Origin of the sequence: Salinadaptatus halalkaliphilus (assembly GCF_006543045.1) — an archaeon.
GTDB lineage: Archaea > Halobacteriota > Halobacteria > Halobacteriales > Natrialbaceae > Salinadaptatus > Salinadaptatus halalkaliphilus.
The window spans coordinates 1-56,502 of the sequence record NZ_RBZW01000027.1; the positions used below are offsets into that span (position 1 = coordinate 1).

General features: G+C 60.3%; 57 protein-coding genes and 2 pseudogenes (1 of these 59 only partly in view). 33 read left to right on the forward strand and 26 right to left on the reverse strand.

Annotated elements, in window-relative coordinates; genetic code table 11:
- Nucleotides 1-80 precede the first annotated feature (80 nt).
- On the reverse strand, nt 81-950 hold the full coding sequence (surE, locus tag D8Y22_RS11190; protein ID WP_141464796.1) for a 5'/3'-nucleotidase SurE: 870 nt from the start codon (nt 948-950) through the stop codon (nt 81-83).
- A gap of 232 nt (nt 951-1,182) precedes the next feature.
- Here surE and D8Y22_RS22850 point away from each other — a divergent pair, with 232 nt between their 5' ends.
- Entirely contained in the window at nt 1,183-2,088 is a 906-nt protein-coding gene (locus tag D8Y22_RS22850; RefSeq protein WP_141464797.1) for an MBL fold metallo-hydrolase, read from the forward strand.
- A gap of 168 nt (nt 2,089-2,256) precedes the next feature.
- On the opposite strand, the pseudogene D8Y22_RS23145 reads toward D8Y22_RS22850, so the two are convergent.
- The 3 genes and pseudogenes from D8Y22_RS23145 to D8Y22_RS11215 form a co-directional block, all read right to left on the reverse strand.
- Nucleotides 2,257-2,355, reverse strand: a pseudogene (locus D8Y22_RS23145) (universal stress protein); the annotation flags it as partial.
- 548 nt (nt 2,356-2,903) lie between these two features.
- The gene (locus D8Y22_RS11210; RefSeq protein ID WP_174811830.1) at nt 2,904-4,520 is read right to left on the reverse strand and encodes a class I adenylate-forming enzyme family protein; all 1,617 of its coding nucleotides are present in this window, start codon (nt 4,518-4,520) and stop codon (nt 2,904-2,906) included.
- Between the two features lie 298 nt (nt 4,521-4,818).
- Nucleotides 4,819-5,367 (reverse strand): hypothetical protein, encoded by a 549-nt coding sequence (locus D8Y22_RS11215; RefSeq protein WP_141464799.1) that lies wholly within the window; start codon nt 5,365-5,367, stop codon nt 4,819-4,821.
- A 183-nt stretch (nt 5,368-5,550) separates the two neighbouring features.
- Here D8Y22_RS11215 and D8Y22_RS11220 point away from each other — a divergent pair, with 183 nt between their 5' ends.
- The 3 genes from D8Y22_RS11220 (at nt 5,551) to D8Y22_RS22380 (ending at nt 7,232) form a co-directional block, all read left to right on the forward strand.
- Nucleotides 5,551-6,672 (forward strand): NAD(P)/FAD-dependent oxidoreductase, encoded by a 1,122-nt coding sequence (locus tag D8Y22_RS11220; protein WP_141464800.1) that lies wholly within the window; start codon nt 5,551-5,553, stop codon nt 6,670-6,672.
- Between the two features lie 98 nt (nt 6,673-6,770).
- Complete coding sequence (locus tag D8Y22_RS11225; protein WP_141464801.1) at nt 6,771-7,022, forward strand: DUF7542 family protein; 252 nt, start codon at nt 6,771-6,773, stop codon at nt 7,020-7,022.
- Between the two features lie 66 nt (nt 7,023-7,088).
- Nucleotides 7,089-7,232 carry a Rieske (2Fe-2S) protein gene (locus D8Y22_RS22380; RefSeq protein ID WP_174811831.1) on the forward strand — a complete coding sequence of 48 codons (144 nt, stop codon included), beginning with the start codon at nt 7,089-7,091 and terminating at the stop codon, nt 7,230-7,232.
- Nucleotides 7,233-7,295: 63 nt separating this feature from the next.
- On the opposite strand, the gene D8Y22_RS11230 is transcribed toward D8Y22_RS22380, so the two are convergent.
- Entirely contained in the window at nt 7,296-8,348 is a 1,053-nt protein-coding gene (locus D8Y22_RS11230) for a glycoside hydrolase family 88/105 protein (protein ID WP_141464802.1), read from the reverse strand.
- 156 nt (nt 8,349-8,504) lie between these two features.
- On the reverse strand, nt 8,505-8,711 hold the full coding sequence (locus D8Y22_RS11235) for a RidA family protein (protein WP_141464803.1): 207 nt from the start codon (nt 8,709-8,711) through the stop codon (nt 8,505-8,507).
- On the opposite strand from D8Y22_RS11235, the gene D8Y22_RS11240 reads away from it, so the two are divergent.
- The 8 genes from D8Y22_RS11240 (at nt 8,704) to D8Y22_RS11280 (ending at nt 18,360) form a co-directional block, all read left to right on the forward strand.
- Nucleotides 8,704-9,501 carry a (Fe-S)-binding protein gene (locus D8Y22_RS11240; RefSeq protein WP_141464804.1) on the forward strand — a complete coding sequence of 266 codons (798 nt, stop codon included), beginning with the start codon at nt 8,704-8,706 and terminating at the stop codon, nt 9,499-9,501. The genes D8Y22_RS11235 and D8Y22_RS11240 overlap by 8 nt on opposite strands.
- An 822-nt stretch (nt 9,502-10,323) precedes the next feature.
- Nucleotides 10,324-10,593: a HalOD1 output domain-containing protein gene (locus tag D8Y22_RS11250; protein ID WP_141464806.1), complete on the forward strand. Its 270-nt coding sequence runs from the start codon at nt 10,324-10,326 to the stop codon at nt 10,591-10,593.
- A gap of 475 nt (nt 10,594-11,068) precedes the next feature.
- Nucleotides 11,069-12,190, forward strand: coding sequence for a BMP family lipoprotein (locus D8Y22_RS11255; RefSeq protein WP_141464807.1), 1,122 nt, complete (start codon nt 11,069-11,071; stop codon nt 12,188-12,190).
- A 52-nt stretch (nt 12,191-12,242) separates the two neighbouring features.
- Complete coding sequence (locus D8Y22_RS11260) at nt 12,243-13,829, forward strand: ABC transporter ATP-binding protein (RefSeq protein WP_141464808.1); 1,587 nt, start codon at nt 12,243-12,245, stop codon at nt 13,827-13,829.
- A gap of 49 nt (nt 13,830-13,878) precedes the next feature.
- On the forward strand, nt 13,879-14,955 hold the full coding sequence (locus D8Y22_RS11265; protein ID WP_141464854.1) for an ABC transporter permease: 1,077 nt from the start codon (nt 13,879-13,881) through the stop codon (nt 14,953-14,955).
- Nucleotides 14,952-15,965, forward strand: a complete 1,014-nt coding sequence (locus D8Y22_RS11270) for an ABC transporter permease (protein ID WP_141464809.1) — start codon at nt 14,952-14,954, stop codon at nt 15,963-15,965. Before D8Y22_RS11265 ends, D8Y22_RS11270 begins: the two co-directional genes overlap by 4 nt.
- Before the next feature lie 230 nt (nt 15,966-16,195).
- Complete coding sequence (locus tag D8Y22_RS11275; protein WP_141464810.1) at nt 16,196-17,164, forward strand: sugar phosphate isomerase/epimerase family protein; 969 nt, start codon at nt 16,196-16,198, stop codon at nt 17,162-17,164.
- Between the two features lie 77 nt (nt 17,165-17,241).
- Nucleotides 17,242-18,360 (forward strand): Gfo/Idh/MocA family protein, encoded by a 1,119-nt coding sequence (locus tag D8Y22_RS11280; RefSeq protein ID WP_141464811.1) that lies wholly within the window; start codon nt 17,242-17,244, stop codon nt 18,358-18,360.
- A 75-nt stretch (nt 18,361-18,435) separates the two neighbouring features.
- On the opposite strand, the gene D8Y22_RS11285 is transcribed toward D8Y22_RS11280, so the two are convergent.
- The gene (locus D8Y22_RS11285; RefSeq protein WP_141464812.1) at nt 18,436-18,879 is read right to left on the reverse strand and encodes a universal stress protein; all 444 of its coding nucleotides are present in this window, start codon (nt 18,877-18,879) and stop codon (nt 18,436-18,438) included.
- 93 nt (nt 18,880-18,972) lie between these two features.
- Between D8Y22_RS11285 and D8Y22_RS11290 the strand changes: the two genes are divergently transcribed.
- Genes D8Y22_RS11290 through D8Y22_RS11305 form a run of 4 tightly spaced genes read left to right on the forward strand, consistent with a single transcriptional unit; the run spans nt 18,973 to nt 23,265 of the window.
- Nucleotides 18,973-20,913, forward strand: a complete 1,941-nt coding sequence (locus D8Y22_RS11290; RefSeq protein ID WP_141464813.1) for a NosD domain-containing protein — start codon at nt 18,973-18,975, stop codon at nt 20,911-20,913.
- Nucleotides 20,910-21,665, forward strand: coding sequence for an ABC transporter ATP-binding protein (locus tag D8Y22_RS11295; protein ID WP_141464814.1), 756 nt, complete (start codon nt 20,910-20,912; stop codon nt 21,663-21,665). Before D8Y22_RS11290 ends, D8Y22_RS11295 begins: the two co-directional genes overlap by 4 nt.
- A 2-nt stretch (nt 21,666-21,667) precedes the next feature.
- Nucleotides 21,668-22,534, forward strand: coding sequence for an ABC transporter permease (locus tag D8Y22_RS11300; RefSeq protein WP_141464815.1), 867 nt, complete (start codon nt 21,668-21,670; stop codon nt 22,532-22,534).
- A gap of 35 nt (nt 22,535-22,569) precedes the next feature.
- Nucleotides 22,570-23,265 carry a phosphatase PAP2 family protein gene (locus tag D8Y22_RS11305; protein WP_141464816.1) on the forward strand — a complete coding sequence of 232 codons (696 nt, stop codon included), beginning with the start codon at nt 22,570-22,572 and terminating at the stop codon, nt 23,263-23,265.
- A 36-nt stretch (nt 23,266-23,301) separates the two neighbouring features.
- Here D8Y22_RS11305 and D8Y22_RS11310 read toward each other — a convergent pair whose 3' ends face one another.
- Nucleotides 23,302-23,886, reverse strand: coding sequence for a nitrous oxide reductase accessory protein NosL (locus D8Y22_RS11310; protein ID WP_141464817.1), 585 nt, complete (start codon nt 23,884-23,886; stop codon nt 23,302-23,304).
- A 148-nt stretch (nt 23,887-24,034) separates the two neighbouring features.
- On the opposite strand from D8Y22_RS11310, the gene D8Y22_RS11315 reads away from it, so the two are divergent.
- From D8Y22_RS11315 to D8Y22_RS11365, 11 genes are all read left to right on the forward strand, one after another.
- Nucleotides 24,035-24,709, forward strand: coding sequence for an SCO family protein (locus tag D8Y22_RS11315; protein WP_141464818.1), 675 nt, complete (start codon nt 24,035-24,037; stop codon nt 24,707-24,709).
- Nucleotides 24,706-25,557, forward strand: a complete 852-nt coding sequence (locus D8Y22_RS11320; RefSeq protein WP_141464819.1) for a sulfite exporter TauE/SafE family protein — start codon at nt 24,706-24,708, stop codon at nt 25,555-25,557. Before D8Y22_RS11315 ends, D8Y22_RS11320 begins: the two co-directional genes overlap by 4 nt.
- 112 nt (nt 25,558-25,669) lie before the next feature.
- On the forward strand, nt 25,670-27,580 hold the full coding sequence (locus D8Y22_RS11325) for a NosD domain-containing protein (RefSeq protein ID WP_141464820.1): 1,911 nt from the start codon (nt 25,670-25,672) through the stop codon (nt 27,578-27,580).
- A 290-nt stretch (nt 27,581-27,870) separates the two neighbouring features.
- Nucleotides 27,871-28,926 carry an extracellular solute-binding protein gene (locus tag D8Y22_RS11330; protein ID WP_141464821.1) on the forward strand — a complete coding sequence of 352 codons (1,056 nt, stop codon included), beginning with the start codon at nt 27,871-27,873 and terminating at the stop codon, nt 28,924-28,926.
- Between the two features lie 234 nt (nt 28,927-29,160).
- On the forward strand, nt 29,161-29,811 hold the full coding sequence (locus D8Y22_RS11335; protein WP_174811832.1) for an ABC transporter permease: 651 nt from the start codon (nt 29,161-29,163) through the stop codon (nt 29,809-29,811).
- A complete protein-coding gene (locus D8Y22_RS11340; protein ID WP_141464823.1) occupies nt 29,804-30,631 on the forward strand; it encodes an ABC transporter permease in 828 nt (275 codons plus the stop codon). Before D8Y22_RS11335 ends, D8Y22_RS11340 begins: the two co-directional genes overlap by 8 nt.
- Nucleotides 30,631-31,653: an ABC transporter ATP-binding protein gene (locus tag D8Y22_RS11345; protein WP_141464824.1), complete on the forward strand. Its 1,023-nt coding sequence runs from the start codon at nt 30,631-30,633 to the stop codon at nt 31,651-31,653. The genes D8Y22_RS11340 and D8Y22_RS11345 overlap by 1 nt, the downstream gene beginning before the upstream one ends.
- Before the next feature lie 482 nt (nt 31,654-32,135).
- Nucleotides 32,136-33,338 carry an extracellular solute-binding protein gene (locus D8Y22_RS11350; protein ID WP_141464825.1) on the forward strand — a complete coding sequence of 401 codons (1,203 nt, stop codon included), beginning with the start codon at nt 32,136-32,138 and terminating at the stop codon, nt 33,336-33,338.
- Between the two features lie 3 nt (nt 33,339-33,341).
- Entirely contained in the window at nt 33,342-34,262 is a 921-nt protein-coding gene (locus D8Y22_RS11355) for an ABC transporter permease (protein WP_217350880.1), read from the forward strand.
- A 6-nt stretch (nt 34,263-34,268) separates the two neighbouring features.
- Nucleotides 34,269-35,183, forward strand: coding sequence for an ABC transporter permease (locus tag D8Y22_RS11360; protein ID WP_141464827.1), 915 nt, complete (start codon nt 34,269-34,271; stop codon nt 35,181-35,183).
- Between the two features lie 85 nt (nt 35,184-35,268).
- Nucleotides 35,269-36,312, forward strand: coding sequence for an ABC transporter ATP-binding protein (locus tag D8Y22_RS11365; protein WP_141464828.1), 1,044 nt, complete (start codon nt 35,269-35,271; stop codon nt 36,310-36,312).
- 308 nt (nt 36,313-36,620) lie between these two features.
- Here D8Y22_RS11365 and D8Y22_RS11370 read toward each other — a convergent pair whose 3' ends face one another.
- The 11 genes and pseudogenes from D8Y22_RS11370 to D8Y22_RS11420 form a co-directional block, all read right to left on the reverse strand.
- Nucleotides 36,621-37,100, reverse strand: a complete 480-nt coding sequence (locus D8Y22_RS11370) for a type II toxin-antitoxin system VapC family toxin (RefSeq protein WP_141464829.1) — start codon at nt 37,098-37,100, stop codon at nt 36,621-36,623.
- 11 nt (nt 37,101-37,111) lie between these two features.
- The gene (locus D8Y22_RS11375; RefSeq protein ID WP_141464830.1) at nt 37,112-37,381 is read right to left on the reverse strand and encodes an AbrB/MazE/SpoVT family DNA-binding domain-containing protein; all 270 of its coding nucleotides are present in this window, start codon (nt 37,379-37,381) and stop codon (nt 37,112-37,114) included.
- 428 nt (nt 37,382-37,809) lie between these two features.
- Entirely contained in the window at nt 37,810-38,502 is a 693-nt protein-coding gene (locus D8Y22_RS11380) for a cytochrome c biogenesis protein CcdA (protein ID WP_141464831.1), read from the reverse strand.
- 30 nt (nt 38,503-38,532) lie between these two features.
- Entirely contained in the window at nt 38,533-39,111 is a 579-nt protein-coding gene (locus tag D8Y22_RS11385) for a TlpA family protein disulfide reductase (RefSeq protein ID WP_141464832.1), read from the reverse strand.
- Between the two features lie 118 nt (nt 39,112-39,229).
- Complete coding sequence (locus D8Y22_RS11390; protein WP_141464833.1) at nt 39,230-40,135, reverse strand: universal stress protein; 906 nt, start codon at nt 40,133-40,135, stop codon at nt 39,230-39,232.
- Nucleotides 40,136-40,141: 6 nt separating this feature from the next.
- On the reverse strand, nt 40,142-41,323 hold the full coding sequence (arsB, locus tag D8Y22_RS11395; RefSeq protein WP_141464834.1) for an ACR3 family arsenite efflux transporter: 1,182 nt from the start codon (nt 41,321-41,323) through the stop codon (nt 40,142-40,144).
- Nucleotides 41,324-41,407: 84 nt separating this feature from the next.
- On the reverse strand, nt 41,408-41,827 hold the full coding sequence (locus tag D8Y22_RS11400; RefSeq protein ID WP_141464835.1) for a RidA family protein: 420 nt from the start codon (nt 41,825-41,827) through the stop codon (nt 41,408-41,410).
- Between the two features lie 194 nt (nt 41,828-42,021).
- Nucleotides 42,022-42,411 (reverse strand): ArsR/SmtB family transcription factor, encoded by a 390-nt coding sequence (locus tag D8Y22_RS11405; RefSeq protein ID WP_141464836.1) that lies wholly within the window; start codon nt 42,409-42,411, stop codon nt 42,022-42,024.
- A gap of 35 nt (nt 42,412-42,446) precedes the next feature.
- Nucleotides 42,447-42,599: pseudogene (locus D8Y22_RS11410) on the reverse strand (P-loop NTPase); the annotation flags it as partial.
- A gap of 111 nt (nt 42,600-42,710) precedes the next feature.
- Nucleotides 42,711-42,995: a hypothetical protein gene (locus D8Y22_RS11415; protein WP_246084414.1), complete on the reverse strand. Its 285-nt coding sequence runs from the start codon at nt 42,993-42,995 to the stop codon at nt 42,711-42,713.
- A gap of 777 nt (nt 42,996-43,772) precedes the next feature.
- Entirely contained in the window at nt 43,773-44,228 is a 456-nt protein-coding gene (locus D8Y22_RS11420) for a CBS domain-containing protein (RefSeq protein WP_246084415.1), read from the reverse strand.
- Between the two features lie 766 nt (nt 44,229-44,994).
- On the opposite strand from D8Y22_RS11420, the gene D8Y22_RS11425 reads away from it, so the two are divergent.
- Nucleotides 44,995-45,741: a cytochrome c biogenesis protein gene (locus D8Y22_RS11425; protein WP_141464837.1), complete on the forward strand. Its 747-nt coding sequence runs from the start codon at nt 44,995-44,997 to the stop codon at nt 45,739-45,741.
- Between the two features lie 6 nt (nt 45,742-45,747).
- Nucleotides 45,748-45,891 (forward strand): CcmD family protein, encoded by a 144-nt coding sequence (locus tag D8Y22_RS11430; protein WP_141464838.1) that lies wholly within the window; start codon nt 45,748-45,750, stop codon nt 45,889-45,891.
- Between the two features lie 190 nt (nt 45,892-46,081).
- Here D8Y22_RS11430 and D8Y22_RS11435 read toward each other — a convergent pair whose 3' ends face one another.
- The 3 genes from D8Y22_RS11435 to D8Y22_RS11445 all read right to left on the reverse strand — a co-directional run bounded on the left by D8Y22_RS11435 (nt 46,082) and on the right by D8Y22_RS11445 (nt 49,083).
- Nucleotides 46,082-47,575: a molybdopterin-dependent oxidoreductase gene (locus D8Y22_RS11435; RefSeq protein ID WP_141464839.1), complete on the reverse strand. Its 1,494-nt coding sequence runs from the start codon at nt 47,573-47,575 to the stop codon at nt 46,082-46,084.
- A gap of 223 nt (nt 47,576-47,798) precedes the next feature.
- A complete protein-coding gene (locus D8Y22_RS11440; protein ID WP_141464840.1) occupies nt 47,799-48,503 on the reverse strand; it encodes a hypothetical protein in 705 nt (234 codons plus the stop codon).
- 109 nt (nt 48,504-48,612) lie between these two features.
- A complete protein-coding gene (locus D8Y22_RS11445) occupies nt 48,613-49,083 on the reverse strand; it encodes a cytochrome c maturation protein CcmE domain-containing protein (protein ID WP_141464841.1) in 471 nt (156 codons plus the stop codon).
- Nucleotides 49,084-49,207: 124 nt separating this feature from the next.
- On the opposite strand from D8Y22_RS11445, the gene D8Y22_RS11450 reads away from it, so the two are divergent.
- The gene (locus D8Y22_RS11450; RefSeq protein ID WP_141464842.1) at nt 49,208-49,735 is read left to right on the forward strand and encodes a DUF411 domain-containing protein; all 528 of its coding nucleotides are present in this window, start codon (nt 49,208-49,210) and stop codon (nt 49,733-49,735) included.
- Here D8Y22_RS11450 and D8Y22_RS11455 read toward each other — a convergent pair.
- Nucleotides 49,732-50,412, reverse strand: coding sequence for a cytochrome c biogenesis CcdA family protein (locus D8Y22_RS11455; protein WP_141464843.1), 681 nt, complete (start codon nt 50,410-50,412; stop codon nt 49,732-49,734). The genes D8Y22_RS11450 and D8Y22_RS11455 overlap by 4 nt on opposite strands.
- A gap of 56 nt (nt 50,413-50,468) precedes the next feature.
- Here D8Y22_RS11455 and D8Y22_RS11460 point away from each other — a divergent pair, with 56 nt between their 5' ends.
- Nucleotides 50,469-51,209 carry an ABC transporter ATP-binding protein gene (locus tag D8Y22_RS11460; RefSeq protein ID WP_141464844.1) on the forward strand — a complete coding sequence of 247 codons (741 nt, stop codon included), beginning with the start codon at nt 50,469-50,471 and terminating at the stop codon, nt 51,207-51,209.
- Nucleotides 51,206-51,883: a heme exporter protein CcmB gene (locus tag D8Y22_RS11465; protein ID WP_141464845.1), complete on the forward strand. Its 678-nt coding sequence runs from the start codon at nt 51,206-51,208 to the stop codon at nt 51,881-51,883. The genes D8Y22_RS11460 and D8Y22_RS11465 overlap by 4 nt, the downstream gene beginning before the upstream one ends.
- A 36-nt stretch (nt 51,884-51,919) precedes the next feature.
- Here D8Y22_RS11465 and ccsA read toward each other — a convergent pair whose 3' ends face one another.
- The 3 genes from ccsA to D8Y22_RS11480 form a co-directional block, all read right to left on the reverse strand.
- Nucleotides 51,920-54,262: a cytochrome c biogenesis protein CcsA gene (gene ccsA, locus D8Y22_RS11470; RefSeq protein ID WP_141464846.1), complete on the reverse strand. Its 2,343-nt coding sequence runs from the start codon at nt 54,260-54,262 to the stop codon at nt 51,920-51,922.
- A complete protein-coding gene (locus D8Y22_RS11475) occupies nt 54,259-54,729 on the reverse strand; it encodes a thioredoxin family protein (RefSeq protein WP_141464847.1) in 471 nt (156 codons plus the stop codon). The genes ccsA and D8Y22_RS11475 overlap by 4 nt, the downstream gene beginning before the upstream one ends.
- A gap of 76 nt (nt 54,730-54,805) precedes the next feature.
- Nucleotides 54,806-56,191, reverse strand: a complete 1,386-nt coding sequence (locus tag D8Y22_RS11480; RefSeq protein ID WP_141464848.1) for a cytochrome-c peroxidase — start codon at nt 56,189-56,191, stop codon at nt 54,806-54,808.
- Nucleotides 56,192-56,377: 186 nt separating this feature from the next.
- On the opposite strand from D8Y22_RS11480, the gene D8Y22_RS11485 reads away from it, so the two are divergent.
- Nucleotides 56,378-56,502, forward strand: partial view of a hypothetical protein gene (locus D8Y22_RS11485; protein ID WP_246084416.1) — the beginning only. The gene runs 616 nt beyond the window's last position; only the first 125 of its 741 coding nucleotides appear in the window; its start codon is at nt 56,378-56,380; its stop codon lies off the right edge, out of view.

Here is a 56,502-nt window from a genome sequence, read left to right on the forward strand (position 1 = left end):
AGGTCGTAGAGTTCCTCAAGCGTTACCTCGTCGAGCCGACCCATTACCAACCCAACTACGCCTAACAGTAAATAACTTCCTTAATCACTATCAGTCGACGACTGTGGATCGGCGAACCGGTCAGAGAGGGCCGATGCAACGGATTCGACCGCCGCTGTTCGTGTTGGCCGAACCGGGACACGAAGCGGTGAGATGATAGCCTTTCCCTGATCCACGGCATTTCGGTCGATGACTTCGGTTCCGTCGTTGGTGTCGTCCGTGGGGGTTTGGCTCATTGAACGGATCCGAAACGTATCGTCCTCTCGGATTGCGTCCATCCGGTAGTCCGGAGATGGACGCGTTACTTCGACACCTCGAATCGGTTCGTCCGGAGCGGGAAGTGTTACCGTGAGGTAATCGATGTCGTCGAAGACGTTTTCGTCGGTCGATACCCGAATTAACGCTTCAACAAACCGACCAGCACGTTGGTAATCGGCGACCTCGAGATTACGCCTCCCCATGGTATCCATGGAGATAGCAATACCCGGTGTTCCAAGGATAGCCGCCTCCATGACGGCGCTCACTGTGCCGGATCGGGAGGCCGTGTGCTGGCCGGTGTTTGGTCCCGGATTGCAGCCGCTGACCACGATATCCGGTGCTGTTTCGAGCGCGTACAGCCCACAGATTACGCACTCACAAGGCGTTCCGTCAATTACGAATCCGTGTTCGTGGTCCGTATAGGGAACTTGAAAGGAGTAACTGTCCCCCGCTTCGGATACGTCGGCGTCAGCCTCGCCTATCGGATCCATCGTTCGACCGAGTGAAATAGATCGGCCTGCGCCACTCATATCCGTTTGTGGGGCAACGACGCGTACCGTGCCACATTCGGTGAGCGATGTTCGAAGTGCTTCTAATCCAGGGGCATCGATTCCATCGTCATTCGTTAACAGAATCGTCGGTGTCTGCGACATAGTCCACCACAGAGTAATTAGCGTAATAGTAATACCGGGTACCAGAAACGACCGATAGAAAAATATAGTGAGAAATGGAGCTCAATTGTGAATGATTCCATCGTTGAACTATCGATGTATTAGTGGTTTCTGTACCGAGGATCTCGAGATCGGTATCTGGACGAGGATAGTGACCGACTGTAACAACTTGTTTGACATAACTCTTCTTACGAGGGGGCCTCGAGAGTAGAGCATGGATTACGAGCGTGTGAAACTAGTACAACCTCACTACGGCGCAGTGAACGTCTACCGAATCGGGGCGACACTAGTGGACACTGGCCACGTCGCCGTCGAATCACGGAACCGTCTTCGAGACGCACTCGAGGGGCAACTCAGCGGTATCGAGAATGTCGTACTGACCCATCCCCACATTGATCATATCGGTGGCACGCTCACGGTCGACGATGTTACCCGGCTCCCACACACCGTCTACGAGGGTGCCGATAACCTCCTGCGAGAGTATCCGGACTACATCGAAACGGCCAGAGAGGAGATGGCTGCTCTCTCCGCAGGCCTCACAGGTGGCGAGTACGAACCCGACACCGAATACTTCCCGCTCGATATCGAGTACGCGACGGAACGGGTCGCTATCGATCGTGTCGTCGGTGATGGCGACACGGTTCAGATCGGACCGTACGACTGTGAGGTCGTCCACACGCCTGGTCACTCACAACAACACATGTCGTTGTACCACGCTCCGTCGGGCGTGATGCTCTCCGGAGACATCGTTTCGACGAACGGCCATTTCATGTACGGTCCGCTACACTGGGATATCGGGGCGTACAAGACTGGGCTAGAACGGATCCGGGAACGCGATCCCGATCTCCTACTGCCCGGTCACGGGGAACCGATGGACGATCCAGCCGCCCGGGTCACAGACGCCCTGGAAAAGGCACGACGGACCGAACGAGCCATCCAGGCTGCCGTCGAAGACCAAGGACCGATCGCGGCCCACGAACTCGCCGTCGAAGCACTCAGCGCAACCGACGAGACCGTTCGGTTTCTGTCGAACGTCGCTTCTGCCTACGCCGTCCACCTGGCCGAAATCGGAACGATCGACATCGACCGACGGCCCTACGTGGTCGCGATGCCGGCCTGATACGCTCGGTTGGTACTCGTTGCCGGTGCAACCGATAGACGGTCGCGGGCGCATCTGTACAGCTACCCGTATGAGTCGGGATGATATACACCTCGAGACCGCTTCGGCCCGGTCCAATCGCTCCTCGGAGCGTCCGCCGCAGTGACCGTCGACAGCGACTGTGACGACGGGTACCGGGGATGTTCGAACGAGGCGTTCGCTGCCGCTGCCGAGCAACGTTCGAGGCTGAGCCGTTTGCCCGGTCGTCGCCACGACGACGATGTCGATATCGCCTTCAGCCGTTGCTCACCCGGCCACGTCCGCTACGGCCCGCTCGCCGACGTCGAACAGTTGCTCTCGACGTTCTCGTCCAGGTTCGTCGAAGGCCGGCGACGATTCAGGACGCACTCGAGGCCGCTCCCGAGATACGACCGTTCTCGTGCCAGCAGAGACGGACGACAAGACGCTCGAGATCGATCAGTTCGTTACCCGCAGGCGGTCAAAGAAACGGCAGTATCAGAACGTCGTTTTCACGGAGATAGCCGAGCAATACGAACAAGTGCAGGCGGTTTTGGACGAAAGCGAGCGGCGGGTACGCCTCTGGATAGGGGGATCTGTCATAGTACTATTGAAAGTAGGCAGCAGTTTGTTATTTTAGTTGACAGTCGTCGCTGCTACTGTTGGCCGACAACAGAGCGGGAACGAAACTGTGCAGTGTGGACGAGCCGTAGCGCGTCTCGCCATATAGCAGTTACTCATACGGACCGTTGTAGTTCTTTACGGTGATCACCGACCCTGTCCGGGTGATCACCGGTAAAACGCTACAACAATCCGTATCAGGGGTCCCGAACGCGCCTGTCGTCGTCGGTAGGCCACGATTCCACCGCCGGTCGGACGATTTTCCCGGTGGTACTCCGTGGAAAATCGGCTTTCTGGACGAACTCGACGTAGTGGGGGTGTTTGTAGCGGGCGATACGACCGTCGAGGTGGTCGAGGAGGTCGGGTCCAGAACAGGTGGCACCATCGTAGGTAGCAACGTAAGCCTTCGGAACTTCGCCCCACCTGTCGTCCGGAACACGAACGACGATCGTCTCCGATACTGCGGGGTGGCTCATCAATGCCTGCTCGACCTCCGCTGGATAGACGTTCTCCCCGCCGGTTTTGATCAGGTACGTACGCCGGTCGACGAAATCGAGCGTGCCGTCTTCGTTGCGGACGAACATGTCACCCATTCTGAACCACCCGTCGTCGAAGTCCCCGGCATTGGCTTCGGCGCTGTCGAGATATCCCGAAAAGAGGGTTGGTCCGCGCACGGCCATCTCGCCAACCTCACCTTGGTCGACCTCGTTCCACGCCTCGTCGACGAGCTTGACATCGCACATTGGAGACTCGACTTTCGAGAGGTTCTCGTCGTCGACCTCTACGCCCGCCGGGATCGCGTTCCCCGTGACGGGCGGCGATCCCGTCTCCGTCGAGCCGAAAGAGTTGATGAACTTTGCGCTGAACAGTTCAGTGACGCGAGCAATCTTGTCGGGTGCAACGAGATCCGGCATCGCCCCGACGTACCTCACCGACTCGTAGTCGTCAACGTTCCACTCGTGGTCCTCAGCGTATTCGATGACCGGCTCGATAGTGGAAGGGAGCAACTGCATCCGCGGTGCCTCGGCCGCTCGATGACGCGCGAGGATCTCCTCGAGTCGGAACCCGTCGATGACGTGGTACGTGCCACCGTCGATGGCAGTGCCAAAGAGTGGTTCGACGCTGATCATATGGAACAGCGGACACCACGCCACGTAGTCCGGTCCGTTGTGCGGAAACGGCGATACCTGTCCACGAGCGAGGAACGCACGGTGGCTGATGACCGCGCCCTTGGGGAGCCCGGTGGTTCCCGATGTATAGAGCACTGCGAGCCCATCTTCGGGCGTGACCGACGTCTCAGGGACCGGTTCATCCGTCGTCCCCTCGGTCAGCAGTTTCTCGTACGTGAGGGCTGCACCGCCGTCACCGAACGAAACGACCAGTGGATCGATGTCGGCGTTGGCTATCCACTCGCGTTTCTCGTCGTGCTCGCTGGAAATGAAGACGACATCTGGATCGGCAACTCCGAGACAGTGGCGTAACTCCGCCTCCTCGAGGCGCCAGTTCTGCGTCGCGACCAGCGTTCCGGTCTTGGCACCCGCATAGAGGATCTCTGCGTACTCGGTTCGATTCTCCGAAACAATCGCGAGTCGATCCCCGTAGTCGATGCCTCGAGACTGGAGTGCCGTTGCCAATCGATTCACCCGTCGATTCAATTCACTGTAGGTGTAGGCATCCTCGCCAACGAGCGCCGTCTCGCCACCGTGTGCACGCGCCGCCTTCCGCAACACATTGCCCACCGTCAGCCGCCGACTCGAGGACAGATGTCCGTGGAGGTCTTCGACGGGTATCTCGACGTTGAGGGTTGTGGTCATGTTTTCCGGAAGTGCACCGTGTAGCATCTAATATGTTTGGCAAAGCCTGGCATACTGCAGTATCTGGTTCGGCCGGAGAGACAAGCAGATCCGAGAGCCAGTTCGGATACGGTGTCCGCAGACGGAATTTGGTGACGTAATCGATGACAATTCCGTCTCGATCATCTGGCCACGCCCATCATCGAAGTGGCGAAACGGCGGCGGAGAAACAACCGTCCAACGATGACTACTGTGCAGGTCGCGAAGGATATCACTGAAAAGAATCGTCGAAGCGAGAACTCGTCGCGGAGCGACGCTGTCAGTGTTCGGAGATCCGTGGCGGTTCGACGGTAGCCAACCACTCGAGAAGTGCGTCGATGATACGAATGCGTAGGTCGTACAGTTCACGTCGGTACCCGGATGCGTCTCGGTCGTCTATTTCCGTAGCGTGCAGATCTTGGAGCGAGCGTACGTTCTCTCGCTCAGACCGTAATTGATCTTTTAATTGCTGGATTTCTTCTCGTTGTGCTGAGACGGATAGGTGATGGAGATAGCCCAATTTTATCATCAAGACCGGACGAGATGATGGGTCAGAAACATCCTCAATAGTGGCGGTGAGCAGCGACTGTAAGTGGTCCCGGCCCGGGTCGGTCATTCGATAGGCAACATCAGAACCGTCGACGGAAACCTGTTCGACGTAGCCGTCCGTTTTGAGCTGGTTCATCGTCGGAACGAGAATGCCGGTACTCGCGCCCCAGTAACGGCCGAAGTTGTGCGTGAGCAGTTTGTGAACCGATTCGATCGTTGCCGACTCGGTCTCTGCGAGGACACCGAGGATTCCGAGTTTTGCGAGTTCTCGTTGTTCCATGCTGAGAGCGTCTTCAACTTCATGTGGTAAAATGACACGCCCAAACGAAACCCCAGATTGATCGCTATTCGCGACTTTGATACCGAATTCATCTACGGTATCGTGGCAGTAACCCAGTCCGCAGTATGCGAGAGTAGTGAGTGATGAGTACCACTTTAGGCTGTCGTCGCGTTAACAACCATCATGGAAGATACGTTCGATACGATAGTAATTGGGGGCGGTATCGTGGGTGCGTCCACCGCGTATCATCTCGCCAGCACGGGCGTCGATACGGTGCTCATCGACCGGAACGACGATGGACGGGCCACCAGTGCGGGTGCAGGAATCCTCTCGCCGGCCACGAGCAGCCGGACAGCGGACGACGACTGGTTCGCGTTCGCAACGGACGCCGTCGCGTACTATCCGACGTTACAGGAACGACTCGAGCGAGACGGAGCCAGCGAGACGAGTTACAGACGACAGGGCGCTATCGCGGTCGCAATCGACGACGACGAACTCGAGCCATACGCCGACGCGAGGGCGCGAATACGGGATCGTGACCTCGACTATATCGAGGAGATCGATCCGGCGGACGCCGTCAACCGGTTTCCCGCACTCGAGGAGCCGAGACGAGCCTTCTACAATCCAACGGCCGGGCGGGTCGACGGTCGCGCCTTTGCCGAGTCGCTACTCGAGGCCGGACGAACGCACGGGTTGACGACGATCGACGGCGAAGTCGAGAATCTGCAGATGTCGTCGGACGGTGTTTCGGGCGTCGAAACTGCCGGTGGCACCCATATCGACGCCGGAAACATCGTGATTGCGGGCGGCGCTTGGTCCCCAGCCTTTGGTGCACAACTCGATGTCGAGATTCCGGTCGAACCCCAGCGCGGCCAGGTCGCTCATCTCACGCTCCCGGAGACGGATACGAGCGCGTGGCCGATCGTCGGTGGCTTCCGTCATCACTATATCGTTCCCTGGCCCGACGGACGGATCGTCCTCGGAGCGACCCGGGAATCCGAGGTCGGGTTCGATCCAACGCTGACCGCACAGGGCGTCAACGAGGTGCTTACCGAAGGGCTCCGCGTTGCACCGGGGTTAACTGACGCGACGCTGGAAGAGCTTCGCGTCGGACTGCGACCCGTTTCCGCCGACGGGTTACCGATTCTCGGTGCCGTACCGAACGTCGACGGTGCGTACGTCGCAACGGGCCACGGTGCGACCGGACTGATGCTCGGGCCCTACAGCGGAAAAATTATCAGCGACGCGATCACGGGAACGTCCGCTGCCATCCCGCCGTCGCTGTCTGTCACTCGGCTCGAGTGATTGGCCGGGAAGACGGATTCCAACGGTGAAATCCGCTCGACCGGCGGTGAGAAGACGACAGCAAAGCGTTTTCGTCACTACCCAGTAAACGGGCACATATGGACGAGGCAAACGTCGTGATCGAGTGTCGCGACTGCGAGTTTCGATCGTCGTTCCCACACGTGGGGAGTGCACGCGTCGCGCTCGAGGATCACGAGTCGGCGCTTGGCCACGACGTCGACTGGCAGATCAATCGCGTCGATGCCGGCGTCGAACGGGCGGGAGCAGACGCCGGAATCTGCGGCGGTTCCGGCCGTGTGAATGCGGATTCGCCGCTTCTCGAGTGGAGAGAGGCTGACGACGAGTCGTGACGCGGATGCTCCCCAGACCGTTCGGACGAACTCGATCCCGAGTCGCGATCGTACGACCTCGGGTGGATGGAGGAGGATCGCGTGCTGCGGTGTCCCTGCTACACCTGGGAGTTCGACGCGCTCACGGGGGACTGCCTCCACACCGACCGCCACCGGCTGATCGAACACGAGGCGCGGGTCGAAGACGGCGAGATCGTCGTCGTGTTGTAGGTGGCTCGAGGGAGCAGTCGCCTCGTTGCTGTCCGCCGACCGCAGTAACGGTCTCGGCCACGTTTATTTTTGCTTGCCGAGGGGGTCAGCGGCTAGAAGGAACCAGCCTTGTCCGAACGATGCCGTCCCGAGACCGACGCCGGGACCGCCGGGTGGCATCGCGATCCGTTGTACGTTCCCTTCCGAGTCAACGATTCCCTTACAGACATCTAACCCGCGTTGTGCGGCGTCCAAATACGGATCTTCATCAAGCAGTCCCATCTCGACTGCCGTCCCGAACGCATATGAAAACATGAGTGTTCCAGACGTTTCCAACGGAGACTGTCGATCATCGAGCACGTTATGCCAGTATCCGCTAGCATCCTGTTTCGTTACCACGCCACTGCAGAGGTCTCGGAACACGTCTACCAACTGCTCCCTGTCGGGATGATCGTCGGGGAGAATCGATATCGTATCGATGATTCCCGCCGCGGCCCAGCCGTTGCCGCGTGACCAGAACGTGCTTTCAGGGAACGAATTGGGCTGCTCCCGCCAGATGTGTCGAAACAGCCCTGTATGTGGGTCTTGGAGGTGATTAGCCTGCACCGTAATATGCGTGATCGCCTCGTCGATTGCGTCGGCGTCGTCTGTGATCGTCCCATACTGGGCGACGAACGGGGGAACCATGTACAGTGAGTCGACCCAGAGTTCCGTCACGTGACTGTTGTAGGAGATTCCGCCATCAGCCGTCCGGTCTGCGTCTAGAAGTGCCTCATATTGCCGTTCGGCAGCGGCAAGATACCGTTGCGTTCCGGTTCGATCATAGAACTCGAGCACGCTCTGGCCGATCGTCGCGCCATTACACTGCCACTGACCGGAATCGTAGTCCGGCCACTCGGCGGGATCCAACACGCTCGCCGGAACAGGATCGGTGGATCCGTACGAGAGATATCCGGAACTGGTCTGCGTTTCGATCGACCGGTCAACGAGTCGTTGAGCGGCATCGATACAATTTTTCTGCCCGGTCACAAGGAGTCCATTGATCGCGACCGCCTTCCGCCAGTCTTCGCTCTCCATGTTACGGTCCAGTGTGCGCTCGGCAACACGGTCCACGAGCTCCGGGAGTGAGTCCGTCATAATACAATAATAAGACTAGTCATCGATAAAAGTATACACCGGAGAGAACGTTGACATCGTGTTCGAGCACGTTTCTGTGGCCCCATTATATCAATCTGATACAGTGTGGTAAAATCATGCTTAGAAGGTTAGAAGGTATACAACCATCCAGGTGCGTTACCGCTGCGTCTCCGCATCCCAACCGTCGTCGGGGATGATCGCCTCGGCGTCGACCTCGACCATCGCGCCCGCCAGGACCAGGCTGTCGACTTCGACGAGCGTACTCGCTGGGTAGTGTTCCGGATCGTCGTAGAAGTCTTCCCGGCCTGCGCGATAGCTGTCCAGGGCGCCGTCTTCCATCATCATCGACTCCCTTATGGACATCCTCGAGAAGCTCGAGTTCGAGGCGGTCGCTCTGGGCGGCTACAACAACTGCTGTGGCATCGAGGACATGAAGCGTGGCAACATCGAAACCGCCGAAACGCTCGATGACAACCGCTTCGAGAATATCAGTGCGCTGGATCCCGACTACGCGGTCGCGGAGTGTTCGTCCTGCCATTCGATCACCGAAACCGCCTCACTGGGCTACCGGTCGCCGGACTTCGAGTTCCCGTTCATGCCGGAATTTCTCCTTGCACACCGCGAACGGTTCCGAGACGCCATCGAGGTGACAAACCCCGTCACCGTCACGTTCCACGACCACTTCGACTACCGAGGCTGGATGTCCGACGAACAGATGGACATCATTCGCGACCTCTTCGCCACGCTGCCGGGCGTCGAGATCGTCGAGATGGAACACACCAAGTCCGACCGCCTGCCGTGTGCCCTGTCTGCTTCACCGGACGAACACCCCTACGACGACATCAACCGCCAGATCTACCGCGAAGCTGAAGCGGCCGGCGCGGACGTACTTGTAAACATCTGGCACGGCTGTCACCGGTGCCTACTGCCCCAGGAACACGAATTTCCTGTCACAACCAAAAACTACTCGACGTTCCTGGCCGAGCGGCTGGGGTTCGAGTACTCCGACACGAACTGTGAGTACCTGCGACTGGCCCGCGAGGAAGATCTAGATGCGGTCGTCGAGGCCGCACGATCTATTTTCGAGGCAAATAATCTCTCCGAAGAGAGAGCCCACCAAGTCGTCGAGGCGCATTACTGGTCTTCAGCGTAGGGTCCATTCCTGTTTTCAGCAGCGTTCAGCACTGTAGTTCTGCTATCGCTTTCGGTGGAGTAGAGTAGCCACTGCAAGTCGATGCACACCTGATCGCACGACAGCTGTGCGATCAGCGTGTAACTAGTTGCAGTTGGTCCTATAGCGGAAGTAACCGAACCCAGGAGTGCATCTCGCCGAAGAAGAGCCGCGTATATTTCGAGAGCAACCCGCTTTGCCAAGGTACGTCGAGACCGTGGTGAATTAGGTGCCACAGAGTACCGATATCAAGCGTTCCACCTTGATCAGACTTATTCTAGAAGTTACATCAAGACAAAATCAAAGAACGACCTGACGGCCTCCCAGGCGACAACTCGGCGAAGGCGCATCACGATCAAGAAAATCAACGATAATCGTACTACTGGCAGTGAAGAGGGAGACGAGGCCACGGCTAACTGCACTCGGAAAAGCTACGTCCAGAGCAGTTTCGATACGTTTTCATAAACATCACAAACAAATCATGTTGGAACGTTCGTTTTTACGGGATAAGCGGAATCTCCGTACTGACGGCTGCCAATCGCCTGTGTGGCGTCATACTCGGTAGTGAAGGCTATCGGTGTCTACCGCGAACCAATCATCCGGTTTACTGTCCGTCAGTTCCGGCGCATCCGCGACCCGTGCGGCGATTACGCCGGTAGATCGGTACAGCAATCCGTCTCAGTTACCCCCGGTCTGAATACAGGCGTACCATTTCGGGGAGCAGAGAATTGTTCACCCCGTTTTCACGCACTGAGAACCGAATCGTCCGTTTATGTAGTCGTCGTTCGTGAGTGACTGATAGTGATGGGGAAACGACCTAGTGACGCCGTTGTCGAAACTCTCGCGGCTGCGAACGACACCGACCCAGTCGACCTCGAGCCGCCGCTTTACGAATCGATCGATCTCGAGGCTCTCGACGCACTCGTCGAGTCGACGAGCCAGTCGTTGACACTCGAATTTACCCACGCTGGCCACACCGTTCGGGTCGACGAATCGGGAGCCGTAACCCTTGTGTCGGCTGATTATGCGCCCGAAGACGGTGACGAGCCGCCGACCCGAATTTCGACCAGGTAGTGTACCGTCGTTTGCAGACGACCCCCTATGTCGATTTTCCGACACGATACGGGACCGCTCGCGAACCCTGATGCGGATTGCCGTACCGATCTACCGGCGTAACCGCCGCACAGAGCGTGATTGGGCCGGAGATGACGGACAGTAAACCGTATGACGACGAACGGGAGTCCGTGGAGGAGGTGGCGAATCGGCTTTCTCGTCCGGTCCCACAAAATCACCTGGCCAGACCGACATCTACAGAGAGACACCGAGAGTGCCTCGGGGCTTGACCCCGAGGTGTGTTACCGTGTACTGCGTCGGATTCCTATGATAAAGCATATATTCGATAGTGGATGCGAATCCTGAATCAGTACGTGTGTTCGAACAACACCCGTTGTATTCTTCTCGAGCACGTATCGTGTGGTAGAAGAGACAATGCATAGAAGGAAACACAGAAATGAGTAAATATATAATGCATCAATAACATGCGTAGATTATGCCAGCAGACAGCACGGGGCCATGTGTGGACGAGGGGGAAGTGACTGTGAACCGACGAACCGTTCTCGCGAGTGGTAGTGCTGCCGTTTCCGCTATCGCCGTCGCCGGCTGCCTCGGTGACGAGGACGAGGGCAACGGGAACGGTAGCGACGACGCCGCCACGGAGGTTGCGATCATCTCGAGTCCGGCCGGGTTCGACGACAACGCGTTCAACGACAACGCCGTCGAGGGGCTCGAGGCGGCGTCGAACGATTTCGACCTGTCGTACACGACGATCGAAGAGACCGAAGAGGCGCAGTACGAATCGATCCAGGCCGACGCTGCCGAGAGCGGATACGATCTCATCGTCACCGTCGGTGACAACCACACCGATCCGATGGCGACGAATGCCGAGCAGTATCCGGATCAGAACTGGATGCTTATCAACAATATGATCGACGGCGCCGACAACGTCTCGGGCTGGATCGAAATGAACAACGAGATGTCGTTCCTTGCAGGCGTCGTCGCCGGCGCGATGACCACGGAGGACTTCGAGCACGCGGATAGCAGTACCGATCCTGGCGAGTCGACCGTGGGGTTCGTCGGCGGTGAGGATATTCCGCTGATCAACGCGTTCGAGGAGTCCTACATCGAGGGCGTCGAGTGGGTAAACGACGACGTGGAGGTCCTGACGGGCTATGGAGGGAGCTTCTCCGATACGCAGGCGGCAAACGACGTCGCCGAATCCCAGATCGACGACGGTGCGGATATCGTCTGGCACGCAGCCTCGGCGGCGGGTGCCGGCGTCTTCTCGGCAGCACAGGACAACGACCGGTTCGCGATCGGTGTCGACGTCGACCAATCCGTCACGGAAGAACAGTATCAGGACGTCATTCTCGGCTCTGCGGTCAAGGCACTCGACGAAGCGACGTATCAAGTGGCTGAAGCCGTCGTCGATGACGACTTCGAGAGCGTCGTTGGCGAGCAGAACCTGAGCGTCGACGAAGGCGCGATCGACTTCGTGGTCGGGCAGGCCGTCGAAGGAGACCTTCCAGACACCGTCATGGACAGCCTCGACGAGGCCATCACGAGCTTCGAGAACGACGAGATCGAGCTGACGTGCGGTCCAACTAGCTGTTAACCACACATCTCATTCAGTCTTTTATGAACACGCACGGATCCGATCAGGGACGATGACAGCAAGCCAGACGACGCCCGCAGTTCGGCTCGAGGGGATTACGAAACGGTTTGGCGACGTCGTCGCGAACGATAGTGTCGACTTTACGCTCGAGCAGGGTTCGATTCACGCCCTGCTTGGCGAAAACGGGTCCGGGAAGACGACCCTGATGAGTATCCTCTATGGGCTCTACGACCAGAACGAGGGATCGATATCCGTCGACGGCCACGAGCAGACGTTCGACTCCCCTCGAGACGCGATGGAGGCGGGAGTCGGGATGATCCACCAGCACTTTCAGCTCGTCCCCTCGATGACGGTCTTACAGAACGTCATTCTCGGCCACGAGCCGGTCGACAACGGATTGATAAACGACGGCGCTGCCCGGGGTCGAATCGAGGACATCTGTTCGCGCTACGAGTTCGACGTGGACCAGTATCTGGACACACGCGTCGAAGAACTCGATCTCGGCGCCCAACAGCGCGTCGAGATCGTCAAGAGTCTCTATCGCGGCGCCGACGTTCTCATTCTCGACGAGCCGACCGCGGTGTTGACGCCACAGGAAGTCGAGCGTCTCATGGACGTCATGGCCGACCTTCGCGAGGACGGCCAGTCGCTGATTTTCATCTCGCACAAGCTCGACGAAGCACTCGAGATCGCCGACCAGATCACGGTGTTGCGCGATGGGGAAGCCATCGGCACCGTCGACACCGCGGAGACGACGGAACAGGACCTGGCTCAGATGATGGTCGGGCGGGAGGTGCTGTTCGATCGCTTAGAACGCGAATCCAGCACCGGCGACCCCGTCCTCGAGGTCGACGGGCTGTGTATGCGTGGCGACCGCGACCGGCGACAGGTCGACGATATCGACCTGACACTGCGATCGGGCGAAATCCTCGGTATCGCTGGCGTTCAGGGCAACGGACAAAGCGAACTCGTCGAGGGTATCACCGGCCTCCGGTCGGTCGAGGAGGGAACGATTCGACTGGCCGGAGACGACATCACCGGGATGAACCGGCGTCGACGAATCGAGAACGGCATCGCGTACATTCCGGAAGATCGCCAGTCCGAGGGACTCGTTCAGGACTACTCCCTCGTACGCAACGCGTTGCTTGGCAACCAAACGATCGCCCCGTACGCGAACGGCCAGATCCTCGATTGGGACGAAGTCTCGGATCACGCCGCGGAGATCGTCGAGGAGTACGATGTCCAACCACCAAATCCGGATGCGACCGCCGGATCGCTCTCCGGTGGGAATCAACAAAAGTTCATCGTTGGCCGAGAGATCGGCCACGATCCCGACGTGCTGGTCGCCTCACACCCCACCCGGGGAGTCGATATCGGCTCGGTCGAGTTCATCCACAACCGACTGATCGAACTCCGCGAGGAGGGACTCGGGATTCTGGTCGTCTCGTCGAAACTCGAGGAGATCCGGAAACTGTCCGACCGCATCGCGGTCATGTACGAAGGCGAGTTTATCGACGTCGTCGATCCCGACGCCGTCACCGAGGAGGATCTCGGACTGCTGATGGCTGGGCATGAACCCACAAACGAACCACCACAGCAGTCAGATCCCCAGCCTGACGGAGGTGGGTCTCGTGACTGAATCGGACGCTGGTGGCGCTCGAAGGGCCCTCGATGCGGCCGCCGACCGGATGCTTTCGGCGACGGTGCTCGAGCGGATCGCGATCGCAATCGCGTCGACGCTGTCGGCGATCCTGATCGGGTTGGTCATCGTCGCCGTGGCGGGATACAATCCGGTTCAGTTCGTGAATCAACTCGTCGTTGGCTCGTTCGGTAGCGAGCGTGCGATCGTCCGGACGCTCCGGTACTCGACGTTGTTCATTTTGACTGGCGTCGCCGTCGCCGTCGCGTTCCGTGCTGGCGTGTTCAACATCGGCGTCCAGGGACAGTTCATCATGGGCGGGTTCGCCACGGTAGTGTCGATCGTGGGGATTGCGCCCCTCCTCCCGGAGAACGCCGTGGGTGGGACAATTCTCATCGCCATCGGCACGCTCGCCGCGATCGTTGCGGGTGGACTGTATGCTGCCCTTCCCGGGGTATTGAAGGCTTACGGTGGCGCTAACGAGATCATCACGACGATCATGTTGAACTTCATCGCGATCGGGTTCGTCGGCTGGCTCGTTGCCGGCCGGTTCAACGATCCCGAGGCGACCGCAACGCGGACCAGACAGTTGCCGGAGTACGTCGAGTTGCCGTCGCCGATCGTTTCCGACCCGAACTTTTCGCTAGTCGGGCTACTGGTGATGCTCGCGACGGTCGCAGCCGTCGCCGTCATCATGGCGCGGACCAGTTTCGGATACGACATGGTGACCAGCGGATATCAGCAGTCGGCAGCGGGCTACGCCGGTGTCGATCCCAAACGGATGATCGTCTCGACGATGACGTTTTCTGGCGTCGTCGCGGGACTTGCCGGAGCCGTCTTCGTCATTATGATTCAGGGCTACTACACCGATCCATCGGGCGTCGGCAACTACGGCTTCGACGCCATCGCGGTCAGCCTGCTCGCGGCCAACAACCCGGTCGGCGTCGTGCCGGCTGGACTGCTGTTTGGCGGCCTCGAGTCGGCCGGCTCGCACATCCAGATCAACAGCGACGTGCCGGTGCAGTTGATCGACGGTATCGTCGGGCTAGTCGTGTTGTTCGTCGCCGTGCCGGAACTGTTCAGGATGATCGCAAAACGGACCGGACTCGGGGGTGAAAACCGATGAGCGTCGCCGACTACACCGCCCGGACGAGCGTTCGGCTGGGTGGGCTCGTGCTGTTCGTCCTGATCGCGTTCGGCGTTGCACTCACGTTCACCGACGAGATCGCACTCGAGCGCCTCGTTACGTTCGGCTTTCTCTCGCGGTCGTTAGAGATGGCGACGCCGATCGCTCTCGCGGCGGTCGGTGGGCTCTACGCCGAAAAAAGCGGCGTGTTCAATATCGGCCTGGAAGGGTTCATGATCTTCGGCGCGTTCTCGGCAGCTGCGACGATGTACGCGCTCGGGGGAACATCACCGACGCAAGGTCACGTCTGGGCCGCACTCGTCGCGGCGGTGCTGGTCTCGGTCGCGCTGACGGTACTCTTTGCCGTGTTGTTGATCCATTTCAAGGCGGATCAGATCGTCGCCGGATTGGCCGTCTGGTTCGTCGGTCTCGGATTCGCACCGTTTACGGCGGCGGTCATCTGGGGCAGTCGCTCCAGCCCCGGGCTCACGAGCATCGATCCGATCGCGTTCGGCCAATCGCCGTTGATCTTGCTCACGATCGGTATCGTCGTCGCGTCGTGGGTGGTCCTCTACCGGACCCGATACGGCAACTGGATCCAGGCCGCCGGCGAAAATCCAGAAGCGCTCGACACCGCTGGTATCGATGTCAACCGCGTCCGGTACGCGACGGTGATCTTTTCGGGCGCGATGGCCGGGCTAGGTGGTGCCGTACTGCTCGCACACGCGGGTAACTTCGGCGGCACGGGCGAAACGATGGTCGACGGTCGTGGCTGGATCGGGATCGTCGCCTACCTCTTTGGCAACTACAATCCGATCGGCGCTGCCGCCGCAGCGCTGTTGTTCGGCGCCCTGGACATGCTGAACGTCCAGTTCCAGACGGTCGGCATCGACTTGCCGTCCCGGCTCGTCAACCTCTTGCCCTACGTCGCGGTGATCGTCGTGCTCACCGCGTGGGGCAAGACCCGCATGCCCGATGCCGTCGGCGAGCCCTACGAGAGCGAAGAGTAAGCCGCCGGTCGTATTCTGCAGTTCGCTCGTTGAAACGGGCGAAGAACGCAGTAGTATCGATGAACAACGGCGCTGGCGTCGTTGACATCCAGACCACGTAGCTGGAGAGAACGTCGTTGGTATCCGTCGCACTCATCTCTTCACCCCCCGATACCGCCGACACGTGATTTCGGGACAAACTCATTCGGAATGTAGTAATTCATTTATCGGTCGCTATCCTACGAGCCCGTATGCACGTTGGAGTTCACACGCCACCGTTAGCCGACAAATCGCTCGAGGGGGCGCTCGAATATCTCGCCGACCGTGACGTCGACGCCATCGAGCCTGGCGTCGGCGGCTATCCCGGCGACGATCACCTCTCTCGCGACGCGTACCTCGACGACGAGGACGCACAAGCCGAGCTCGTGGCTCTGCTCGAGGAGTACGAGGTGGGAATCAGTGCGCTGGCGACGCACAACAATCCGCTTCATCCCGACGAGGAGCGCGCCGAGCGGGCCGATACCGAGTTGCGCGAGGCGATTCGGCTGGCCGACCAACTCGAGGTCGACACGGTGACGTGTTTTTCCGGACTGCCGGCGGGCGCGCCGGGCGACGAGGTGCCAAATTGGATTACGGCGCCGTGGCCGTCCGAACACGCCGAGGCCCACGACTACCAGTGGACGGTTGCCACCGACTACTGGTCGGATCTCGCGCAGTTTGCAGACGAACACGGGGTCGACATCGCGATCGAGATGCACCCCAATATGCTCGTCTACGAACCACACGGGATGGCACAGTTACGCGAGGCGATCAACGAACGCATCGGCGCGAATTTCGACCCGTCCCATCTCTACTGGCAGGGTGTTTCGATCACCGACGCGATCCGCTATCTCGGCGAGCGAGATGCGATCCACCACGTCCACGCCAAGGACACTCGAGTCTACGAGGAACAGGCCCGCGAAAAGGGCGTCCTCGATACGACCGCCTACGACGACGAGCCCAACCGCTCGTGGCTGTTTCGCTCCGTCGGCTACGGCCACGACGAGGCCCACTGGAAAGACGTCGTCTCGACACTGCGGATGGTCGGCTACGACGGCGCCTTGAGCATCGAGCACGAGGACTCGCTGACCAGCGGCCGGGAGGGTCTCGAGAAGGCGATCGAACTCCTCCACCGAGCGGTCTTCACGACCGAACCCGGCGACGCTTACTGGGCCGAGTAAGCGGGTGCCACCGCTGTGAACGCCCATCAGAGTTCGAAGTGGAAAATACTAACTACGGCTATTGTAAATTGAGGTATATGACGCTCGAGGTTGGTATTCTCGGTTATCGGTTCATGGGAAAGGCTCACGCGAACGCACTGGCGCGGCTACCGATGTTTTTCCCGGAGGCGCCCGACGTCGAACGGTCGGTGTTGATCGGCCGCGACGAGTCGGCGCTTGCGGACGCGGCGGATCGACTCGGATTCGACTCGACTGCGACCGACTGGGAAGCGGTCGTCGACGATGTCGACGTCTTCTACAATCTCGGACCGAACCATCTCCACGCCGAACCCGCGATTGCGGCTCTGGAAGCCGGAACGCCGGTCTTCTGTGAGAAGCCCCTCGCGCCGACGCTCGAAGATGCCACGCGAATGGCCGACGCTGCAGCCGACGCCGACGTGCCGGCAGGGTGTGCGTTCAATTATCGGTTCGTGCCGGCGATTCGGTACGCAAAGCGGTTGCTCGAGGCTGGCGAACTGGGCGAGATTCGCCAGGTTCGGGGCCGGTATCTCCAGGATTGGCTCGTCGACCCCGACGCGCCGTGGTCCTGGCGCAACGATGCGGAGCTGGCGGGCTCAGGCGCGTTAGGCGATCTCGGCTCCCATACCGTCGATCTGCTCCGGTTCCTGGTCGGCTCGGACGAGCTTGCGGGCGAAATCGAACGGGTAAGCGGCCACCTGCAGACGTTCGTCGACGAACGACCACTCGAGAACAGTGACGAAACGCGTGCAGTCACCGTCGACGACGCCTACTCCGCGCAACTGGCCTTCGAAAACGGGGCGATGGGCACCCTCGAGGGCACCAGGTTCGCAACCGGCCACAAGAACGACCACAGTATCGAGATTCACGGGTCGAAGGGGAGTCTCCGATTCTCCCTCGAACGACTCAACGAACTCGAGGTCCTCCGGGCGGACGACCGGGGCTACCAGACGATTCTCGTTACCGACGAGGACGATCCCTACGTCGACCACTGGTGGCCGCCAGGACACGTTCTCGGGTGGGAACACACGTTCGTCCACGAAAACTACGAGTTCCTTTCCGCGGTCGCTGACGGCGATTCGTTCGAGCCGAGTTTCGCGGACGGACTGGCCGCCCAGCGCGTCCTGTCGGCCGTCGAGGAAAGCGACGACCGTGGCGAGTGGATCACGCTCGAGTGAACACGTGGGGCCGTCGCCACGACCGCAGCCGGTGGGATGGTCACACTGTCGAATCGCAACGCCGGTGTGTCTCTGTCAGCGACGGTCCTCGGCGACGGTAACGACGGGCACCGGCGACATCCGAATGACGCGTTCGGTGACGCTGCCGAGTAACTCTCGAGAGGGGCCCGTGCGGCCGGCAGTCGCCATGACGACGATGTCGATGTCGTTTCGCTCGACGTACTCGAGGATCTCCTCGTGTGGTTGCCCGCGGTCGACGGCGGTTTCGACATCGGTAAGTCCCGCCGCTGTGGCACGGTCGGCGACGGCGTCGACGGCCCGCTCGCCGGCGTCGAACAGCGAACCGTAGACGTCGGCCTCGACGTCGTCGTCCAGATCCGACTCGAACGCCGGCGACGACTGGACGACGTACTGCGTGTGCAACGTCGCATCGTAGGTCTCGGCGAGGTCGATCGCGTGTTCGAGCGCGATATCCGATCGATCGGAGCCGTCTGTCGGTGCGAAGACGGAATCGTACATACACGAGAATGCCAGCCGGCGTAGGAAATCCTTGTGGCCCGCTTTCGACGGACGGACCAGACGGTATAGATAGCTCCCGTCCAACAGTCACGTGTGCTCGAGCGTCAGTGGGGTCGCATCGTGATCGCGGCAGTCGGTCTCGTGGTCGTCGCCGCGTCCGTCGGCGTGTTCGTCGTCGATGCCGAAACAGCCGAGCCGGAGCCGGTCGTCTTCGAGGAGACGGTCTCGACCGGTCTCGCACTCGAGGACGAACTCGCACTCGGTGCAGACGTCCAGTTGCCCAGGGCCCAGGTGTTTTACTCACAGTACGACTACGTCGTCGGCTACCACGGAATAGAAACGTTCGTCGAGTCGTTCCAGGACGACGGTCATACCGCCCGGTTCGGACATCCACAGGCGGTCTACGTCACCGATTACGCGACGGTCGATCCACAGCTTGCGTCCGATGGACACCCGACGGCCGACCGATCGCCCGAGTGGACCGACGCCGAGGATGCCTGGTTCGTCGTCGAGAGCGACGCCCGAACGCCACGCGGTGAAACGGTACTGCCGTTTTCGGATCGCGACGCTGCAGCGTCGTTCGCCAACCGACGCGGCGGCACGATCCTCGACTGGCCGACACTCCTCGAGCGTGCGTTCGACCGCGACGATGCGACCGCCGTCGCCGACCAGCTCGACGATCGCCACGCGGACGCCGACGCACGCGTCGAGTCGATCGGAGCGTTGCGCGACCGGCCGGTCTCGACCGTCGTCGGCGAGGACGCGGCGACGATTCAGGACGCACTCGAGGCCGCACCCGAGAACACGACCGTTCTCGTGCCGGCGGGGACGTACAACGAGACGCTCGAGATCGATCGGTCACTTACCCTCCGTGGGGAGGGTGACGTGACGATTCAGGGCGATGGCGACGGCTCGGTCGTCACGTCGACGGCGGATCGGTCGGCCGTGATCGGCGTCACCGTCGCTGGCTCGGGGACGGAACAACCGGCGTCGGGTGACCTCCCGGGCGACGACGAGGAAGCCGGCGACTGGGACGAGGTTTTCGAGCGGAACCACGCCCACAGCGACGCCGGTATCGCGTTGCATACGGCTGCTGACTCGCTGGTCGAGGATGTCACGGTCGATTCGGACGTTACCGGAATCCTCCTTCGCCGAAGCGAGGGATCCGTCGTCCGAGACGCGACTGTCGACAGTCCACGCGATCGGACGGACGGCCACGCCGGCATCCTCGCGTTTCGCTCACCGATCGTCATCGAGAATGCGACGGTGACCGACGGCCAAGACGCGATCTACGCCCACCGATCGCCGGAACTGGTCGTCCGCGATAGCGATCTCGAGGGGAGTCATCTCGGGATCCACCTGATGCACACGTCCGATGCAATACTGGCGAACAACCGACTCCGAAATCAGTCCCATACCGGGATCTACGTCATGACCGGTCCGGAGCGAATCGCGATCGTCGACAACGACGTACGCGGCGCTGCATACGGTATCGAGGCCGCCGGCAGCGACGCCTACGTCGCGGACAATCGGCTCACGGAGAGTCAGATCGGACTGCGCATCGGATCGACCGATTCCCGTCTCGAGGGCAACGTCCTCGCGGGGAACGAGGTCGGTGCCGAAGTTCGGACGGTCGTCCCGACGAACCAGGTGCTGGCCAACGACTTCATCGAGAACGCCGTCCACGCAACTGCAGGTTCGGGCCCACTTCGCATCTGGTCCCAGAACGGCCAGGGTAACTACTGGCAGGGCGCGACTAGCCTCTCGGGCGACGCCACCGTCGATCGATCCTACTCACCGACGGCACCGGTCGATCAGCGCCTCCACCGAACCGACGGCACGGTGACGCTCTCCCGCGGACCTGCTCTCGACGCGATCGCTGGCCTCGAGGGGTCCGTTCCGGGGATGCGATCCGGCAGCATCGTCGATCTCGCGCCGACCTGCGAACCGAACAACCAGGACGCCCTCGAAGGGACGCCGTGGGACGATCGAGCCTGGTCCTGCGAGTATCCCCTCCAGACAGTAGATCCATGAGCGAACACCGCCACCATTCCTCGTCAGAACCGATTCTCCACGCACAGGCACTCGAGCACGACTACGGTTCGATCTCGGTCCTCGAGAACGTGACGCTCCCCATCTCTCGCGGGGCGGTGACCGGCCTCATCGGCCCGAACGGCTCGGGGAAGACGACGCTCCTTCGGGTGCTCGCCGGCTTACTCGAGCCGACGGCCGGAACGGTCACCTACAACGGCGAGGAAACGGCGCGTCGGATCGGCTACCTGCCCCAGCAGCCGGCCTTTCGACCCGGATTTACGGTCGCCGAGACGCTGTCGTTTTACGCCGCGCTGGTCGGCGAGGACAAATCGACCGCGATGGACCGACTCGAGCAAGTGGGATTGAGCGACGCCAGGAGGCGGCCGGTGGAGGCACTCTCCGGAGGGATGACGCGGCTCGTCGGAATCGCCCAGGCGACGATCGGTGATCCGCCGGTGATCGTCCTCGACGAACCCGCGAGCGGACTCGATCCCGGGATGAGCAGCCACGTCTTCGACGTTGCGACAGAACTCGCTGGCGCCGGCACCGCCGTGATCCTCAGCTCCCACGATCTCGAACTCGTCGACCAACACGCCGACGAGGTCGTCGTCCTCGACGACGGGTCGATCGCCACTCGCGGCCGGCCAGCGGCCATTCGCCAGTCCCTCGGGGTCGATACCGTACGTGGCGTCTACGAGGCGTCGATCAGCGGCGAGACGACGACCGTCCGCGTCCAAGGGGTGAGTTCCTAACGATGGCAGCCGACGAATCAGCCGCTGTCGACGCCGGCGAGCAGACAACCGCGTCCACGGCGCGACGGCGACGCCTCGAGACGATTTTCCGCCGGGAGCTCCGAACCGTCGCTCGGACGCGAACGTTTCTGTTGCTTGCGGCGGCACTCGCGGCCGTCACACTCGGTGTCACCTGGGTCGGTGGCGGATTCACTGCCGGCTACCTCCCCGCCGTGGTCGACCTTCTCACGCCGATGGAGTTGCTCGTCCCGATCGTCGCCATCGCCTTCGGCTACCGGGCAATCCTGGGCGACGAACAGCGGGGCGAACTCGACGTGCTCGAGACGTACCCGGTCTCGGCCCGCGAACTCGTCGTCGGCGTCTACGCCGGGCGGGCAGTTGGGTTGGCCGCAACCGTCGTCGTTGCACTGGGTCTCGTCGGGATCGCAATTGCCGTCACCGGTGACGATACCCTCAGGATGTACGCGAGTCACTCGGGGGCGGATTCGCCGATCCTGTTCGCACGGTTTCTCGTGTTGACGGTGGTTTTCGCACTCGTCGTGCTCGCGGTCGCCATCGCTCTCTCCGCGCTGGTCAGTGAGACCAAAAGCGCACTTGCGGTGGCCGTCGTCGCGCTCGTCGTGTTGCTGATCGGACTCGACCTGGCGCTCGTCTACGGACTGGCAGCCGGCCTCATCGGTGACGGTGAACTGATCCACTCGCTTGCGGTGAGTCCACTGAGTGCGTATCGGGGACTGGTCCTCGAGACGACGGTCGGCGTCGCGTCGGGGACCGGCCCGCGGATAGCCTCGCCGCTTGCGAGCCTGCTCGGGTTCGCCGTCTGGACCGGGGGATCGCTGGCCGTCGCAGTCTGGGGCGTCTCGCGCTGATGGGGTTTTACGTGTGAGCGTTCGTTGTCCGAATGATGTCGCGTGGAATCGGCGAATTTGACGGTATTCAGGGCGCGATCCCCGACTGGCTGGCTATCGGTATTGCCCTGCTCACACAGCTTGGTGATATCTGGTTCATCGCACTCCTTCTCGGTGGGTTGTACTGGTGGCAAGTAGCCCCTCGAGCGGACATCGCGACCGTCGCTGGTGTGTGGCTCGCCGGGATCGGCCTGTACAGGGGACTCAAAGAGGTGTTTGCCTTTCCGAGACCGAACGAGCTACTGCTGGATCCAGCGGAACTACCGATCGTCGTCCAGCAGGTGTACGAATCGACTGCGTTCGCGACTGGATACGGGTTCCCCAGCGGCCATGCAGTCGGTACGACTATCGTGTATTTCGGGCTTGCACACGTCCTTCCAATACGTACGCGACGACGGCGGTTTGTTATCGCGGGGGGATTGGTAGCGGCCGTCTCCGTCTCTCGTGTCGCACTCGGGTTGCATTACGTGGTCGATGTCGTCGCCGGCGTTGGAGTTGGACTCGTCTTGCTTGTGACGGTCCAAGCGCTCATATCACGGTCACAGCTAGATCAAGTCATCGTCGCGGGTCTCGTGGCGATCGGGTTCGGTGTCTTCTACGTCGTTACGAGTGCCGGAGCCCCAGCCGCAATACTCACGCTCACGATAACAGTCGCTGCGGTTGCTGGCTGGCGTTGGCTCGACAGCGGCTGATACTGGTTTCGATCCGGCGACGACCTCAAGCCTGTCCTACATCAGCGACATGACCAGCTCCGGGGTGACGTCCTCGTGGTCGTAGCGGTCGCCGCCGTACTCGGCCTGGAAGTCGTCGGCGTCGTCGGCGTCCCGGAACCCGATCATCGACCCCCCCATCGATCCCAGCACCTCACTGTCGACGACGAGCGCGAGCTCACCCGCCTGCGCGAACGCGTCGCGTTCGAGGTGGTTGCTGATCTCGAGTTCGCCGTCGTCGGTGCTGACCGACCAGTCGACGCTCGAGTAGTCCGTGAGATAGATCCCCTGTGGCTCCGCGTCCTGCTCGAAGGTGTGGGTGTACGTACACAGCGAGCTACAGAACTGTGCCGGCCGGTCCTCGCCGACGACATCGGCTGCTTGTTCGTAGTGGGTTTGGCCGACCGGTCCGGGGTGCTGGCCGATCGCCATCGTACAGTTATCACACGCTTGATCGTCGGCGATCGCAATCGGTTCTGGCACGTCACCATCGTCACCGAGGCAGCCGGCAATCGTGGCGAGGCCCGCCATCGCCGTTCCACCGAGTACCGTTCGGCGCGTCAGAGCGGTCGTCCGAGCGGCGCTTGCGTTCTCGTAATCCATACGAACTACTCCGAACTGGGCTAGTAAATCAGATCTGGTACGATCGCCGAAACGGCCCTGGATCGCTTCGAGCACGTACCGATCTCGCCGCCCGTTTTCGACGTTTCGACCAGATGGTACTTGGACACCGTCGCCTCACTTTGACGTGATGAACAGACGCCGCGTACTCGGTGTCGGCGCAACGGCTGGACTGGCGACCGTGGCGGGCTGTCTCACGGGGGCACTCGAGGACGATACCGCCGCCAGTGTCGTCCTCGAGTCGCCGGGTGACGACATGCGGGGCGATCCGTCCTATCCGACTTACGGCGAGGCGTTTCCGTCGTTCGAACTCGAGGATCCACTCGCCGAGACAAACGTCGACGTCGGCGCACTCGACGACTGTATCGTCTGTACGATGTTCTTTGCGAGCTGTCCCGCGGAGTGTGTCCCCCTGTTGAACGCGATCACCACAGTACAGACCAACACGCTCGAGCGTGGCATCGACGACGGGACGCGGTTTCTCGCGATCACGTTCGATCCGGAACGAGATACGGCCGACTCACTCAGAGACCACGCCGATCTGATGGGCGTCGATCTCGAGGCGGGAAACTGGCACTATCTCCGACCGGCGGATGCAGACGAAGCGACCGTGGTCGTCGACGAACAACTCGGCGTCCCCTTCGAACGGGAAGAACTCGGCGGCGATGACTACGATTTCCTCCACATTACCGTCACGTTTCTGGTCAACCCCGACGGCTACGTCGAGCGAACGTATCGTGGTGACGATCCCGACACCGCACGGATCACGTCCGACCTCGAGACGGTCCTCGAGCGCTGGGAATGACCGGGTGGCCAGCCCGTGGACTCCCCGCGCCCGTCCTCGCACAGCAGTGTTACGATCCGGGACTCGATCCGACCGCGTTCGAACCCGTAAGCCTCGTCGTCTTCGCTCTGATCGGATTGCTTGGCGGGGCCCACTGTCTCGGAATGTGTGGCCCGCTCGTGTCGACGTACTCGGATCGGCTGCGGGCAACCCGGAACGGCCCCGCCCGACGAGCGGAACTGACCCTTGGGATGGTCCGCCAGCACGCGCTGTTCAACCTCGGACGGGCAGGCAGTTACGCGGTTCTGGGAGGTCTCTTCGGACTCGCGGGCTCGCTGGTGTTCGTCACGCCCCAGGCGGTCACGGCCGTCGCGACCGACGTCCACGCGATTGCGGGCGTGCTCGTCGGGACGGTCATTATCGCGATGGGCGTCCACTACCTCGTCGGCCGCGGACTGCTCGGTGGCTCGCTCTCCCTCCCGGTTGTCGCCTCGCTGGGCGGTCGCCTCCACCGGTGGCTACTCGGTAACGTCGACGACTGGGTCGGTACCTACCGAATCGTGGGGCTGGGTGCCGTCCACGGCTTCCTCCCGTGTCCGCTGTTGTACCCTGCGTTTCTCTATGCGTTCGTCCGCGGCTCGCCACTCGAGGGGGTTCTCGCACTCGCACTCCTCGGCGTCGGGACGATCCCCTCGCTGTTCGTCTACGGGACGCTCTTTCAGTCGCTCAGCCTCGAGACCCGCCGCAGGATCCACCGGCTGCTGGGGGTCGCGTTCGTCGTGCTCGGTTACGTGCCCTTGCAACACGGACTCGCGACGTTCGGTGTCGTGTTACCATCGGTCCCACTGCCACACTACCAACCGCTATGAGGACGGCCGTGACTCTCCGCCGTGCCGTCGAGACGGAGATTCTCGAAACCCAGCGACCGCCTTCGACAACCGCACCAGAGTGGCTATTGAGTGGGGTTCCAGTATAAGACGTATGCTCCCAGGCTCGAGGGGTTCGTTGCTCGTCATCGTCCTCGTCGTTGGCGCCGGCTGTACGCTCGGCCTGTTCGTGATCGACACGGCGGCGAGCGACCCAGCGCCGGTGCCATTCGGCGATACCGTCACGATGGGCGTCTCACTCGAGAGCGACCCGGACCTCGGCGAGGACATCACGATTCCGAAGGCACAGGTGTACTACACGCAGTACGAGTACGTCGTCGGCTACCGCGGCGTCGAACGGTTCGTCGACGCCAGCCAACAGCCGAGCCACGAGGATCGCTTTGGCACCCCGATGGCGGTGTCGGTGACGGATTTTAGCGAGACGGACCTCGAACTCTCGGCGGCGGGGTATCCGACGACCGACGACGCACCCGATTGGACGAGCGCCGAAGACGCGTTGTACGTCGTCGGGAGTGCGGCCCAAACACCAGCCGGAGCGACCGTCGTGCCGTTCTCTGAACGCGACGACGCCGACGCGTTTGCCGCCGCCCACGGCGGCACCGTCCGCACCTGGAACGGGTTGCTCGAGGCCGAGTTCGACATCGACGACGCCGAGATGGTACGTGAGCAGGTCGACCGACGCCACCACGAGGTCGACGCGCGGGTGACGGACGCCCAGCAACGACGAGACCGCCCCGTCGAGGTCGTCGTCGGCGACGACACAGCGACCGTTCAGGCGGCCATCGAGACGGCACCGCCGGAATCGACCGTCCTCGTGCCAAATGGAACATACGACGAACACGTCGAGATCGATCGGCCGATCACGCTCGCCGGGGCCGGCGACGCGACGATTCGTGGCAACGGAACCGAGACGGTGGTGACCGTGACCGCCGATCGAGCGGCGGTCGCCGATCTGCAAATCGATGGCGTCGGCAACACGACTCAGCCCGAGCCCGAGGACGATCCGGCCGATGCCGAGGACGTTCTCGAGATGGCGTACGGCCACGGCGACGCTGGAATCGAAGTCGACGACGCGAATCGGCCGCTCGTCGAGAACGTTTCGATCAGAACCCCGGCAACCGGGATCTTGCTTCGAGAGAGCCCGAACGCGACCATCCGCACCGCCACCGTCGTCAGTACCGCAGACGACACCGACGGTTCCATGGGTGTCTTGACGATGCGCTCGCCCGATACTGTCGTCGCCGACGCCACGCTTGCCAACGGGCGGGATGGCGTCTACGCCCACCGATCCGACGGACTCGTCGTCCGACACAGTTCCCTCGAGAACCATCGAATCGGCGTCCATCTCATGTACACGTCCGAGGTCATCCTCGCGGACAACGAGATTACGACCGTCCGCTCGAGCGCCATCGACGTGATGACGGCGCCGGAACACAACGCGATCGTGGGCAACCGCATTCGGGACGCGACTCAAGGTGTGGTGATGGCCGGCAGCCACTCCTACGTCGCCGAGAACGTCATTACCGACACCGACGTCGGGATAACGACCGGTGCCGGCAACTCGATCTACGAACGCAACGTCGTCGCCGGAAACGCCGACGGAGTGCAGGCTAGCCAGCTGTTGCCGACCAACGAGGTCGTCGACAACGATTTCGTCGCGAACCACCGCCACGCGACCGCACAGTTGGGCAGCCGTCGACACTGGACCGCCGCGGGCAGTGGCAACTACTGGCACGGTGCCGTCGGGGCGAGCGACGGGAGGACGCTCGAGCGATCATACGCACCGACCGACCCGGTCGACGAGCGACTGCACCGTGTCGACGGCGCAGCGACGCTGACGCGAGCACCCGCGCTCGACGCGCAGGCGAGCGTCGAGGGCGCCGTCGCCGGACTGCGCGGTAGCCAGGTCGTCGATACGGCACCGCGCTGTGAACCGGCGAACCCCGACCTGCTCGAGGAGGCCGGGTGGGCGTCGGTCGCGAACGGCTGTGGGGACGTTCGGTGAGCAACGTCGACGGTATGGATGTCCCTGATTGGTGTGGCTGGATAGCCGTTCTCGATACCTCGAGTTGGAAAACGACTCGAGATTACTGCGGAAGTGCAAGCGAATGCAAACGACAGGAATAGTGCTTCGATATCCGTCTCTATTTTGTAATTCCTGTCTTGGAACCACCGTGTAGTGTACTGCAACAAGCCATAGATCAATGTATTTCTTTATACCTGACATATATCCACTCCAGACCAACATACCAGTATTATATAAGTTAAATACCGGCGCTTGGCTCGCATCGACCGATGTTACAAAATGCACTGACCCGGAGAAACGTGATTCAAAGCGGTGGGGCAATCGGCGCAGTAGGTCTCGCTGGCTGTTTCGGGATCGGTAGTAGCAATGACGAGGATGTCGTCATCCAGTACAACGCCGTCGACGGCTGGGCTAACTATGAAACCGTTCGAGAGGAATTCACCGATGAGACAGGGATCGACTTCCCAGAAGATACGAAAAACAGCGGACAGACGCTCAACGCATTGACGAACGAGGCAGAAAACCCCCAGGCTGATGTCGCGTATATGGGAATCTCCGACGCGATTGTCGCTGAGCAGAACGGTCTGACCGAGTCTTACGAACCAGAGGGCTGGGACAACATTCCCGACGATCTCAAACACCCGGACGGAGAGTGGGTCTGTAACCACTACGGCACAGTCGGGTGGGCAGTGAACACGAACGAGGTCGAAGAGGTGCCCCAGTCCTGGGAGGACCTCCTCGACGAACAGTTCGAAGATACGATCGCTCTGTACAACCCGGAATCGGCGTACAACGGGTTCATCAATTTCCTCACCGCGAACTTCGCAATGGGGGGTGACCTGACCGACGTCGATCCAGGGATCGATTTCTTCAATGAACTACAAGAGCGAGGGAACATCGCAGCGATGCCGGACCAGGGTGTCACGACGAGTTTCTTCCAAGGAGAGGTGCCGATGCTCATGGCGTACGATTTCAACGCCTACGAGGCGAAATATCTGAGCGATCTTCCCGAAGAGGATGTCGAGGTCGTTGTCCCCGATGACGGCTCGATCATCGTCCCATATATCCTCAACGTCGTTAACGACTGTCCGCGCCGGGAGAACGCAGAGGTGTGCATCGACTTCCAACTCAGTGAACAGGGACAACAACTGGTGGCAGAAGCGTTCGTAACTCCCTCACGCGAGGACATCAGTATGCCCGACGACGTTACGGAACTGATGTTGTCCGACGACGAGTACGAAAGTTCGTTCTCGATAGACTACGAGGAGTTGGTCGAACAGCAAGATGCGATCAGAGAGCAGTTCTCGCGGGAAGTCGCGTCGTAACGCCGCATGATCGACATGTATCGGTACCTCGCTAAAATACGGCTTCCGACGGTTCGTGGCCGTAGCATCGACGGATATCTTCCATGGCTGCTGAGCCTGCCGTTTGTCGCGCTCTTTCTTCTGTTTTTGGGAGTTCCGGTCTACCGACTGGTCGAGTTGAGTGTACAGTCGTCGACGGTGTTCGGGAATTACGTGACGGTCTTCGCTGTCGGACGATACCGAAACGCGCTATTGATGAGTTTCGGTATTGCGTTTCTGGTGACGGGGATCTCCATCATTCTGGGACTGTTTATGGCGTACTTTCTCGCCCGACGCGAGTTCGCCGGTAAGCGAGTTGTGATCGCCATCATTTCGTTTCCGATCAGTTTTCCTGGAATTCTCATCGCGTGGGCGATGATCGTGCTGCTCGGACGCAGTGGCGTTCTGTCGCAACTGCTGGCGTTCCTGTCTGGCGAGAGCGCATCGACGTTCGCCATCGCATTCAGTTTCTGGGGACTCGTGGCGGGATACACGTACTTTACCCTCCCACGAGTGACGATGGCGATGGTCTCCTCGATCGAAAAGGTAAACCCGAGCATCGAGGAAGCCGCCCAGAGTCTCGGTGCATCTCGGCTGCAAACGTTCCGGCACGTCACGCTACCGGTTATAGCTCCAGCAATTGCCTCGGCAGTAACGCTCGCCTTCAGCGTCTGTATGGCCGCGTTCGGGACGGCATTGCTGCTCGCCAGCGGCGTCATCGACATCCTCCCGCTGATGATCTTCAACGTCGTCATGGGCCAGCAAAACTACGAGCTAGGCGCGGCGATGGGGATCGTTCTGACGATCATCACCGTCGGCGTCATCTACGGATACCGCAGGAAGTTCGGAGGGAGTGTCTATGAGTGATCTCACTCATCGAGTTCGCTCGTTCGACATCGGTTTGCTTACGTTCTACGTCGTCTGCTCATTCGTGCTGGCGTTTATTTTACTTCCCGTACTCGTCATTTTCTTTTACTCGTTTACTGGGTCCCCGGTCGGAGGGTTCAATTCACCGACACTGACTTACTACGAAGGGGCGCTCTCGTCGAACTTGGACGCAATCACTCTGAGCATCCAAATCGCTGTCGTAACCGTCGCGATCAACGTCCTGACCGGGGTTCCGGTGGCGTACACGCTCGTCAGATACGACTTTCCGTTAAAGGGACTACTGACAGAGGTAACAATTCTCCCCATGGCGATTCCCGGAATCGTCATCGGTGTCGCACTCGTTCGCAGCTGGGGCGCGCCACGGTTCGGACTCAACCTGGGCGGGACGGTGGAAATCCTGGTGATCGGTCACGTGCTGTTTACGATCCCGTTTATGATCCAAGTGACGATGGCGACGCTCGAATCGATCGATTATCAAAAGCTCGAAGAGAGCGCCCGAAGCCTCGGAGCGGGATGGCCACAGACGTTCTTGTTGGTGATTGTACCGAACATCTACAACGGTATCGTCGCTGGGTCGATCATGACGTTCGCCCTCTCGCTCGGGGAGTTCAACATCAGTTTCTTTCTCCAGACACCGCTTACTACCACGCTGCCGGTTGCACTGTTCGGTAGCTTTCGAACGGTCGACGCCGGCGAAGCGAGCGCTCTCGCGTCGGTGTTTATTCTGTTGATTGTAGGGCTTCTGGTACTGGTCCAGTTCATCAGCGACGAAGGTGTCAAACTCGGTGGAAATGTCTAATGACGCAAGTGAAATTGCAGAACGTAACCAAGGAGTATGGATCGGAAACAGCGATCGAAGACGTCTCGTTGACGGTCGAATCGGGCGAAACGCTCGCCGTCGTCGGCCCGTCCGGTTGTGGAAAGAGTACGACGCTCCGTACTGTGGCTGGATTCGAATCGCCCACCGGGGGCAGGGTACTGTTCGACGGTGAGGACGTAACCGATGAGCGACCGGAGGAACGGAACGTCGGCATCGTCTTTCAGGACTATGCACTCTTCGAGAACATGTCTGTGATGGAAAACGTAACGTTTGGGCCAAGAATGAACGGCGTTCAGAAAAACGAACGCGTCAACCGTGCTGAGGAGTTGCTCGAACTACTGGACATCGGCGAATTGCGTGACAGATCCCCGTCGACGCTCTCGGGCGGACAGCAACAGCGTGTCGGGTTTGCTCGTGCACTCGCAATCGAACCGGAGGTGCTACTGCTCGACGAGCCGATGACGGGCCTTGACGCGAAACTCAAGCGCCAACTTCGAAGCGAGATCGGCAGCTTGCTGAACGAGATCGGCGTCACGACCGTGTACGTTACCCACGACCAGCAGGAGGCAATGGCAATGGGAAACCGTCTCGCCGTATTGAACGACGGTTGGGTCGAACAGATCGGGACGCCGGAAGAAATCTACGAACGACCCGTGAATCGTTTTGTAGCCGACTTCGTCGGCGTGTCTAACATGCTTCCTGCGACAGTAACCGACGATGTCATCGATGTCGGCGTCGCCAAATTAAAGCGCAACGGCCACCCGGCTAACTCGGACGGCACGCTTGTCGTGCGACCAGAAGATTTTACCGTCGGCTCCGGAGCTATCGAAGCAACTGCCGTCGACCTGTTTTACCTCGGCGATCAGACCCAACTCGAGGCAGAACTCAACAACGGCGAAAGCGTCTCAGTCCGACTCGACCGCACTACAGACGCCATCAAGCCGGGGGATTCGATCTCACTCGATATCGATTCCCAAGCAGTGCATCTCATCGATCAGTAATATCGAGGGGTGAGCTACAGATGTCAACCGTCCGCCGTTGATTCTCGAGAAGATAGGTTTGTTCATTCTCCGATACATATATCGGGACAGATAAGGTGTAGGTTGTGCGCTCTATCAAGTGACGAGTTGAGACCGTTACTGATAGGGATTATCGTAACCAACCGCTAATGCCGAGGCCCAGTCCTCGGCGTAGTATCTCGGTTCGCCGGAAGAAAACTATGAACGTCTACGATAATCCCTATAAACGTTCATTCCTTTGGGTCAGCAATCATACGGTTTACTGTAAGCCATTTCCGGCGCACCCGCGACCCGGGCGGCGGGTGCGCCGGTAAATCGTTACAGTAATCCGTATCAGTCACGTGCTGGTACTCGACTGCGCATTATGAACCAAACATAGTCTACGATAACGGCCCGTATGCCACCCCCCAAATATGTACTACAATTATAATTTTATTTATAACTACTCTCGATCAACTCTTTCGATGGCAAAGTTCACACGGACAGTATCCAGACGAGGGGTTTTGGCAAGCAGTGCAACTGTGGTTGGGATGGCGGTTGCTGGTTGTATGAGTGATGACGAAAACGGATCCAGCCAGAACAGCGAGTCCGAGAGCGGATCGGGCAATGGATCCGGTGGTGGATCCACCGAGGAAACGTACGAGGTCGGATACGGCAACCATCAAACGACAGTAAGCGCGTCGGCGTTTCCGGACGAACTACGAATTTACGCGGTCCAAACTGGCTGGTCGAACTGGGACGCCGTAATGGAGAACTTCGAAAACGAATACGGGGTTCCTCTTTACGACGCACAGGGGTCGTCAGGCGAGGCTCTCACTGACGCACGGTCAAACGCCGGTAATCCGACACACTCCGCGTTCAACGGCGGGTATTCTTTCGCCCTCGAGGCGATGAACGACGGCCTGACGACGGACTACAAGCCCGCCAATTGGGATGTCGTCCCTGACGAACTCAAGACCGACAATGGTCACGTGGTCTCGACACGACAGATGACGACGGCGGTCGCCTACCGTTCCGACGTCTACGAAGAGCGCGGCCTCGATGCACCCGAGACCTGGGAAGACCTCAAACACCCTGACATCGCCCAAGATCTGGCCTTCACGCCACCCCACACAGCAAATGGACTTGCGTCCGCGCTGTCAGTGAATAGAGCCTACGGCGGTTCGATGACAAATCTCGATCCGGTCATCGAGTATCACGAGGAAATCGCCGACCACGGCGCAGACATTCGTCGAAACATCGAGGGGGACGTTACCAGCGGGGAGATATCGACCGTCGTCGAGTACGATTATTCGGGGTTGAACATGAAGTACAACATGGACGAGATCGACGAGGAGCAACTCGAGGTCGCGATACTGACTGGCCCGAACGGAGAGGAGGGTGCGATGAACGTTCCGTACGGATTCGGATTGCTCGAGGGTGCACCAAATCCCGAGGCAGCGAAACTGTTCATGGACTACGTGCTTTCCCTGGAGGGCCAGGAACTGTTTTTCGACGCGTTTGTCCGACCGATTCGGGCCGACGAACTCGAGCAACCCGAGGAATTCCCCGATCAGTCCGACTACGACGCTGCCGAGTTCGCCCTCGATCAGGAGGAACTGGTCGCAAACCAGGAGTCGATCCAGCAAGAACTCACCGACCGAACCCCGCTTCCGGGCGCTCAGTAGGCGATGTCGATACGATTTCCGAGTCGTGACCAACTTTGCCAATCGATCGTGTCCGCTCGATCGATGGCGTTCCCGACGACAGAGCGTGAGCGCGAGCGTCGACGGATAGTTATCATGTGTCTCCCATTTTTTGTGCTCGCGACGTTCGCCGGGTTCGTGCCACTGATCGTGATGGCTCGAATGAGCCTCTCGGCGGAGAACCTGGAGAACGCCGGCTGGAGTTTCGCGGCGTGGGAGGCCCTCGTCACGGAGCCGGTGTACCGTGAAATTGCCTGGAACACCCTCTGGTTCGCGACCGCTGCCACTGTCGTAAGCGTTGCGCTCGGGGTGGTGATTTCACACGTACTCGAAAAGTACTCGCTACCGTTCGAGAACGTCCTCGTCGCAGTAGTCTCGTTCCCCATCGCACTCCCGGGAATCGTCGTCGCGTTTATGGCCATCGTGTTGTTGGGTCGGCAGGGACTCGTGACCAATGCGGTCGCCGTGTTCACCGGCTCGAGCGCGATCGATCTCGCGTCGGCGACCTCCGTCTTTGGGCTCTTTCTTGGGTACGTGTACTCGCTGGTACCTCGGGCGACAATGGTGTTACGAGGAACGTACGCCGAAGTCGATACGCGCGCGGAAGAAGCCGCCCGATCGTTGGGTGCGACGCCGTTCGAGACGTTCTATCATGTTACCCTCCCCGAGATCCGTCCCGGAATCGTCGCGGCGTTCATCCTCACGTTTCGGTCCGCCCTCGCGATCTTCGGCACCGTGTTGATACTGCAGGCACTTGCCGTCGTTACGCTCCGGATCGATTACGAGATCGGAGTCGGATTCAACACCCAGATAGCCGGGGCAATCGGGCTGGTGTATGCACTGTTCCTGATCGCGTTCACGTTTGTCGGACTGCGGTTTGTATCGAACAAAACAGTGGAGATCTGATAACGGATGACTGACTACTATACTGACTCGAAAGCGGAGGCGGAGACGGGATCGAAGGAATTGCGATCGGGGACCGAATCCAAGTGGACGTCGGCTCGGCGTTCGGCGTCGGAACGGATCGGACGACCCACGCTCGTCTGGATCGTCTACCTGGTTGTGGCGATTCTCGTGGTTCCGATCCTGATGACCTTCATCTCTTCGTTCGCGAGTACGGCGACGGGAGTTCTCCCACGCGGATTCGTCACGTTCGAACACTGGCGACACGTCCTCGGGTTCGGCGATTACGGCGTCCGCGCGAACGCCATCCCGGGACTGACGTTCAGCGTGCTGGTCGCGACGGGTGGAATGATCTTGAATGTAATCATCGGCATTCCGATCGCGTACGCGCTCTCTCGGTACGACTTCGCCGCTCATAATTGGGTGAACACCCTCGCAATCCTCCCGATCGTCCCGGGCGTCATCCTCGGGATCGCGTTCCTGCGTACCTATCCCGATTACCGGGGCTCGGCGCTCGTCTTGATCGTCGGTTATTGTTTGCTCAAGTCGCCGTACATGGTCCTTACGGTCCAGAGCTCGTTTCAATCGATAGACATCGTGAAACTCGAGGAGAGTGCCAGATCACTCGGCGCATCCTGGCCCCGGGCCTTTCTGACGATCATCGTTCCGCACGCGAAACGTGGGATTCTCGCGGGCTGTATCATTACTTGGACCTTGGCCGCTGCGGAGTTCAACTTCACCTACATGGTTCATACTGGCGACCCGGAACCGTTCTCGATGTTCCTGTTCAGAAATATCTCGAACGCCCCGTATCTTCAGTCCGCCGCGGCTATCTCAATTTACTTCTCCATCGTCGTCTGTGCGATCCTCATACTACAACTCCTCGGCAATCGCGGCTTCACGACTCTCAACGACGATCGATGAGTACAATCATGAGTTCCGATACCGATGATCGAATCCGCTGTACCGAACGGACAACTGCCTGCTGTATCTGGAGGGGTGATCGCCTGTGAGCACCGTCCGCTTGGAGTCGATCCGAAAGGTCTACGGTGAGGAAGTCGCCGTCGACGGGGTCGACCTCGAGATTCGGGACGGCGAAACGCTCGGTATCGTCGGGCCCTCCGGCTGTGGCAAGACGACCACGCTACGGACGATCGCTGGATTCGAAACGCCGACCGACGGCCGAGTCACCTTCGACGGAACCGACGTAACACACGTCCCACCGGAGAAGCGAAATGTCGGACTGGTGTTCCAGTCGTACGCGCTGTTCGAGACGAAAACTGTTCGCAAGAACGTCACGTTCGGCCTGAAAATGCGTGACGTGTCAAAAACGGAACGACGAAAACGGGCGGACGAACTGCTCGAATTGCTCGATATCGCCGATCTGGCAGACCGAAATCCCGCGACGTTGTCGGGTGGGCAACAGCAACGCGTCGGACTGGCCCGCGCCCTCGCAATCGAGCCACACGTTCTTTTGCTAGACGAGCCGATGACTGGACTCGACGCGGAACTGAAACTCAGGCTTCGTGATGAGATCGGTTCACTACTCGACGAGCTAGACGTGACTGCACTGTACGTGACCCACGATCAGGAAGAAGCGATGGCGATGTGCGATCGAATCGCCGTGCTCAACGACGGCCGAGTTGAACAGGTCGGGACGGCAGAGAGCATCTATCGACAGCCGACCAATGAGTTCGTAGCCACGTTCGTTGGAACGTCGAACCTGCTGACCGGTGTCGCACGAGACGATCGAATCGATCTTGGGTTCACCGAACTCGCGGATGATATGCGGACGACCGGCGAGGTCACGGTTGCCGCTCGGCCTGAAGATTTCTCGCTTGGCGGGCCGGTTGATGCGACTGTCCTCGAGACGACGTACCTCGGCCAGCGAAAGGATCTCCAAGTGGAGCTCCCAGATGGGAGTACAATCACTATGCAGGTCGACGGCGATGCCGATTACCGGGCTGGTGATGTGGTTGGTGTCGAAATCGATCCTGAGAACGTGCAGATCTTCCCGACAGGCATTCGCGAGCGGACCACTGCGTTGCTGTAGCCAAACTATCGGGGCCAACCGACACACGAAGAGACCTACGTTCGTTTTCCGCTCAGAGACCGTATAGTCAGGCCCTGAACCAAACGCTAGATCGGACTTTGGGGTCGTCACGTCAGACTTCCCGTCGGTGTTTCTGAGACGGATTACTGTACCGATGTACAGAATCCGTATGAGAGTCGCGCTCGCGTGGCCTCTCTACACGCAGACATGGATCGTATCGCGGTGACAAGCCACCGAGTTTCGCTGATCGCAGGGCTGGATAGCGGTACGGTGCCGTGGGAAGTCTCGCAGTTACGGCGAGGAAGAGGTCACCCATCAATCAGTGTTAATTTTTCACGTTTGTCGGTCGGGATCGGATTGACATACGTCACAGCTTCATCGTCACAAAGGTCGTCGAAATCATTGTCAGTCGTAATCAAGTAATCGGCGTCGTATGCTCGTGCAAGCGCGGCGATGAACGAATCGTACACGTCGTGGTTTTTCTCAGCACTGATCTCGTACGCCTCGAGAAGCGTCGTCTCTGTGGCACTGACGATTCGTGCAGGGCTACGGACGAGTGATTGGATAGCGTTTCGAGCAGCGACTGCGTCGACCCCAAAGTTGCTCGTCATCAGATACTGCGCTCGCAACGGATAGTAATCGAACACGAGCAAGACGTTTGGGCCATCGATTGCGTTCTGGATCCACGGATACACATCGTCGTGTGCAGGATGATCGTCGGTGAGTGCGATCGCTAGCACGTTCACGTCAGTGAGAACCGTCACTTCAGTCGGGAGCGAATCGGTCATCGGATGGTCGGTCACTGGTTCATCGGCCCGAAGAGCGTTTCTCCGGCATCAGTTGGTGTCGTGTGCTCCCAGTTCTTCCGACCGGCTGTTGCTGTCTCTAATTTCGAACTCGGGGTGGGGTTGACTTCGAGGACTGACCCGACGAGGGTTGCCGAAATTTCGTCGTTCGATTCGATTCCTAATCGGTCCCGAACCTCTTTTGGGAGTGTTACCCGTCCTCTATCGTCCACTGTGAGCGTAATTTCTTCCCCGTTGTTCGCTTCAGAGGAGGTCTTTCCCATATTATACCACCTAATACCCACTACACTACTGACATACAAAACGCTTGCGCCACTCGAAGTACCGAACGGTTCGCAGGTGTAGTGAACGGATAGAGACGACTTGGTCGCTGTCCGTGACCCGCTCACCCGCGCTCAAGACGCCTTCGAGATGGTCGGTCCGACGAGTGGCGTTCGAGGCTGGGATTATAGGAATTATCGTCGGAGTTCATCGTTTTTCACCGAAGAACCGAGAAACGTCGTTACAGATCACACTTCGAACCCGCCGGTTGGCGACGATAATCCCTATAGTTGGAACGACGATCGGGAACCCCAGCCGACGAAGCCGTTCCAGAAAGAGAGCGAGTCTCATACGGTTTACTGGAAGTCAGTTCCGGCCCAGCCGCGACCCGGGCGGCGGCTGGGCCGGTACATCGGTACAGTAATCCGTATCAGCGCCCCGGAACGAGCTGGAAGACGACGACGAGATAGTACGACGAAACGACGAGTAACACGACGCCGACGAACCGATTGATCGGATCGCTGTAGGCCGCGAGCGCCCGCGTCAGCCGTCGACCGAACGACTGTGAGAGGAGTGCGAACGCGAGCAGCGGGGTACCGATTCCGAGACCAAAGGCCACAAAACCCGCGAGCACCTCGAGCTGGGAGTCGAAGGCCGGAAACGCGACCGTCGACCGGCTCACAAATAGCGTAATGAGTCCCGGGTTGCAGGGGATCACGATGGCACCGAAAAAGAAGCCGTAGCCAAACGCCGACGCCGTCGGTCGCGACGTGTGGGGTGGCTCGATCGTCGGAATCCGCGAGAACCCCGACGGATCGACGACGAGTACGATGCCGACGCCCAATAACAGCGTAAAGGCGATCGGCGAGAGCACTTCGACGGCGTTGGTCATCGCCGCGCCGAAGACGACCGTCCACACGACACCGACGACTGCCAGAAACGAAACGACGCCGGCGACGACGAGGAGCCCGAGGAGGGGAACAGGTGCTGCCCGCTCGTCGCCTTCGACGGCCGCCAGATAGCTGAGAAAAGACGGATACAAGGGAATAACACAGGCCGCGGTCAACGGTGTTGCCACGCCGAGGACGAAAAACTCGAGGAGTGCTGCAGTCGTCGAGCTCATCGACGGATCACCGGCAAATTCGAGTCTCCATCAACACGTCGTCTCGAGAACACCGTCGAGCGCCTCGGCGTCGGCGATTTTCTCGAGGCGATACGTCTGCCCATCCGGGCAACTGACGACGACCGGTGACGCGGAGCTACGGGTTATGGCGTTGCCGTAGTCGCTCGAGAGACTGCCGATTACGTCCTCGCTGGCGACCGCAAACCGCCAGTCGTAGCCCTCGTCAGCGGCGTACTCGCGGATCGTCGCCGGCTCCGCGTTCACGTCGATCGTCAGGTCGACGATCTCGACCCCAGCGGTAGTGGTCCACAGGGATTCGAACTCGGAGTGTTGTGCGTGACAGACCGCACAGCCGACGCCGAACGTGTGTATCACGACCGGCCGGTCGAACGAACCGAGTCGAAACGTCTCGTCGGTGCGTACGTCCGTCAGTTCCGTCGTTCGCCAAGTCGCATCCGCCCCAACCGAGACCGGTTCCGGATCGACCTCGGCTCCCTCCTCGGCGTCGGGCTCGTCTTCGTCGCCGAGACAGCCGGCTATTACGGCGAGCGAGCCGCCACCGAGTCCCCGGAGGAACTGGCGTCGATCGAACCGTCTATCGTCGGCCATCGTCCTACGACGATCGTTGGGAGCCTCGCATAACAATGGTTCTGGTACGACTCTCGAGTGGCGACCCACTATAGACGGTGTCGCCGAACTACCCCACCTTGCGTGGGTGTGGCGGATGTCAACTGTCGTCGTGTGGCTCGTCGGGCCGAACGGTGAGGACGGGCACCGACGCCGTTCTGATAACCGTATCGGTCACGCTCCCGACGAGTGCACGTTCGAATCCACCGCGGCCAGCAGTTCCCATTGCAATCAGATCGATACCGTCCGTGTCGGCGTACGCGACAATTTCTTCGGCTGGCTCACCATTTCTCGTCGCCGTCTCGACCTCGAAATTGCGCTCCTGTCCGTGACTGGCGAGCGTCTCGAGGTGCGTCTCGGCCCGTTCGTGGAGGCCACTCAAGGGATCACCGTCGTCGTTCGTGAGTGCAACGACCCGATCCCCGAGATCACTGTCGATCACCGAGAGGAAGTGCACGGCCGCCTCGAGTTGGTCCGCCACCGAGAGACTGTGATGGGTCGCCGTCGTCGCGGACTCACTGCCGTCGGTCGGACACAGGATCGACTCGATTGTCGATGTCGTCTCGGTGGCTGCCTCCGGCGTGATCGTGACGACGGGAACGGTGGCAGTGCGGACGACTTTGTCCGCGACACTCCCGACGAGTGCACGCGTGATACCGCTCCGACCGGCCGTTCCGATAACGATGCCGTCGATCCCGTGTTCGTCGGCGTAGCCCACGATTTCGTTGGCTGGAATCCCTTCACGGACCGCCGCCGTCGCATCGAGGCCGCGTTCCTCGGCGTCCGCCTGGAGGGCGGTTGCGCGAGCGCTAGCCCGTTCGCGAAGCCGCGAGCGAATCGACGCCGAGTCGCCAGCGTATCCGGCGCCCGTCGCGACGGAGCTATCTGCAACCGAGAGGACGTGGACGCTTGCCTGGAGCTGGGCTGCGAGGTCGAAGCCACGAGCTGCGGCGGCTTCGGCCGGATCGCTTCCGTCGGTTGGAATCAGAAGTGTGTCGACTGTCATGGGTTGTTAGTCGTCATCCGTCTTCGATGATGCCACGTCCTCGCCTGCGGGCGTCGTACTCTCGAGTTGGCCAGTTTCGTAGCCACCCCAGTCGAACTTCTGCTGGAAGTAGATGGCCACGTTGACCAAGGCTAACAGGACCGGTACTTCGATCAGCGGGCCGACGACGGTGGCGAATGCGACGCCGGAGCCGACGCCGAAGACGGCGACGGCGACGGCGATCGCGAGTTCGAAGTTGTTCGACGCCGCGGTAAAGCCGATTGCAGTCGTCGTCGAGTAGTCCGCACCGATACCGCGTCCCATCGCGAAGCTCACGAGGAACATGACGACGAAGTAGATCGTCAGCGGGACGGCGATCCAGAGGACGTCGGTCGGCTGAGCGAGGATGTTCTCTCCCTGCGTCGCGAACATCACGACCACGGTAAACAGGAGCGCGATCAGCGTAACGGGACTGATCGCCGGGACGAACTCCTCTTCGTACCACTCCTCACCTTTCGAACGGACGCCACCGACGCGAGTCAGGATCCCGCCGGCGAAGGGAATACCGAGGAAGATCGCGATCGCCCAGAACACCTGTTCGATCGTGATATCGAACGTGCCGATGCCGGCGACCAGCGCGTCCATTCCCAGCAGTGGCGGCAGGAACAGCGCGAAAAACCAGATGTACACTCCGTAGGTGATAATCTGGAAGACGCTGTTGAACGCGACCAGCCCCGCGGCGTACTCGTTCGAGCCGTCGGCGAGGTCGTTCCAGACGAGCACCATCGCGATACAGCGAGCCATGCCGATAAAGATCAACCCAAGGAAGTACTCGGGATGGGCGGGAAACGGCGGGGCGAGCCCGCTGAAGAAGACGACCGCCAACAAGAACATCAGCGTCGGCCCGATCAGCCAGTTCTGGATCAGACTCAGGCTGAGCACGCGCCACGCGCTAAACACTCGCGGCAGCTGCCCGTAATTGACCTTCGCCAGCGGCGGGTACATCATCGCGATCAGGCCGATTTCGACGAGGTAGTACTCCTGAATCGGATCGACGATACCCGGCGAGACGTACCCCAGGCCGACACCCAGCCCCATCGCAAGGAAGATCCAGACGGTCAGATACTTATCGAGAAAGTCCATCGACCGCGGATCACCACAGTCCGGACAGTCACAGTCCGGCCCGTGGTCGTGCTCGAGGTCATTCATCGACTCTCACCACGTCGATACCCGTTCGTGCAACTCGTGATCGTCCCAGTAGCGCTAGACTGTGAGTGGTCATTCGTGGCACCGTTATTCCACAGCAGCGATAACGTCGAGCTGGACGGCCGCACCAGCGGGAAGCGAACAGACGCCCATCGTCGTTCGTGGCGGATACTCCCCATCGAACCGAGCCCGATACACGTCGTCGACGACGTCTCGATCGGCCGTATCGGTCAGTTGTACCGTCACTTTCATGACGTTGCTCAGGTCCAATCCCCGCGAAGCGAGGACCGCCTCGAGTCTGTCGAAACAAGCCGACATCTGCGCTTCGATTGAACGGTCGTTCACTATTGTCCCCGACGCTTCCGGAAGCATTCCCTCGAGAAAGACGAGATCTGAGCGACCGGTTCGCGTTCCGAACGCACCGACGTGATCCGTCCCCTCGCGCTGGCGCTTGCTCGTACGACTCAATCGCACGGTTTGGGCCGACTCGTCGATCGATTGGGCCATGATACACTTGAAAGGTTGATCAAGTATAAATGTGTCTATCGACGCACTCGTTCGGTGGATCGTTGGGCGACGCTCGTACGGATGACTGTACGTCATTGCCGGCACAACCACCGTCCGGGTCGCGGTTGCGCTGGTCAATCGGTACAGTAATCCGTCTCAGACGAAACGAGAACAGGGGAGAGCCGATTATGTTTTCAGCGAGAGCCGTCGAGAACAGTAAGGAGCGCACTCGCTCGGCCGGTTGCTCGATACTTTCGCCACCGCCCGTCCTTGCGTTTCGTCACGAGACCTGCCCCAGCGAGGGTCGATAGCGCGTGGCTCACGGCGCTGTCGCTGACGTCGACGAGCGGTGTGATTTCACAGACACACAGCGGTTCGTCGGCTTCGACGAGCAGTCGAACGAGTTGATATCGTGTCTCGTTACCGAGTGCAGACAACGTTTGCACGTCGCTCGAAACGACATCCTCGTCGAGTACTGCTTCCAGATCGTCGAGTTCTGCGAGGCGCTCTTGCAGGTCCTCGTTTCGACACTCGCCGAGTTCGTCCTCGAGATAGCGACGGAGGCGATCGGCTGTTTCTGCCATGCGTTACTAGTTGAGGGAACTCTCAAATAAGAGTTTGTGTCGTGGTCCCGGAACATCTCGATCCCCTTTCGAACGTCGTCGAGCGCAACGTCTTCGGGCGTCATGACGACCACGGAGCCGGTCACCGGGAGCGTCTGAAGCAGCGTGAGCTGGGCGTCACCAGTTTCCGGCGGGAGGTCGGCGACGATCTTGGAAGCTGTGATTCGGAGACGGTCATCCTCTCCACACCTCGAGGGCCGTCCCGTCGCCGTCGATCACCGTTCAACCCGTCGTCGATTGGGTAGTCGGATCGGTTAGCGTCACGATTTGAAAACAAGGTCGCCCTTGCAGTCGCTGCAGTATTCGGCCATGTGGCCGTCGACGCTGTCCATCTGCCCATCCGGGAGCCGTGCTTTCAAATCCTCGACGGTCGAGACGCTCGCGACAACCGCGCCACAGCTTCGACACTCGAACAGCGCTTCCTCATGGACGGTCGTCCAGACGTTGCCGTCGTTGTACTCGGGCAACAGCCTGAGATCGAGACAGTGTCCATCCTGATCGCGCTTTCGAGACAGCCGGTCGCACAGAGGCCACAGTCGACGCATCGCTCGTGGCTGAACTCGAGATTGACAAATCATATATGAAGTTATAGTATACAATCATACCAATACTATTAACAATATACTCATCGAACTGACAAAGTAATGACCACCGCGTTCAGCGACCACAGCCAAGCGAGGCCTTCATACGGACTGTTGTAGTTTGGTACCGGTGATTGCCCGAAACGGGATCGGTGATCACCGGTAAAACGCTACAATAATCCGTATTAGTCGTACAGACCGATACTTCGGCAGAGACAACGTCCCATTCGGATTATACGCGGTACGCAGCTCGATGTGGGTGGTTGTATCGGTTGCGCACCTCGGCAATTGTCACATCCGTGCTGGCAGACCACAACAAACTCACTCGAGCGATCTTGGGGAGCTCTTTGATTTTATTTTTCTGATTATTTTTAATTCCTACTGGATTTATGGCCATTAGTGACGGTCTACTCGAGCAACGCATTGGTGGCGAGTTGCTCGCGCCAGCTACCGATCGCCATCGGTCAACGACATGTTACTCACTGTACTCATAGCGTCTGGTATCCGTTGGGTTTGGGACACCCACGGTGGGATCGGTCGTCGCTTTGCCGCCGGCGTTCCGTTGTAAGACAGGGTAATCGTCGCCTCGCCAGCGGGTCCCGTGATCCAGCAGGTTTCGACGGTAGCAAGGGAATCACGGACGGTGGTCCGACCTGTTTTTCCGGTTTCAACGACTCAATACGTGACGGTCAAACCGACCTCGTTCCGTGGTAGGGGGAAAACCTCGCACGATCGACGACATCAGTTGTCATCAGAAGCGCCATCTTCGTCGAAGCCGCCACGTCGATGTCGGTCCTCCCGGATAGTTTTGAGCTCCCGAGTTAACTCGCCGTAGTGATCGATCAGATCCTGTGTCGTCACGATACCTGCCATCTCGAGTCCGTCGACGACTGCGAGCTTCTTGATCCGCTCGTCTTGCATCCGCTTGACGACCAGCCGCACCGACTGCTCGGGTTCGACAGTGACCAGTGGATGGCTGGCGACGGCTCGAGTCGGAATCGCCTCGAGCGAACGACCGCTCCGGTAGGTCGCTAGAATGATGTCGGTCTCGGTAACGATCCCGTACGGCGAACCGTCGTTCGTGATGATGACGCTTCCGACATCGTTTTTCAACAGCCGTTCTGCCACGGTCTCGAGCGCCGTCGTATTCTCGGCGGTGACGACGTCTTCGGTCATTACGTCGCGAACGCGAGCCATACGAAACGCGTGACAGTCAACATCGATAACTGTTCCGTCCGAGCGATAGACGATGCCGATCACCGTCCGGTGATGCGATTACGCTGTCGTCTAGCGTCCGGTTCCCGTCTCTCTAGGTCGTGGTACAGAGGGACAACAGGTCGTATCAGATGGGACGACAGTCTCGATAAAGAGAGCGGCCGGGAAGGTATGTAATCCGACGCGTAGCGGTTCCAGTGGCTGTGTGTGGTACGATCCTCGCTCCAACAGACCGTAGCGAGCCGACGGACCGAGCGGTCGACCACACACTCATACGGTCTGCCGTACGTCATTTCCGGCGCAACCGCGAGCCATCCTGCGGTTCCACCGGTAAATCGTTAGAGCAGTCCGTATCAATCTGGCTGTTAGATATACAATAGTAGGATATCGGCGGCTGGCAACGGCCGTCCCGCAACTATCGGTCCACCGATACCGGCCTCACCGACCGTACAGTCGGCCGTGATCAGGTGTGTAGTACTGCAGTGGCTCCTCTCAATCCTATGGCCCTGTTCAGTCGGCAGATCACAGGCGGTATTGCCACCCCCAGTAATAACACCTTCATTTGAGGGTTACATTAGTACCAGTGTAAATATGTGGAAACGGACGGGAGACGACGCACTACTGTCGTGCAGGAACTCGCGATCGCACCCCCGAATGACACCTGCAATCGGACCGCTTCGAGCGCGACAGAGCCATCCGCTGGGAGTCAGCAGGCAGCTTTTTGAAGACTGAGAGATTACCCGAGCGTATGGATTCGTACGAGCAACGGGTGATCGGGGCCTGTCGACGGCTGTTCTCCAGTTCGATCCCCGGATATTTGACGCTAGTATTCGGTCTCGGTTCGATTGCACTGATCTTTGGCTACGCGTCGGCATCGATGTATGGCGTGGATCACGGAATCAATCTAGTCGCGTACTGGCACGTTCCACTCGCTCTCGTTGGCGGCGTCGCCCTGACGGTAACGTTTCTGGGTTGTGTTACGTATCTGCTCACCGGCACCCGATTCTGGGAACACGTTGGGCATGCATCGGGTGAAATCGGCTTCATCTTCGCGACGCTAACGCTGATCACGGGCAGCGCCTGGGGGCGGGTTATCTGGAACACGTGGTGGGACTGGTCCGATATCCGGCTCGTGACGTTTCTGTTCGTCTGGTTCATCTACGCCGGCTACTTGCTCATTTACTCGAGTGCCGGCGGGAGCGGGCGGGTCTCACGACTCGCATCGGTATACGGGGTCGTCGGCTTCGTGACGGTCCCGATCTCGTATGCATCGACGCGACTGTGGACGGCACGGTTACACGCCCCGTCGATCGGGAACCCGGACGCTGAGGCGGCGATTTCCGGGGAAGTCCTTTTGGTCTCGTTGCTAGCGCTCTTTTTCCTGTATCTCTACTTGCTCGGCAGTCGGGTCAGGCTCCACTCACTGGCGAGTCGTATCGACGCTGTAAAACACCGCAGGCAGAGAGAAACGTACAAACCGACGGAGGCTGAGTGATTCCCCATGGAATTCTTACTTCCATTCGCCTACGGAGCGATATTCCTGGCGCTGGTCGTCTACGTCTTGCATCTGCGAAGTCGTCTCGGGGAACTCGAGCAACGACTCGAGGACGTTGCGACCGAACAGCGGACGAATAGCGACGACTGATACGGTTTCCTGTCCGTCAGTTCCGGCCCAGCCGCGACCCGGGCGGCGGGTCGCAGTTGGGTCGGAAATGGCGTTCAAGAGTCCCGATGAGACGGACTGCAGCGACCGTATACCGGCACCACCGCCGACCGTTGCGACACACCGGTACTGCATGCCAGCAGTCCGTGTGGGGCGATCGACCGACGACCCGTTACGAAATGTCGATCGATCGATGAACCCAGCCAGTTGCACCGTCGGGGAACGGATCAGTCCGTTCTTCCGGTTGGGTCGTTCCGTCACCGTCGATATTTCGCGCGTAGACCTCGAGTTGGTCCTGTGCTGTGTCGGCTGGGTCGATCTCGAAGCGCCACTGTCGAATCGTATCGGCATCCGGCAACGGATCGCTAAGTGTGGCATCCGACCAGGTTTCGCCACCGTCGATCGAGAGTTCGACCGTCTCGATACCGCGATCGCCGGCATAGGCGTGTCCGACGAGCTGAATACGTCCGTCGGGTCGGTTGATACGGTCGATCTTCGTGACGGCGTTTACTGGCCCCATTCCGTGCCAGCCCCGCTCCTCCCAGTAGCCGCCGGCTTCGTCGTCGATGATCTCGATTTCGGTGAGCCACTTGACCTGTAGCTTCCCCCATCGGTCGGGAACGAGTATCCGAACTGGGTAGCCGTGTGCCTCGGGTAACTCGAGGCCGTTCATGCCGTAGGCGAGCATCGACTCCTCGAGTTGTTCGAGCGGAATCGAGTAGTAGTAGTCGTCGGCCCCGGTCACCATTGCGTACTCGCCGTTGGGTTCGGCTTCGGCCAACAGATCGCCCAGACGACAACCCGTCCAGACTGCCGCGTCGAGTTGGTCGCTCTCGATCCCGTCGCTAAGACAGCGGATCGCTTTGTATTCGTGTCTCGTCGTGTACGTTTGTACGTCGTCGTACCCGAGTTCGAGTTCGTCTTCTACGTCGCCGGTAATCGATAGTGACCACGAGGCAGTGTCGACCGTCGGCGGACTGGGATTGATGTCGACCGTAAAGAAGTCCCCGACCTCACTAACGAGCGGTTGCACGCCGTCGGCGTCTAGTTCGGCGTCTTCGGACGTGGACAGTAGATGATCGACTTCGGCGCGCGAGGCCTGTTCCTGTAGCTCCTGTTCGCTACGCCGCGTTTGATCTCGGCGGACCAGTCCCAGCGCGTGTGCGACGATATTGAACGCGGCGACAGCCGACAGTGACGTGACGACGGCACGTCGCTCGGCGTCGACATCCGAGGGTGCTGGTACGGCGTCACTGAACCAGGTGACGATCACACCGCCGACGAGTGCTGGAAGCACCGCCGGGACGAGTTCGCCGACGATTACTGCCGTGGCCACCGCGATCGAGCCGCTCGAGACGAGAAAGCCGACGAGTGGTGCAGCAGGGGTTTCGACACGACTGCCCACGCGGTAGCCACCGAATGCGATGGTCCCCACGACCACCGAGAGAACCACGCCGGAAAAAAGTAGACTCAACTCGAGTGCCACGTCTCCGAACCGCTGGATGATAGCCGAAATAAACCAGCCGGGCAGATACTCGAGGAGCAGGTGATTGAACGACGAAACGACGAATCGGGCCGACGTGGCGTAGATAGCAAACGACGTCGCGACGGCCGAGATCCCAGTGGCGAGTATCGTCACGGCCGCCATCAGTCTCCGATCGGTCACGCGGACCACCCCCTGGCGGTCCGAACGACCAGGCGAGACGGTCCCGTGGCGTCGAAAGCGTTGGTCATACGCGGTACTCAGCGTGGTGGACAGTTAAATATCGTCCCCGTTACCTCACACCGGGAACCACCACTGATACGGATTGCTGTAACGATTTACCGGCGCAACCGCCGCCCGGGTCGCGGTTGCGCCGGTAACGACTTACGGCAGTCCGTCTGACTCTCTACGGCAAGCCATCGAACGCGAGGATCTCGTATGAGGCCGGTTGTGCGTTCCCGACTGGGGTCCGAAACCCGTCCGAATCGGCATTGAACTCGATCGGTGCTGACAGGTTCGGATCGGTCTTGATATCGGTCCCGGTCCCACGGAACTGGCCCTCCTCATCGTAGACGAGTGCGACGACGAACAGCCGACTGAGTTCGGTCGCATCGACCTCGAGTTCGCCGGTGACGCTGACGAGGGAGCTGCCGGCGGAAAAATTCGTGCGTTCGACTGTCGGTTCGAGTTGCGTACTGTCTATCTGTGGCGTTGCATCGGTGATGTCGGTGGTCACGTCGTCGAACTCGTCGAACTCGAGGTTCGTTCTGACGTAGTATCGTAGCGTCGTTTCCGGCGGCACGTAACTCACGAACCGCTGGTGAGACTCGACGGCGGCTTCGGTCGTCGAGTCGACCGTCGAGACGACCTCGAGTCGTCCGTGTGGCGCCGTCGCCTCGTTCGTGATCTCGAGTCGTATCCACGGAACATCCACACCGGCCGGGGGCCGATAGGGTGCCGCGACGACCGTCGAGGAACTGATGTCAGCACTCGCTGTCTCGGCGGTATCCTCCCCAGTGGACTGGTGGTCCTCGGTCGACCGATCCGTCCACGTACACCCTGCAATCGCGAGCACCCCCCCTGTCGCAACGAGAGCCTGTCGTCGTTGCATACGTCTCCATCGCGCTGTCCCCATATCAAAGGTACTGGGTTGTGTCCGCGACCGGCCTGTGAGTACACCGGGATGGCGGTACAGCAACCCGTCTGGGGCCAGTCCACGATCACTGCGGCGATGCGGACGGCCCGCCGTCGGCGTACTCGTCGGTCGTCGACCCACCCTCGTAGTCGTCACCATCGTAATCGGGGTGGTCGTACGACGATTCGTTTGCGTCGTCGGGATGTTCACCTTCGTGTGCGCGGACGGTGAGATCGTCGGCCGTGAGCTGGTCGCCGTCGTAGTGGCCCTCCGCAACCACGAGCCGCCCTTCGGACATCGTCTCGGGGCGCTCCCCGTCGTAGCTGACCGCCACCGTGTGGTTTTCATCGACGACGTCGAACTCGAGGTCGTCGCCGTCCTCGAGGTCGACGACCCGGCCCTCGAGCTTCACGAGATCGTCCTCGTGGTCGTCGGTTTCGACGAGATCGGTCGGCGTAACGAATTCCGCAGCTGACCCCATCGTCGTCGTCGCCAGAATCGCCAGCAGAACGACGATTCCGATACCGCCAACGACCACTTTCGTCTTCCGATCCATTACGGATTGCTTCCGTCTGTATTCACATCAAAGCTTCGTCGATTCCTGTACGGCGGCGGTATCGAACTCCCACGGAGTGACAACGACCGGGTCGTATAACAGGTAGCCACCTCCAATCCCACCCATGACTCTCAGCCGGCGACGGATCTGCACGCTCGGCGGCCTCATCGCGACAACCGGCCTCAGCGGCTGTCTCGGCGGTGGGGACGACGAACCGGTGGTAGAGGGGAGCGAAGAAACCGACACCGATATCGACGACTGGGCGTGGGACGGTACCCTGTCAGTCACGTCGGCTCACCAGTATCACGACCCCGACTGTGGGTGTTGTAGCGAGTACGTGGCCTACCTCCGGGCCCACGACATCGACGTCGCGGTCACGGAAGTCGACAATCTCGGCGAGGTAAAGACGGATCTCGGCGTTCCGAACGAAATTCGAAGCTGTCACACGCTCGAGCTCGAGGGGTACCTGATCGAGGGACACGTCCCACTGGAAGCGATCGACGACCTCCTCACGGACGAGCCGGCGGTTCGGGGAATCGGGATTCCCGGCATGCCCCAGTATTCGCCGGGAATGGGGCCACGAGGTGACGAAGCGCTGCAGGTCTATGCGTTCGATGCTGGAGCCGAACCCGTCGCCTACACCACCGTTTAGGAGAGGGCCGACAGCAGGATTCGGTCGAGTTCGAACAGCAACGCAATCCCCGTCCCCAGCAAGATGAGGCCGACGACGCGCCGGACCGCGTCACCGCGCCCGAGAATACCGACTCGAGTGGCGATCGATCGCCCCGTGATCGTTCCACCGTAGGCCACACCGAGCAGCGGCACGGAAAAGCCAAGCCCGTAGACGAACAGGAACACGCCACTCTCGAGTGCCGTCCCCGCAGTCGCCGCGTACGCGAGTACCGCCCCGAGCACCGGGCCGACACAGGGGAGCCAGATGACGCCGAGTAGCGTGCCAAGCGAGAACGCCGAGGCGAGCGGTCGATCGCCCTCGTCGAAAATCGATGCCTGACGGCTGGCGACACTCGAGAGACGGGAGGCGGCGTTCGAGTACGTTCGGTGGAGGTCGTCGTCGACCATCACGGCACCGAACGCAGCGATCGCGAGAAACGCCGGCGCACGGAGCGTTTCGGGGGAGAACGAGGTCACTGATCCCACCAAGACGCCGAGTGCGGTAAACGAGAGAAGACTCCCTGAGACGATTGCGATGGGGCGAAATCGATGCCCGACGCTCCCCGACAGCAACGGCGGGAGCACGGGGAGACAACACGGCGTCAGTATCGTCGCCATCCCGGCGACGAACACCACGGATAGCGTCGGAATTTCCATTACGTGGGCGTTGGGAATTACAACGCTTAAGTCATACGTCCGCCAACGAGTGATCGATGTCACTCGTTTCTGTCGACGGCGTCTCGAAACACTTCGGGACCCACGTCGGTGTGAACGACATCTCTTTCGACCTCGAGACAGGCGAGACCGCGGTCGTGGTCGGCGCAAACGGTGCCGGAAAGTCGACGCTCATTCGCCTGCTCGCGTCACTGTCTCGGCCGACGAGCGGCCGCCTCGAGCTCGACGGCACGTCCCTGACCGACGGCAACGCTGCGGTTCGCGCTCGCCTCGGCGTCGTGACGCACGCGACGATGCTGTACGACGAACTGACGGCCCGGGAAAATCTCCGTCTCCACGCCCGTCTCCACGGCGTCGATCCGAAGCGGTGCGAGCAGCTCTTAGAGACCGTCGGCCTCGCCGAGCGCGGGGGCGAACGGGTCGCCGGCTTCTCGCATGGGATGAGCAAACGCGTCTCGCTCGCACGCGCACTCGTCCACGATCCCGATCTCTTGCTGTTCGACGAGCCTTACACGGGGCTCGATCAAACCTCGCTGCGACGAATCACGTCCGTACTCGAGGGGATCGACGACCGGACGGTGCTCGTCTCGACGCACGATCTGGCACGCGGGTTCGAGCTTGCGGATCGCCTGCTGTTTCTAAACGACGGACGGCTGGTCGGCGATCTCGAGGCGCGGGCGGTCGACGATGTCGAAGACGTCCTCGAGGCGTACGAGACGCGCTGTCGTGGTCGACCCGGCGAGAATCAGCCCGCGGATCGAACTGGGATCCACCGATGAACCGCCGGTATCTCCGAGCCGTCTACGAGGTTGCACGGAAAGACCTCGTCGTCGAATCCCGGAGCAAACAGACGATCAACGCCGCGTTCGTCTTCTCGTTGCTCATTATCGTGGTGTTCTCGTTCGTCTTCGGCGAGCAGGTCGGCCAGCGGGAGGTGCTCGCGAGAGGCGCGCTCTGGCTCGCCGTCGTCTTCGGCGGTGCCGTCGGCATGAGCCACGCCGTCGCACAGGAAGGCAGAAACGAAGCGCTCGATGGGTTGTTGCTCGCGCCGGTCGATCGGTCCGCGATCTACCTCGGCAAAGTCGTGAGTTCGACGCTTTTTATCGCCGGAATCGCACTGTTGAGCCTCGCCTTCGTCGTCGTCTTTCTGGATTACGCCCTCGAGCTCGAGTCGCTGTGGCCAATTCTCGGCGTCATTCTGCTCGCAGCGGTCGGGTTCAGTGCCGTCGGGGTGTTGCTCTCGATTCTCATGTTACACTCCCAACTGCAGGAATCGTTGTTGCCAGTGTTGCTCGTGCCACTCGTCGTTCCGATCATCCTCGCAGGGACGGCGTTGACCCAGCCGGACCTCTCCGATGGGATGACCGCCGCGTGGTTTCGGATTTTGCTCACCTACGACGCGCTCGTCCTCGTGGCCGGGTGGATGACATTCGAGTACGTCGTCGAGGAATAAGCACTGCAGAGTCTCGAGTCGCCTCGCTGCCGGGCGCTATCCGTCTTGCAATCGCGTATCGGCGACGGTGACGGCGGTGAGTCCGGCGAGCATCATGGCGACGCCGAGCCAGATCTGGTTCGCGAGCGGATACGTATCGATCGACACCGATGCGCCGCCCTCGGTGATCGAGCCGACGACGTAGGTGTCGCCGGTCACGCCGCGTTCGATGACGGCGTCGTTGGTGTTCATCTCCGAGCGGAGATACTCCTGTTCGGCGATGGTTCCCGTGGCAACTCGGTCGTCGCCGTCGTAGACATCGATATCGACTTCGTGGGAGATCACACGCGGCGTGTGGACGTCCCGCGGCGGGTCGTCGATGGTCCCCGCGTTCTCGCTGTCGGTGTAGACGTAGGCTGTCGCGTCGTCTGCAGCCGTGTCGTCGCCAAAGACCGTCCCGCGGGCGATGACCTCCGTACCGACCTCGAACGGAACGTCGTCGTCGACACTGGCGAGCCACACGTCACTGCCATCGAGTTGTGCGACGGCCGTCCCCTCTATCGTTTCCGTCTGGGTTATCTCACCGCTGACGATCGATGCCTCTTCGTGTACCTCGAGTACTTCGGCGGGCGTCCGGGCGGCCTCCTCGATCGTCGGTTCTTCGACGGTGTCGTAGTTGGTTACGGCGACGGTGTACTCGGAGTCCGGCACCTCCTCGACGATCGGTTCCGGATCGTTCTCGGCGTCGTCGAGGCCGACGATCGTCACCGAGGCTGCCGTCGAGAAGAGATAGACGAACGAGATAGCCACGATCAACAGAGCACCACCGACGTGAACGAGGACGATACCCGTCTCTCGGAGCTGGAACGCTCGATCGGGGACGCCCCGAACTCGCGACACGTACCGTGCGATCCAGGCCGAGGCGAAAAAGACGGCGGGGGGAACGATCGAGAGCACGCTCAGGTTCCCGACGAGTCGATAGACGAGCGGATCGTGTGCGCTCGGATCGCTCAGATACCACTGCGAGGACGGCGCGACGAACGCCGCAAGGATCGTCGCGATAGCCACGATTGCCGTCGTACAGATCGCCAGCCGTCGGCGGCGCAGATCAAGCAGCGCGTACAACCCGCCAGCGAGCAGTCCGAAGACGACGACGGGGTAGCTCCACAGGTTGTAGTGGTCCTGTCCGACGCTGACCTCGACGCCCGTCGCCGCGTTCCGAAGGACCGGAAAGGACAGCCCCCAGATCGAAATGAACGCGAGGACGGCAAAGGAGAGGACGGCACCGTGATAGACGGTTCGGCGCGTGATCCAGGCATCGTCACTCGAGCGAGTGGTTGTCTCGTCGGCCTCGAGCAGCCAGTAAAGTACCGGCAACGCGATGGCGGCGGTCCCGGTCACGGCGAGCAAAAAGAGGACGCCGGTCCCGATACCACCAGCCGCGAACGAGTGGACGCTCCGGAAGACGCCGCTTCGGACCACCGTCGTCGCGAAAATGACGAGCGGGAACGCGAGTGCCGCGGCGGCTGGCGCGAAGATTGGATACTCTCCGGTTTTCCCGTATCGATTGATCGCGTGCAACGTCGCCGTCAGTGCGAGCCACGGGATCAGAACGGCGGTTTCGACGGGGTCCCACGACCAGAACCCGCCCCATCCCAGCACGCCGTAGGCCCAGATACCGCCGAAGACGATGGCGGCAGTAAGCAACAACCAGGAGACGCGCAGCCACTGGACCATACTCTCGAGCCACTCGTCGAAGACGCTCGCTTCACCTCGAAACAGCGACACGAAGTGAGTGATCCCGAGGGCGAACGGGACGATCAACAGCGCGTAGGAGGCGAACGTGATCGGTGGATGGATCGCCATCCAGGGATCGATCAACAGGGGATTGATCCCGTCGCCATCCGGCGGGACGAAGCCGGCTGGCGTGTCCGGAAACGCGGCCTCGATAGGTGTAAACGGGCTCTGTGAGACCAACATCGTCGCAAAGACAGCGACGATACCGAGCGATATCGCCTGGACGAGACGCGACCCGCGACCCTGGAACCGACTCGAGTAGACGGTCCAAGTTGCGACGATGGCAGTGAGTGTCGCCCACAGCAAGATCGAGCCCTCGTGGTTAGCGTAAACACCAGTGAGACGATACAGCAGGGAGAGGTAGTCCGCGGAGTTTTCCCACACGTAGGCGTAGGTGTAATCGCCGACCACGAACAGATAGGTGAGATAGCTGTGTGCAACGACCAGTGCGAGCGTCGACACGCCAGAAGCGCCGAGAATGAGATGTCGAAACTCGTCAGTTCGGGTCAGGTAACTATACAGCAACAACACTCCCGCAACGCTGCTCGCAAACGCAGCAATAGCGATGAGAAGGGTTCCAACGGTTAGGGTGTCCGGTATCATTGATTTGTCGTCGAATCGAGTCCGTTCTCAAGTTCCTCGAGGAACCGATCACGCTCGACGTAGCCGCCGAGTTCCGAAATCGGTTCTTCATCGGCGGTCATCAACACGTGTTGGGGCGGGTAACTCGCACCGTGGTCCTGTGCCAGGCCCATTCCCGGGCCAGGGTCGTCGAGGTTGATCGCGAGCAAGACGTATTCCTCGAGTGCGTCACGCACGTCGTCGTCCTGGTAGTGGTCGTCCTCGTACTGCTGACAGTACGTACACCACGTCGTCCAGTAGTAGACGAGGACCGGTTTGTCGGCTTGCTCGGCGACCTCGAGGGCCTCGTCAGGATCCTCGTGCCACTCGATACCCCCCTGATAGGTGTAGTCGTGGTCGCTCAACACCGGTGCCGCCTGCATCGAGTAGTAGCCAAATCCAAGGACGGCTAGCAGAACGACTATCGTCAGGAGCTTCCGCGGAGTCATTGGGACTGAATTGGCGTTTGGACTGCGTGCTGAAAGGGATATCGTTCGGAAAACGCGTCGCCGACGGACCGGAGGACTAGTCGTTCCGGCGACGACTGTAGCCGATGAGGGCAGTCGCCGTCACGAGTGCGATCGCGACGACCGCGCCACCGAAGGTGAGCCCGGGGATCGTGTCGTCGCCGTCGTCCGTGTCGCCTGTGTCGTCGACGCCGTTGTCGTCCGCTGGCTCTTCTTCGATGTCCTGCAGGTCACCGTCTGCATCCATCGGGATCATCGATTCGCCGCTCGGGTTCGGCAGTCGAGGCATCTCCTGATCGGGATACTCGCCGGTCAGGGTCGTCATGAACGCGGCAATGTCCTCGACTTCGTCATCGGATGGCTCCTCGTCGAGTTGACAGGCCGCCATCACGCGGATCGACTCCTCGAGCGTCGGCACCTGGCCCGTATGCATGTATGGAGCAGTGTGTTCGACGTTACGAAGGGTTGGAACCTTGTAGGAGTATTCGTCGGCCTCGTCGTCAGTGACGCCCATTCGGCCCGGGTTCTCCATCAGGTCGTACTCCTCGACGTACTCCTGACACTGGGCGTTATCCTCGAACGTTGGGTGGGGCTGGTAGAAGCCCTCACCGGATTCGGGTTCGTCCCACTGCCCGCTGAACATCGGTCCGGAGTGACAGCTCTGACAGCCAAGTTCCTGGAAGGACTCCATGCCGTCGAGTTCCTGCTCGGAGAGCGCGTCTTCGTCACCCTCGACGTACTGGTCGTACGGACTATCCGGGGTCACGAGCGTGCGTTCGTAGGCCGCGATCGCGTCGACGGTGTGCTCGAGTGTGACGAGATCCTCGGGGTCGTCGCTGTCGACCTCGTCACCGTAGACCGCCTCGTACTGCTCGACGTAGCCATCGACCGCACGGACGCGGTCGAGTGCGGCCTCGTGGTCGGGCATGCCCATCTCGACGTCAGCGACGATCGGGCCTTCGGCCTGTTCGGCGAGCGTGTCGGCGCGACCGTCCCAGAACTGGGTATGGTGGAATCCGGAGTTCCAGACCGTCGGCGACGAGACCGGACCGGTCTGGCCGTGGACACCCATCGCCGTCGGACGGCTGTCGTCACCGCCTTCCATCACGTTGTGACAGGTATTACACGAGATCGTTCCCGTTTCGGAAATACGCGGATCGAAATAGAGTTGCTCACCGAGTTCGATCTTTTCCTCGGTGTCATCTTCCCGTTGTATGTATTCGTATCCAGGATGCGATTCCTCAGTCGGTGGCTCGACTGGAAGGTCGTCAGTGTCGGCGTCCGTCTCGTTGTTCTCCTGGACGTTCAAGACGGTATCACCGCTTCCCACCGATTCGACTTCCTCGCCAGCTGCTGTCTCTGCCGCGGAGGCGGCCCCTGTAGCAACGAGTACTAGGAGACAAACTCCAGCGCTAAGCAGCAGTATTCGCTGAGCTCTTCCCATGCGGGTGACCTTTCTCTCGATATCGTATAAACGTTCGGGGAAACAGCCGCGAGATAGGAACGGACCAGCCCTGCATATGGCGGATTTGGCTGTTTGACCGCTGGCGATTTCGCTCTCGTAGTGGGCGTCCCAAATCCAGGAACTGACAGAAAGATTTAGAAGAACTCGGACGAAGCATCACCTATAGTGGGAGCTACAAAGTGGACGCTTCTGGGTGGCGTCGTGGTATGCCTGCTCGTAGCTGGCTGTACGGGCGTTTCCACCCCGCTTACCGAGGAATCAACCGACCAGCGGATCGATCCTGACGAACT

Bases quoted from the DNA above. Each gene is read 5' to 3' on its own strand.
- ccsA (WP_141464846.1), bottom strand. From the start codon at position 54,262: ATGATACCGGACACCCTAACCGTTGGAACCCTTCTCATCGCTATTGCT.
- D8Y22_RS11460 (WP_141464844.1), top strand. From the start codon at position 50,469: ATGTCACTCGTTTCTGTCGACGGCGTCTCGAAACACTTCGGGACCCAC.
- D8Y22_RS11415 (WP_246084414.1), bottom strand. From the start codon at position 42,995: ATGCGTCGACTGTGGCCTCTGTGCGACCGGCTGTCTCGAAAGCGCGAT.
- D8Y22_RS11250 (WP_141464806.1), top strand. From the start codon at position 10,324: ATGGGGAAACGACCTAGTGACGCCGTTGTCGAAACTCTCGCGGCTGCG.
- D8Y22_RS11400 (WP_141464835.1), bottom strand. From the start codon at position 41,827: ATGGCCCAATCGATCGACGAGTCGGCCCAAACCGTGCGATTGAGTCGT.
- D8Y22_RS11215 (WP_141464799.1), bottom strand. From the start codon at position 5,367: ATGGAACAACGAGAACTCGCAAAACTCGGAATCCTCGGTGTCCTCGCA.
- D8Y22_RS11270 (WP_141464809.1), top strand. From the start codon at position 14,952: ATGAGCGTCGCCGACTACACCGCCCGGACGAGCGTTCGGCTGGGTGGG.
- D8Y22_RS11450 (WP_141464842.1), top strand. From the start codon at position 49,208: ATGACTCTCAGCCGGCGACGGATCTGCACGCTCGGCGGCCTCATCGCG.
- D8Y22_RS11375 (WP_141464830.1), bottom strand. From the start codon at position 37,381: ATGGGAAAGACCTCCTCTGAAGCGAACAACGGGGAAGAAATTACGCTC.
- D8Y22_RS11225 (WP_141464801.1), top strand. From the start codon at position 6,771: ATGGACGAGGCAAACGTCGTGATCGAGTGTCGCGACTGCGAGTTTCGA.
- surE (WP_141464796.1), bottom strand. From the start codon at position 950: ATGTCGCAGACACCGACGATTCTGTTAACGAATGACGATGGAATCGAT.
- D8Y22_RS11295 (WP_141464814.1), top strand. From the start codon at position 20,910: ATGAGCGAACACCGCCACCATTCCTCGTCAGAACCGATTCTCCACGCA.
- D8Y22_RS11480 (WP_141464848.1), bottom strand. From the start codon at position 56,191: ATGGGAAGAGCTCAGCGAATACTGCTGCTTAGCGCTGGAGTTTGTCTC.
- D8Y22_RS11380 (WP_141464831.1), bottom strand. From the start codon at position 38,502: ATGAGCTCGACGACTGCAGCACTCCTCGAGTTTTTCGTCCTCGGCGTG.
- D8Y22_RS11445 (WP_141464841.1), bottom strand. From the start codon at position 49,083: ATGGATCGGAAGACGAAAGTGGTCGTTGGCGGTATCGGAATCGTCGTT.
- D8Y22_RS11390 (WP_141464833.1), bottom strand. From the start codon at position 40,135: ATGACAGTCGACACACTTCTGATTCCAACCGACGGAAGCGATCCGGCC.
- D8Y22_RS11405 (WP_141464836.1), bottom strand. From the start codon at position 42,411: ATGGCAGAAACAGCCGATCGCCTCCGTCGCTATCTCGAGGACGAACTC.
- D8Y22_RS11345 (WP_141464824.1), top strand. From the start codon at position 30,631: ATGACGCAAGTGAAATTGCAGAACGTAACCAAGGAGTATGGATCGGAA.
- D8Y22_RS11340 (WP_141464823.1), top strand. From the start codon at position 29,804: ATGAGTGATCTCACTCATCGAGTTCGCTCGTTCGACATCGGTTTGCTT.
- D8Y22_RS11265 (WP_141464854.1), top strand. From the start codon at position 13,879: ATGCTTTCGGCGACGGTGCTCGAGCGGATCGCGATCGCAATCGCGTCG.
- D8Y22_RS11285 (WP_141464812.1), bottom strand. From the start codon at position 18,879: ATGTACGATTCCGTCTTCGCACCGACAGACGGCTCCGATCGATCGGAT.
- D8Y22_RS11360 (WP_141464827.1), top strand. From the start codon at position 34,269: ATGACTGACTACTATACTGACTCGAAAGCGGAGGCGGAGACGGGATCG.
- D8Y22_RS11455 (WP_141464843.1), bottom strand. From the start codon at position 50,412: ATGGAAATTCCGACGCTATCCGTGGTGTTCGTCGCCGGGATGGCGACG.
- D8Y22_RS11440 (WP_141464840.1), bottom strand. From the start codon at position 48,503: ATGCAACGACGACAGGCTCTCGTTGCGACAGGGGGGGTGCTCGCGATT.
- D8Y22_RS22380 (WP_174811831.1), top strand. From the start codon at position 7,089: ATGGAGGAGGATCGCGTGCTGCGGTGTCCCTGCTACACCTGGGAGTTC.
- D8Y22_RS11210 (WP_174811830.1), bottom strand. From the start codon at position 4,520: ATGACCACAACCCTCAACGTCGAGATACCCGTCGAAGACCTCCACGGA.
- D8Y22_RS11425 (WP_141464837.1), top strand. From the start codon at position 44,995: ATGGATTCGTACGAGCAACGGGTGATCGGGGCCTGTCGACGGCTGTTC.
- D8Y22_RS11305 (WP_141464816.1), top strand. From the start codon at position 22,570: ATGTCGCGTGGAATCGGCGAATTTGACGGTATTCAGGGCGCGATCCCC.
- D8Y22_RS11355 (WP_217350880.1), top strand. From the start codon at position 33,342: ATGTCGATACGATTTCCGAGTCGTGACCAACTTTGCCAATCGATCGTG.
- D8Y22_RS11260 (WP_141464808.1), top strand. From the start codon at position 12,243: ATGACAGCAAGCCAGACGACGCCCGCAGTTCGGCTCGAGGGGATTACG.
- D8Y22_RS11280 (WP_141464811.1), top strand. From the start codon at position 17,242: ATGACGCTCGAGGTTGGTATTCTCGGTTATCGGTTCATGGGAAAGGCT.
- D8Y22_RS11335 (WP_174811832.1), top strand. From the start codon at position 29,161: ATGAGTTTCGGTATTGCGTTTCTGGTGACGGGGATCTCCATCATTCTG.
- D8Y22_RS11325 (WP_141464820.1), top strand. From the start codon at position 25,670: ATGCTCCCAGGCTCGAGGGGTTCGTTGCTCGTCATCGTCCTCGTCGTT.
- D8Y22_RS11420 (WP_246084415.1), bottom strand. From the start codon at position 44,228: ATGGCTCGCGTTCGCGACGTAATGACCGAAGACGTCGTCACCGCCGAG.
- arsB (WP_141464834.1), bottom strand. From the start codon at position 41,323: ATGAATGACCTCGAGCACGACCACGGGCCGGACTGTGACTGTCCGGAC.
- D8Y22_RS11320 (WP_141464819.1), top strand. From the start codon at position 24,706: ATGACCGGGTGGCCAGCCCGTGGACTCCCCGCGCCCGTCCTCGCACAG.
- D8Y22_RS11235 (WP_141464803.1), bottom strand. From the start codon at position 8,711: ATGTCCATAAGGGAGTCGATGATGATGGAAGACGGCGCCCTGGACAGC.
- D8Y22_RS11300 (WP_141464815.1), top strand. From the start codon at position 21,668: ATGGCAGCCGACGAATCAGCCGCTGTCGACGCCGGCGAGCAGACAACC.
- D8Y22_RS22850 (WP_141464797.1), top strand. From the start codon at position 1,183: ATGGATTACGAGCGTGTGAAACTAGTACAACCTCACTACGGCGCAGTG.
- D8Y22_RS11275 (WP_141464810.1), top strand. From the start codon at position 16,196: ATGCACGTTGGAGTTCACACGCCACCGTTAGCCGACAAATCGCTCGAG.
- D8Y22_RS11315 (WP_141464818.1), top strand. From the start codon at position 24,035: ATGAACAGACGCCGCGTACTCGGTGTCGGCGCAACGGCTGGACTGGCG.
- D8Y22_RS11430 (WP_141464838.1), top strand. From the start codon at position 45,748: ATGGAATTCTTACTTCCATTCGCCTACGGAGCGATATTCCTGGCGCTG.
- D8Y22_RS11230 (WP_141464802.1), bottom strand. From the start codon at position 8,348: ATGACGGACTCACTCCCGGAGCTCGTGGACCGTGTTGCCGAGCGCACA.
- D8Y22_RS11330 (WP_141464821.1), top strand. From the start codon at position 27,871: ATGTTACAAAATGCACTGACCCGGAGAAACGTGATTCAAAGCGGTGGG.
- D8Y22_RS11310 (WP_141464817.1), bottom strand. From the start codon at position 23,886: ATGGATTACGAGAACGCAAGCGCCGCTCGGACGACCGCTCTGACGCGC.
- D8Y22_RS11465 (WP_141464845.1), top strand. From the start codon at position 51,206: ATGAACCGCCGGTATCTCCGAGCCGTCTACGAGGTTGCACGGAAAGAC.
- D8Y22_RS11220 (WP_141464800.1), top strand. From the start codon at position 5,551: ATGGAAGATACGTTCGATACGATAGTAATTGGGGGCGGTATCGTGGGT.
- D8Y22_RS11255 (WP_141464807.1), top strand. From the start codon at position 11,069: ATGCCAGCAGACAGCACGGGGCCATGTGTGGACGAGGGGGAAGTGACT.
- D8Y22_RS11475 (WP_141464847.1), bottom strand. From the start codon at position 54,729: ATGACTCCGCGGAAGCTCCTGACGATAGTCGTTCTGCTAGCCGTCCTT.
- D8Y22_RS11385 (WP_141464832.1), bottom strand. From the start codon at position 39,111: ATGGCCGACGATAGACGGTTCGATCGACGCCAGTTCCTCCGGGGACTC.
- D8Y22_RS11370 (WP_141464829.1), bottom strand. From the start codon at position 37,100: ATGACCGATTCGCTCCCGACTGAAGTGACGGTTCTCACTGACGTGAAC.
- D8Y22_RS11240 (WP_141464804.1), top strand. From the start codon at position 8,704: ATGGACATCCTCGAGAAGCTCGAGTTCGAGGCGGTCGCTCTGGGCGGC.
- D8Y22_RS11350 (WP_141464825.1), top strand. From the start codon at position 32,136: ATGGCAAAGTTCACACGGACAGTATCCAGACGAGGGGTTTTGGCAAGC.